Genomic DNA, 57,671 nt, shown 5'->3' on the forward strand with positions numbered 1-57,671 from the left:
ATCGTATGCGGTATTAGCAGTCGTTTCCAACTGTTGTCCCCCTCTGAAGGGCAGGTTGATTACGCGTTACTCACCCGTTCGCCACTAAGATTGATAGAAGCAAGCTTCCATCGCTCTTCGTTCGACTTGCATGTGTTAAGCACGCCGCCAGCGTTCGTCCTGAGCCAGGATCAAACTCTCCAAGATATCTTGAAGCTATTTGAATAGCTCATTATTTGTTGTCGTTACATTTAAGTAACTTTGAATTATGGTTGGTTTTGACTTTGTCAAAACCCGCACTCTGGCATATGTTCAATCATATGATTGATTACCTATCATTGTTCAGTTTTCAAAGATCTGTTACGTTAGGTTGTTGCCCTAACGACTTGTATAAGTATATCAGCGAAGTCTTAAATCGTCAACCTCTTTTTTCAAAGATTTTTTCAATTTATTTTCAACTGATTTTATACATACAATCATAACCAAATTCTCTAGAAATAGAGATAGAAAACTCACAAACCGAAGTTTGTGAGTTTTAATTTGGTGACTCACCCGCGACTCGAACGCGGGACACCCTGATTAAAAGTCAGGTGCTCTGCCAACTGAGCTAGTGAGTCATGTTGGCAGGGGTGGCTGGGATCGAACCAGCGCATAACGGAGTCAAAGTCCGTTGCCTTACCACTTGGCGACACCCCTACAGTGATTATGATGTGTAGGTTATGGGGTGAGTAGTGGGGATCGAACCCACGCGTAACGGAGCCACAATCCGCCGTGTTAACCGCTTCACCATACCCACCACCTTGTAGGTATCGAAGACGTTGTCTTCGTAACAAAGAGAATTATATCTGTTCTAGAGATTTGTGTCAACACCTTTTTCTCAATTTCATTTAACTTTTACAATTAAAATTAAGAAATGTATTATCTCTAATATAAACTCTTTAGCCTTATATACATAAGGAAGCACTTCGGAAGCAAAGGCCTCACGAATGGTGCTTCCCTATTATACATATTATTTACTTACTTGGCAAATAGTTTTTTACAAAATTTGGTAATGCAAAGGCAGCCTTTTGAATTCCTTCATTATAGTACTTAGTTTCAAAAGTTTGCTCACGATTAGGAGTCCACTTTAATGGGTCAAATGTTTTGGAGCCCAACGTAAAGCAATGCATACCTGCTGGGTAAATTGGAATAAATGCAGTATATAAACGTGCAATTGGGAAGTGATTATTTACATACCCAAATACTTTCTTTACAAGCGGTTGATGCAACATAGGAGATTCTGTTTGTTGTACAAACAAGCCGTCTTTTTTAAGAGCTTTCAAGGTATTCTTATAGAACTCTTCAGTGAATAGACCTTCACCTGGACCAATTGGATCAGAGCAGTCTACTATAATTACATCATAATAATCTTCTGCTTCTGCCATGAAACCTATACCATCGCCAATTTTTACAGTTAATTTTGGATTGTTTTCAATCATAGCTTTAGCAATAGTTGGTAAATATTGTTTTGCCAACTCTACTACCTTGCCATCGATTTCAACCATTGTTACTTCTTTTACACAGTCGTGACGTACACATTCTCTAGCTACGCCACCATCACCGCCACCGATGATCAATACACGTTCAGGATTTGGATGTAAAAACAATGGAACATGACTCATCATTTCATGGTAGATGAACTCTTCACGCTCAGACGTTTGGAATACACCATCTAATGCGAGCATCGTACCGTACTCTTTAGATTTAAACACTTCAATTTTTTGGAACTCAGATTCACCAGAGTATAATACCTCTTCTGCTTCAGCGCTGAGACGTAAATGAGGGGTTTGTTCCTCTGTAATCCATTGACTCATGTAGTACCTCCTACTTTTATACTACAATACGCACCGCAGGTTATTGCGATGCGTATGTATATTACTTTAATTGCTCTATTACTTAACCTTTACGGCTAATATAACAGAAACCGCCACCTAAAATAGTGTCTTTCATCCAATTTGCTAACGAGAAATCACGGATTTCACCTTCATCAAAGATGCCACAGCGAATATCATCGCCATCCATAAATATCTTGTGAATTGGAACCCAATGCCATGTATAAAGAGCTTTCTCTTTACCCTTATGACGATTCAAAAATGCTACAGGCACATCTTGCGCCAATGCATCATGAATAAACTGAGCTGCAGCCTCCACCTCTACACGAGATGCGCAGAACGGAGATACATTCAACATATGTACATCATAAGATAGGCCTTTATCCTCCAGTAAACGAGTAAGACCACGTTCCATCCATTGAGTCTTATAAACACCACCACCAAAGCGTGGCTTTACATATTTCCAAACTAAGTTCATCCGTTCTAAAGCAAGCGTTTGATCAGATGTGGTTTCCAGATCTAATAAGCCATCCCTAAACAGCGAATAACCCAATACTTGTGATGCCGATGTGGGACCACAACCAGACAAGCGTTGCCACTCATCAGTGAACCATTCTTGGTCATACCCATATGATGTCTTTCCGTCTACATCAATATATAGCCATTCCGGATGTTTAATAGATACATCATTCATGAGATTAACCTTCGATTACTTCAACAGTTTCCATGATGGCACCTTGATGGATACCATCAACTACGTCCATACCTTCAATTACTTTACCAAATACTGTATGTACACCATCCAAATGAGGTTGTGGTTCGTATACGATAAAGAATTGGCTACCACCAGTATTAGGACCACGGTGAGCCATAGACAATGCACCACGTTCGTGTTTGTGTGGGTTACCAATTAATTCGTCTTTAATTGTGTAGCCAGGACCACCTGTACCATTGCCATTAGGGCAACCACCTTGAGCTACGAAACCAGGAATTACACGGTGGAAACGAAGACCATTGTAGAAACCTTTATTGATCAAATCAATGAAGTTTTGTACTGTGCCAGGAGCTTCTTTATCAAATAATTCAATTACAATATCGCCGCCGTCAGCCATATGGATTTTTGCTTTTTTCATTGTTCAGGTACCTCCAAAATTGTACGCAACACATGTGCTGCTAATATAAAACCTGCCACTGGGGGCACAAAACTACATGTTCCAGGACTTGTTGCTTCCCCACGGAACTGTGGCTTTGTTGGTTTTTCTGTAGAAAATAAAACTAATTGTTTTTTTATGCCCCGTTTTTTTAACTCCCGACGCATAACGCGCGCAAGAGGACATGTATGAGACTTATGGATATCAGCAATCATAAGTTTTTCCGGGTAAAAGCGATTACCGCCGCCCATACAAGAAATAACGGGGATACTTTCACGTTGACAAACCTCAATAATATTTAGTTTTGCCGTTACCATATCAATAGCATCGATAACATAATCAACGTGTAAGCTTTGAATGAATCCAGGGTAACTTTCCTCTGTATACATAATATCATGAGTTTCTATCACCACATCCGGATTAATAGAAAGAGCTCGCGCCTTTGCTACCTCTACCTTACGCTCACCAATCGTGTCGTGAGTTGTAATCATTTGGCGGTTCAAATTACTAGGTGCTATAGAGTCTCCATCGATAAGAACGATCCGCCCAACCCCTGCACGTACTAGAGCCTCAAGAGCTCCACCGCCTACACCACCGACACCAAAGAGAGCCACAGATGTATTCTTTAAGGTTTGGATTTTATCTGGTCCAACTAACCATTCTAAACGAGTTAACATATATTCCATTAATATTTACCCGCCGGAATGATTTCTGTCCAATAACCGTCTGGATCGGCAATGAAGTAAATTCCCATATCAGCATTTTCATAAGCTACAACGCCCATCTCTTTGTGTTTTTTAAGAGCTGCTTCATAGTCATCTACATAAAATGCCAAGTGGAATTCATTGTCACCCAAATTATAAGGGCGATCCCAGTCACGCAACCAAGTAAGTTCTAGCTCATGCGCTGTATATGGACTTTTTAAATATACAAGGATGAAAGCACCACTTGGATCTTCCAAGCGGCGAGATTCCTCAAGTAATAAAGCCTCTTTATAGAAAGCTAAACTTTTATCAAGATCCTTAACATTTATATTATTGTGAGCAAATGAAAATTTCATAGGACCTCCTTAATTAATTCCAGTATGTTTTTGTAGGAATTCTCCTCTTTTAATAGTATCACATTTGGCAATTCTATAGCTAGTTAATAACAAATTTTGCTGTACTACCATCATCACCACGTGTTACCTCTAAGTGGGCAGGTATGCGGGTCTTTAATTCAGGTACATGAGAAATCATACCGATAAGGCGACCTGACGATTGCAATTGCACCAGTGTTTCCATGGCGAGTTCCAACGTGTCTGGATCGAGTGTACCAAAGCCTTCGTCGATGAACATCGTATCCATATGAATACCACCTGCATAACTTTGAATGACATCCGCAAGACCTAAGGCAAGAGCCATCGACGCCAAAAAGGTTTCACCACCAGACAAGGTGTTCGCCGGTCTTGACTGACCTGTGAAAGCATCCATAACGGCCAAATCAAGGCCTTGTTTGCCTCGCCCACCACCAGTATAGTCAGACCGCTCCAAGGAATATCGACTACGACTCATCTTTTGAAGTCGTAAATTGGCGGCATACACAACTTCATCTAAAATAGCACCTAGCACATATCGTTCAAAGGTTACATTTTTAAAGCCTTGTTCACCTCCATTGGCTAAGTCGTTAAGACGGCTTAAGAAAGTGATTTCCTCACGAGCTTCGCCCATAGCCTTTTCCAGTTCTTCTAATGATGCTAATGTGGTTTTAATATGTTTTGTTTCTTTATCCCAAGCCGCAAGAGAACCTACTAAATTATCACGTTTCTCTACGGCCGTATCATATACTTCGTCAGAAACCGTATTACTTGGTTCTATTACAGACTGGGCATGTTTCAAAGCCGCATCATATACAGCTTGAGCTGTACTAAAAGCCTCATCCAATGCATGTAGCTCAGTTCTAAACGCATCTAATGCCTTATAATCAACCAATACCTCTATGAAATCATCTTCAGATAAAGAAGTCGATTGCAATGATTTTGTATATTCCTTATACATTACATCAAGGTTGTTAGTTTCTTCCTGCACTTGGGCAGATAAGGTTTCTAGACGCCCTCGTTTAGCATTGAGCTGTTCTCGAGCAACATCTAAATTTATTTTACAAACCTTCACCTGCTCATCGTATTCTTTAATTTCAGTGTCTAACGATTCTATCTGTTTATGCCATGCATCAAGATCTGTAGTCGGCAACGTTTTAGATACAGCATCAATCTTAGCTTGTACAGAACTAATTTGAACCTCTAAATTGTGTAAGTTATCAAGTAGTTCTTTATGAGCCATATCCAATTTCGCTAGTGTATCTTTAGCTGCACTGAGGTCACCCTCAGTGTTAGCTATAGTGTTGCTCAGCTGTTCAGTGTCGCTACGCAAGGTTGTAAGCTGTTCCATTTTGGATAACAAGTCATGTTGAATAGAAGCAAAAGCCTCTTCTGAAAAACTCTCAATAGATGACTTCAACTGAGAAACTTGGTCTTTAATTTGCTGATCTAACTCATGTAGACGAAGAGCTAACGTTTCTTTCTGACCAATTTCACTAGCTTGCTTTTGTAACTCAAGATCACGCACGGCACGAGCCTCTTCTATTTCCTCTTTTGTAGGATATAACTCAGGCCTAGATGCTAACTGTGGATGCTCTGTAGATCCGCATACAGGGCAAGGCTCATTATCTACTACCAAATGGACAAGTTCAAAGGCACGCCCTTCTGCCATCAAATGTTCTAACCGTTCAAGCTGTACCTTTGAATTCTTTACCGATTCATCAATCGTCGCTAATGTTTTATCTTTAGCATCGATATCATTTTGAACCTTCTGATTCTCAGCGACCAATTCAGAATATCGTTGCAAATGACTCAACTGTTCTTGGATACGAGGAATAGACTCTAATGCTTTACTATTAGCTTGGAACTGTTTTCTCGCTTCAACTAACTTAGCCTCCAAATCAGCTACTAGCTTGTGTTGTTTCTGTAACGCAGCGTCGCTTTTCTCCCGGTCCAATATTTCTGATTGACCCTTTAATGTGCTTAATTCCTTATTTAGCAGTGCTAACTCATCAAATTTTTCTGACTGTTGTTGGAGTTGAGCCAATGTAGTTCTTTTAGCTTGCATAGTTTCAGCTTGAGATACTAACGCTTCATGAGCCTCTGTACATTTAGACTCATGTTGAGATGCACTTTCCACACCTTGTTTCGTATCTGAAAGTGATATTTCCAAGGTTTTTAACACCGACTGTTTATCCTTAAACTGTTTATATAACTCATAGCTTGGAGTTAAAGAGGTGAGGAATTTAACCTTTTTGCTTAAGCTAGACCGCTCCTCTTCTCTTGCTTTTACCAAGTCTAAATTAGACGTAGCCTCTATGAGAGCTTGTTGTGCCTGATTATATAAAGCCCACTCCTTACGCAATGCATTGAACTGCTCTACCTCGGTGACAGCCTCATCTCGCTGTACGATAAGATCATCGCGATAGGGTTCTCGGTTAGCCAACAATTCACGTACATGTTCTACCGTTAGCACTGGCGTATCCTCATCATGAGGAATAGACTGCAGCAACGCAGATTGTTTTGTTAGATTCGCCTCAATGCCTGCTTTTGCGTCATCATAAGCTGCTTTAAGAACTTCTTGTAGTTTTCGGTATAACTCTGTTCTAAAGAGTGTATGTAATAACTCCTCCCGTTCACTGGTGGAAGCAACTAGTAATTTTCGAAATTCCCCTTGTGGCAATAGAACAACTTGTAAGAATTGATCCTTACGAAAGCCTATGATGCGTTGAACTGTATCGCGAATGGCTGCCGCAGAGGTAGCAATAACCTTCCACTCTCCATCTTTCATTTCGTAGACAGTGGCACTAGCATTCTGCTCACGCATGCCAGTACCGCGTTTCTTCGCAACCATTTGTTTTGGCAATCGTTCAACACGGTACTGAGCATCACCGATAGCAAAGGAAAAATCAACCCGTGTCATACGATGTGGTTCTGCAAAGTCACTACGGATAGCATCTGTTTTGCGCACTTCCCCACTAGGTTCGCCATACAAGGCATACACCATAGCATCTAGTATAGACGTTTTCCCTGCTCCCGTAGGACCAGAGATGAGGAACATTGAGTGATCTTGAAGTGCACTAAAGTCCAAGGTAACCGAATCACGGTACGGACCAAAGGCTTCTATAGTTAAAGATATAGGCTTCATTTAGTCCTCCTTTAGAATTCGATCCCATACAGAGTTAATGTATTGTTGCTCACGCTCTGTTAATGGCTCTTTCCACACGGTTTCAGCAAACTGATTAAATAATTCGCGTTCGTTTAACTCTTTAAAAACGGCTTCATCCATATCTGCCATAGGAGTTGCCACGCGACCTACTAAATCAATAGTCATGCATCGATGATACACTTGGCGCAGCTTAGCCATCCCATCCATTATAGGCATCGTATCAAGCAATCGAGCCTGCACGTAATCGTCTTTATGCTTAGCTTGTAATTCTTTATTATTTAGGAGGTCTTCAAAGTAACCTTCTAAAATAACTACATCTCGCTTCGCATCTACAGGAATGGTGCTAACATCTACTTGTCCCTTTGTATTCATATCAACGATGGTAAAAGATTTCTTCTGCGTATGCTCATCAAAGGAATACTTTAATGGCGATCCGCTATAACGAATATAGTCTGCCCCCATTCGCTGAGGCCCATGCAAATGGCCAAGGGCTGTATAGTGAAAGTCTTTAAAGACTTGTGGACTTACTTGTTCACTACCACCGATAGATAAGGTACGCTCAGAGCCACCTACATCACCGCCCATTACAAAGGCATGACTAATAGCAATGCTACGCATCCCCTTTGGCACTTGATTACGTAAATGGTTGCTCCAAGCCTGATACATTTGATCATAATTATGTAGATTGAGACCACTTTCATTATGAGCGACTAAATCTTGTGTTACACCCTTAGATGTTTCTATAGCAGCAATTTTTTCATCGGCCATATCAACACCAGCAAATAAAGAGTCCTCCACAACATCTACAGATGCTTTTTTAGATTTAGACCGCTTAGATTTTGCTTTAATCTTAGATTCAGTTTCTCCCACATTCTTTAAATATTGAGTCGTTTCCAAAGAAGGGGTAGCAAAACCTAACCCTAATGCATCCCCTATGCGACGAGGCTCGCTAAAGGGCATAGGGCAAATGGCCACTTTACCATCAACACCTTCAAATTCAAAGGGTTGTAATGCATGATGAGGGGATCCCCAAATATGGATTCCTGATTGACTCAACATAGAGCGCCCCACTTCAAGGCGTTCAGCCCCATCATGATTACCACTTACCACGAAGAGTGGTACCTTATAATCCATAGCGAGACGGGTAATGATGGAATCCCATAACTCAATAGCTTCAATAGGAGGTACCGCTCTATCAAATACGTCACCGGCTAACAATATGCCGTCGATTTTTTCATCTTTCAAAATAGAAAAGAACTGATTCTCCAACACATGAGCTTGGTCATCTGTTAAATACTGACCATAAAAAATACGTCCTAAATGCCAATCAGCAGTATGTAAAAAACGCATTTTATCCCCCTTTCCAGCTCTCCCTATACCTTATCTGAATGTAGTTATATAAATAATTATATAACTAAGACTGCATTTTAGCTTAATTATTGATTCTCTACGATAGAGCGCAACATAGCAATTTCTTTTGCATACCCATCAAGTTCGTTTGGCGTTTCTAAATAGAACGGCAAGTTCGTCAATTTAGGATGTGTCACAATACGAGCAATGGCGTCGATACCGATGTGACCTTCACCAATTTTTTCGTGCCGATCTTTATGAGCGCCCATCGGATTTTTAGAGTCATTCAAATGAATCGCTTTCAAACGGTCTAAACCTACAATGCGGTCAAACTCGTCGATAACACCATCGAGATTATTAACGATATCATAACCACCTTCGTGGATATGGCACGTATCAACACATACGCCCATGTACTCTTTTAATTTGACGCCATCGATGATGCGTGCAATCTCTTCAAAACGAGAACCAATTTCTGTGCCCTTACCAGCCATTACTTCCAAAAGAACGGTCGTCTTCATGCCAGGGAACAAAATTTCGTTCAAACATTCTATGATATATTCGATGCCTTGATCCACACCTTGCTTCACATGGCTGCCTGGGTGAAAGTTATACATTTGGCCTGGTAAATATTCCATGCGCTCTAAATCTTCCATCATGGATTGTTTTGCAAAGGCGCGCAAGTCTTCCTTTGCAGCACATGGGTTATATGTATATGGCGCATGAGCTAATAAAGTACCAAAATTATGTTCTTTCATATATGCACCAAGGCTGTTCATATCCTCTAAGTCGAGAGCTCGCATACCACCGCCGCGAGGATTACGGGTAAAGTATTGGAAGGTATTGCCACCAATTTTAGTAGCTTCCTTCCCCATATTTAAATAACCTTTGCTAATTGATAAATGACTGCCTATGACAAACATACTACTCCTTTATATTTATATAATTTTATAATTCTAACATACTTAATTCTAATATCTATTCGATTACGCTTACATCTATTCCAAAAGCCTAATGAATATAAGACATATATAACTAATATAACCCCTACCGTGAAGGAGCCCTTCGCGACAGGGGTTATGTATTAATGGCTTTCTTTTTTAGCACACTCAGGGCATACACCTTCAAAGGTAATATGTTGACCTGTGATTTGATACTCGCTACCTTGATCAGCAATTGTTTTGATAGCTTGTAAGTCAATGCCCATCATATCCTCTACCTTGTTGCAACGGATGCAACGAATATGGGAATGAGCTTGTGTGTCCCAATCGTAATGAGCGCGCTCATCACCTACTTCTAAAATTTTTACAAGACCGATTTTTTCAAAAATCTCCATCGTCTTGTACACGGTTGCCAAGCTCATGCTTGGATGTTCAGGGCGCAACGTATGATACAACATTTCTGCTGTCGGATGATCATGATGACCACGCAAGGCATCATAAATCGCAATACGTTGTGGGGTTACTTTGAACCCTTGGCTACGCAGAATTTGTGCGATATCCATAATACTCTACTCTACCTTTCTCCACTTGGAAATCTATAAGGCATCGACCATTATCGGCCATTCACAAGAAATAATTATTATCTATTATAGCAGAATTCTCAACACTTATCAAGATAGATAGTATTAACTATTAAGTAATAAAAAATGTGGATTGCTCGAAAGCAATCCACATTCTATTAGTCTTTAAAGTAAGGCTTGAAACCTTCACCTTGATGACGAGGTTTTCTGTCACCACGTGGACGATCAGATCTACGATCATCTCTGCGGCGGTCATCACGACGTTCACCTCTACGATCATCGCGGCTGCGACGAGGACGATCATCACGACGACGATCACCGTCACGGCGGCGATCACCATCTCTACGACGGTCACCACGGCGGCGGTCACCACGACCACCTTCACGACGACGGCGTACGCGTAATGGTTTTTCTTCTGTAATATTTACAGGAGTTGTATCTGGTTCTTTTGTTAATAATTTAAGAGCTGCAGCCAACAATGTTACGGAGTCTGTATCGTTTAACAATTCCTCTGCACTAGATTTGAATGGCGCTAATGCTTCTAAATTATCTGTCATTTCAACGAGGCTTTCAATAGCCAAACGTTGTTGACCTTCAAGAACTTCACCTAAGGAAGGTGCACGACGGCGTGCAATTTTACGTTTTGTTAAACGCTCGATAGCATGTAAATGCTCCATTTCACGAGGGATAACGAACGTGAAAGCTTGACCAGCTTTACCAGCACGGCCTGTACGACCTACGCGGTGTGTGTAGCTTTCAGGATCTTGAGGCATATCATAGTTATATACGTGAGATACGCCAGAAATATCAAGACCACGAGCTGCCACATCAGTAGCCACGAGAATATCGATGGTACCTTCGCGGAATTGACGAATTACGCTGTCTCGTTTTTGTTGAGACAAATCGCCATGAATGCCTTCCGCCATGTAACCACGTTTCTTAAGACCTTCTGTTACTTCATCAACACGACGTTTTGTACGTGTGAAGATAATCGCAAGTTCAGGTGTTTGAATATCGAACAAACGGCAAAGAACATCGAATTTTTGACGGTCTTGCACTTCGATATAATATTGTTCAATTAAGTCCATCGTAACTTGAGTCGGTTTCATACGAATCAATGTTGGCTCTGTCAAATATGTTTCAGCTAATTGTTGGATAGCTTTAGGCATAGTTGCGGAGAACAACAATGTTTGATGGTCTTCTGGGATAGCACCCAAGATTTTATTGATATCATCAACAAAGCCCATGTTTAACATTTCGTCGGCTTCGTCCAATACCACAACTTTCACATGGTCAAAGTGGATAGAACCACGATCCATATGGTCCATCAATCGGCCTGGTGTGGCAACGATGATTTGTGGATTTTTTTTCAAGGCACGGAACTGACGATTAATATCTTGACCACCATAGATAGGTAGTGCTGTGATATTCGTGTATTGAGCCATTTTGTTAAGCTCTTCAGCTACTTGGATAGCTAATTCTCGTGTAGGGGATAAAATAACTACTTGAACGTGACGCTCATTCCCGTCTACGCGTTCCAATACAGGCAAGCCAAATGCTGCTGTCTTACCAGTACCTGTTTGAGCTTGACCGATCATGTCTTTACCGCTCATGGCTACTGGGATAGCTTCCTGTTGAATTGGCGTAGGCTCTTCAAAGCCCATATCGTTTAACGCTCTTAGAACAGGTTCGCTAATCATTAATTGTTCAAATTTTTCTAACATCTAAATGTGTTTCCTCCTATCGCGCACGAATTATGCGCGTTAGAATAGTATATCATATTTCAAAGGTGAACGCTATAAAAGTAATTACAAGTCAAAACTAAATGTTCTTTCTTCTCTCTCTTAACTGTTCTATTAAAACGATTCCACCTGATACACAAAGGAAAACAAGGTATGATAAATGAATAGGCATATACAAACATTCAACAAGAACAACCCATAGAATCAAAATTAATTTAGAAATCCATTTCGTTGTTATTCTATCAGCTATCATAAATATAGATAAATTGATAATTATTTTAATGATTATCGCAGCGATTATAACGATTGACGTAAATTCTTCTCTATAATCTGTCAGTTCATATAAGGGATATAATAAATAACTCAAAAGAGCGCTAAGTATTATTAAGAACCAAATATTGAGTCCCTTTAAAAGTTTAGCTTTACTATAGTAAAAGACTCCAACCAAAAGAAAGAGTAAAATGCTAAGCAATATGCCTATAACTAATAGATAATCTAAATGAATCATGGTTTATACTCTCCTTTAATCATTTTCACCAGTCTCTTTTACAATACACTCTTAAATGTTCTTAATTATAGCATACGGCAGCTCCACACTTATTAGATACTGATCTTCTATATTATGCACAAAAAAGGCACCTCGAAGGAGGTGTCTTCTTATTATGGTTTATTGAAGAATTCTATATTATTAGTCTAAGATAATAAAACAATATATATTTTTTATTTAGAATAATACCTTCCTAAACGCATAGATGCAAACAGTAATAAACATCAGCATCGAAAATACGGCAATGAGTCCACGATTGTAATATATGCTATCTCTTTTTTGAAAATATCCTGTGCACAGTGTAACAAGTGTAAAAATAGTCCAAACACTTCCATAACTCACAATTACTGTATAATCTCTATCAATTATAATTTTAAGAATCAGTAGAGCTAAACTTATAAGAGAAATAATAGACAAATATTTTGTTAAACTACCAAAAACTCTATGTTTTTTTATGTATTCATACTCTTCATTAATTGAAGTCTTACGAATTTCAAGTTTATATAAGGCTATTCCCGATATGATAGATGCAAAAACAAACGTACTACCTAATATTGTTAACCTACTCATCTTTTACCTCATTTTTCATCGACGATACTTTTCTTGTATTCAATCTTTCTCTTTACTACTTAAAGAATATATCTTTAAACGCATAAGCAGAGCCTACAACACCGAATAATATTGAAACAATAGCAATTATCCCACGTTTATAATATAAACTGTCTCTCTTTTGAAAAAATCCTGTACACATTATCAAAAGCACGAAGAATCCCCAAGCCCCACCAAAACGTGACACAAACTCATAATCTTTATAGACTAAAAAGTTAAGGTTTAGTAGTAATATACTTATAATGGCAATTATAGATAAATACCTAGTTAAATTACCAAAAGCTCTATGTCTTTTGATATATTCATATTTTTCATCAATGACACGTTTACTAATCTCAAGTTTATATAACCCTATGGATAACGACATAGATATGAAAATCCAAAAATATCCTAACATTTCAAGTTTTTTCATTTTTTACCAGTCTCTTTTACAATACATTCTTAGATGTTCTTAATTATAGCATAAGGTCTCTCGATACTGATAAGATACTGATTGTCTATATTAAGCACAAAAAGGCATCTCCAAGGAGGTGCCTCATTGTTATAGTTTATTGGAGAATTGTATGGTATTAATCAACTATATAAGTAAAAATATGTTTTAGGTATAATATGATTAAAAGAACGTACTTCAAAATACCGCCAATAATTAAGCAATGCCTGTTAAAGAATTACAATTTACTGAACATTCTAAAGTAGTATAAAAGGAATACCAATGAAACCATTTACTCTTAAAAGATTTGTATCACTACCGTTGATTGTACTATCCCTCATACTAACAACGGGTTGTCATCTTCTATCACATTATAGTGAAGATGAGGTACAACAATATATAAATAAAGATTATCCTAATCTAACATATCACTTGGAGTCACAAAGAAACAATACATGGCAAGTCACCTTTGACAAGTATCCCCAAATGCCCATTGAAATATCTGAAGTCTTGCACACCTCTGCACCTGTTGTACCACAAGTTGATCGAATACTAATAACCAACATTCCGTTGATAACTGCATTTCCATTAATGAAAAACTATCTAACGGCAGAGGAGTTATCCTATGCCACATATGATACATCTTCTTTGTATATTGAAATGCCTATCCCCTATTCAGCCATACAAAACCAAGATGTAACAAACTTTTACAATCGAATGGATCAATTCTGCAAAGAATATGCTAAAACATATCCAGATTTCAAAAAAGAGATATATATTAGAGTCATCATAAAACCATCTGATGGTTCTGATTCGCCGGAAGAATATAGAAGAGTATTCCGTTTATCCCACTATTAATAAAACAGGTGCTTCCTAAGAGGCACCTGTTTCATTTATGAAACGATATTGCCATTTGATATTCTAGAAATATTATATGTGACATCATTTCACACTATCATCAACAATTCTTATAATCCTCCTAAAGAAATCATATCCTCCATTTATATTATCGCCAATTACCATTTCACTATCTTGAAAGTATGGTGAAACAGGTAAATAGCCCCACATAACGCCTAAGCCTCCACATATATTGCGGCCACCATCTCCACCTTTATAGGAAAATTCATCTTCATCATATACAATTTCTCTACAATACGGATCGTCACCTATAACAAGGCCAAAAAAGTTTTCTTTTTCTAACGTATACTCTCCATCATTATCCATCCATTCCATATGCTTTAAATTCATAGAGAAATCTATATTGTTTCCCCATGGAAAGATAGTTCTACCCCCCTTGCCAGCTAAATACTCCCACTCTCTTCGTGTAGGCAAAGAATATCTATTATCTTTTATATCCTGTAAAAGTTTCTTAAATGTTGTTTCTTCATAAAGTTTGCCACACCAATTGCTATCGTCTGTTTTATATAAACAAACAGTGTTGTGCACCATCACTTCAGAAACACCTTTTTCCTCGGCTTTTTTTATCATGTTTTGCCATTCTTTATTTTGTGTAAGCATATCATCTGGAATAAGACTCCAGCAGGTTTCACTATACTCTTTTTGTACCAATAATGGATGGATTACAAACTCATCTTCTTGAGTAAAATTATGTTTAAAATACGTTTCTATGTTGGATAGTACCTCTTCATCTTCTAGTGCTTCGCTAATCTTAGTTTGAACATCGTCTTCACTAAAGATTTCCTCTTCATATCCCTCGACAAATGGATAGGCAAGCTCCGCTAAATTTTCATCATTAAAAATATCCTGAAATGGTTTATTTTTAAAATCAAACCCTAACGTAACAGTATCTCCAGGAACAAATACAAATTCTATACCCTCATGTGAACGATATACCGCCGTATATGTGGATTTTCCAAAGGCAGTAAATTCTTTAAAGCATATTAATTCTAAATTATATATTTTTCCAATCTTATTTAATAATTCCATTCTATCGCTAGTAGATAACAAATCATATTGAGGATTATACAATTTTTTGATGGGAATAGGATTCATTAATTTGATACTCCTTATTTTTATCTAGTACAAATATTCTTCACTATGCATTTACTCTATTTACTTAAGTATTGCCTTAGGGTTTGATTTTCTAATGGCCCTCTCTAAACAACACGCTTTTATATGGCTACAATTATAGCATACTGTATCCTTTCACAGATAATAAGCTATTGTTAAGCACAAAAAAGGCACCTCTTACGAGGTGCCTCATTGTTATAGTTTATTGGAGAGTTGAAGTTTATTAATCTAAATCGTAGAAACCAGATGGTTTATCACTCAAGTTGATAATGATGTTTTTCATTTGAGTATAGTGTTCAAGGATAACTTTGTGAGTTTCACGGCCGATACCAGATTGTTTATAGCCACCGAATGGTGCGCCTGCTGGGATGGAGTTATATGTGTTAACCCACATACGACCTGTTTCGATTGCTCGAGCCACGCGGATGGCACGGTTAAGGTTTTGTGTGAATACGCCACCGCCAAGGCCGTATAAGCTATCGTTAGCTTGTTCGATCACTTCTTCTTCGCTGTGGAATTTAATAACAACAGCTACAGGGCCAAAGATTTCTTCGCGAGCTACGCGCATATCGTTTGTAGCGTCTACGATAAGTGTAGGTCTAATGAAACAACCTTTACCAAGTTCACCGTCAGTAACGCGTACACCACCAGCTGCAATGCGAGCGCCTTCTTCTTTAGCAAGTTCTACATAGCTAAGTACTTTCTTAACTTGATCTTCGTAAATCAAGGAACCAAGTTGTGTAGATTCTTCCCAAGGTAAACCAACTTTTACCTTATCAAATAATGCGGAAAGTTCAGCTACGAATTTATCGTAAATTGTATCTTGTACGAAGATACGGGAACCTGCACAGCATACTTGACCTTGGTTGAAGAGGATCCCAAGCATTGCCCCATCAAGAGCTTGTTTCCAGTTCGCATCTTCAAAGAAGATATTCGCAGATTTACCACCTAATTCTAATGTAGCAGGAATCAAGCGTTCAGATGCTGCTTTATATACATCAAGACCGACTTCTGTAGAGCCTGTGAAAGCAAGTTTGCTGAAGCCTGGATGATCAAGGATATATTGACCAGATTTAGAGCCTTTACCAGTTACGATATTTACAACGCCTGCTGGCAAGATATCTTTCAAAATATCGCCTAATACTAAAAGGCTAAGGGATGTATGGCTAGAAGGTTTAATTACAACTGTACAACCTGCTGCAAGAGATGGTGCCAATTTCCAAGCTGCCATTAGGAATGGGAAGTTCCAAGGCACCACTTGACCTACAACGCCAATTGGTTCACGTACGATAAGGCTCAATGTATTTTCGTCAAATACTTGAGCAGATCCTTCTTCGGAGCGAAGTACGCCAGCGAAGTAACGGAAATGGTCAGCACCAAGTGGAATATCTACATTCAAAGTTTCACGGATTGGTTTACCATTGTCATAAGTTTCAACTTGTGCCAAGTACTCTTTGTGCGCATCGATAGCGTCAGCAATTTTTAACAAGTAATCAGCCCGTTCTACTTGGGATACTTTTTTCCAAGTTTTGAAAGCTTCTGTTGCAGCGTCTACCGCTTTATCAACGTCGTCCTTCGTAGCCTCTGCACAGATAGCGAGTTGTTCGCCATTAGCAGGGTTATATACATTGAATTCAGCACCATCAGATGCCGGTACCCATTCATTATTAATTAAAAGTCCATATCGTTCTTTAAGGTTCAAGCTCATAGCATTACCTCCTATGTAGGAATATAGATTGAGGAAGATTTCCTCTATGAGTTCATCATACTCCTTATATCTAAATATTTCAATCAGATATACTATTTTCGATATATCACTTCTGCATTAATATACATAGTTTTAAGCTATATAGAAAAACCGCACCCTCTAACACCATAGAGGATGCGGTTTTCTATATGATGACTTTTAGTCAATAATATATCTCATTTAATATCTATTAATATAGATTAACTAGATTGCATAGAATAATGAAGCAAAAAGGACCACGTAGTTATATATAACTATGCTTTTCGACGTTCTCCATTATTTCTATTGTTTTGACGGCCACCGTTGTCACGATTATTATTTCGACGTTGACCATTGTTATTTCTGTTTCGGTTATTATCGTTATTCTTTGGCTTTTCTGGTTGTAATGCTTTTACAGATAAACCGATACGATTACGCTTCACATCAACAGAAATAATTTGAGCTTCGATGATGTCGCCTACAGCCAGTACATCGGATGGATGTTGACGGCTATTGCATAATTCACTGCGATGCAAAAGACCATTAGTTTTAAGGCCAAAGTCTACGAAGGCACCAAAGTCAACTACGTTATGAACTGTACCTTTTACCACAGTACCGACTTTGATATCTTCAAGGCTTACTACATGTTTTCTAGTAAGTGGTGCAGGCAAATCTTCACGAGGGTCACGACCTGGTTTTGCCAAAGCAGCTAGAATATCTCGTACAGTTGGTACACCTGCATCAAGTTTTGCGGCCATTTTCTCTGCATCAACGAGAGGTAACTTCACTTGTAACGCTTCTAACTGAGCCTTATCTTGCAAATCTTTTAAGGTAAAGCCTAATTCACCAATAATGCGTTCTGCCAATTCATAAGACTCAGGATGGACAGATGTATTATCTAGTGGATTTTTACCGTGTTGCAAGCGAAGGAAACCAGCACATTGTGTGAACGCTGCAGGACCTAGACGAGGTACTTTCAACAATTCTTTACGGCTTTTAAATACGCCATTCTCTTGACGGTATGCAACGATGTTCTTAGCCACCGTACTAGAAATACCTGCAATATGTTGCAAAATAGCTGGAGATGCTGTGTTAAGCTCTACCCCAACGTGGTTTACTACGGTTTCAACTACTTGATCTAAAGTATGAGTCAATTGTTTTTGATTGACGTCATGTTGATATTGACCTACACCGATAGATTTAGGATCAATTTTAACAGATTCAGCCAATGGATCTTGTACACGGCGCGCAATGGATACGGCGCCGCGAATTGTTACGTCTAAATCTGGTAATTCATCGATAGCCAATTTAGAAGCAGAATATACAGATGCACCTGCTTCATTGGTGATGATGTAGTGGCAATCTAATTTTTCCTCTTCAATCATGGTAGATGCAAACTGCTCTGTTTCGTAGGATGCAGTACCATTACCAATGGATAATAGGGTAACTTTGAACTTGCGGATTTTATCAGCCAACACCTTTTGTGCTTCCTTGCGAAGCTTTTCACTATTTGTTAAATAGTAGGCACCGTAATCGAGCACATTACCTTGTTGATCAATGATAGCCATCTTACAGCCTGTACGGTACCCAGGGTCAAGGCCCATAATAACATGGCCTGCCAAAGGTGGTTGTAACAATAGGTTTTTAAGGTTTACACCGAACACCTTGATAGCTTGTTCATCCGCATTTTCCGTTAACTCATTGCGGATATCCCGTTCTAGAGCAGGGAAAATTAGACGTTTGTACGCATCTGCTACGGCCGCTGCTTTATAGTCTGCGAAGATAGACTTTGGATTGTTCTCCAACTTTTGCACCATGTACGCTACATATGTATCACCTGGTACTGTAAGGGCTAATTTTAAGGCCCCTAATTTTTCACCGCGGTTAACCGCCAAGATGCGGTGAGATGGCATTTGGCGAACAGGCTCGGCATATTCTGCATATTGCAAGAACTGTTGCTGTACCTCTTCATCACCAGCCAATTCAGCTTGAATAAAGCCTTCGTTCCACATCTTTTTGCGCAAGTACGCACGGAAGTCTGCACTATCGCTAACGATTTCCGCTACGATATCAGATGCACCTTGAATAGCGTCTTCTGGTGTTGGTACCTCTTCTGTTACAAATTCTTTAGCAATCTCTAACGGATTACCAGAGGTCACTGTATCGTTAAGGATCATTTCTGCCAACGGCTCTAAGCCACGTTCACGAGCAATCATAGCACGCGTACGTTTCTTAGGACGGTACGGTAAATACAAATCCTCTAATTCTTGAAGCTTTGTGGCAGCCTCTAAGGCTTTCATCAATTCGTCGGTCATCTTTTCTTGCTCTGTAATAGAGGCAATGATTTCTTGACGACGTGTTTCCAAATTGCGCAAATATTTAATGCGTTCTTCAATGATGCGCAATTGCTCATCTTGTAATTCGCCTGTTACCTCTTTACGGTAACGTGCAATAAATGGCACCGTATTGCCTTCGTCTAATAATTCTACGGCAGCTTGCACCTGCTTTGGCTTAACATTTAATTCACTGCCGATAATGGCAAACATTCTTTCACTCATTTAGATGCCTTTCTGCGATAGGTTACAAAACGATGAGGATATTTATTCTTTTCATCCACTACGCCGTCTACAACGGATTCAATGGTGAAAGCATCCTCTGGAAACTCTGGGAAAAATGCATCCCCTTCAAATTCATGGTCTACTTCTGTGATGTACATCGTATCTACGTAAGGCAAGAAAGCCTCATATACTTGAGCACCACCGATGACATAGGCCGCATCAAGAGCACGAGCCGCTTCTGCAGCCGCCTCAGGGCTATGGAAAATCGTAACCCCTTCTGGTGCATCAAAGCCTTTATCGCGGGTAATCACCCAGTGCTCACGATTAGGTAACAAGAACGGCAAGCTTTCAAAGGTCTTACGTCCCATAATGATGACATGACCTGTCGTTTTCTCTTTAAAGAATTTCAAATCATTCGGCAAGTGCCAAATCAAGGTATTATCTTTACCGATCACACGATTATGTGCTACGGCTACGATTAATGCTAACATACTGCCCTCTTTCGATACATACTATATGGCAACAGTCATAATTGTAATATTATTTAGCAATGGTCATGAATACAATGCTATACAGCAACAGTCATGGACAATTTACCTAGATGTTCATAGCCATCTAATGTAACGTCCTCAGGTGTGAAATCATAGAAGTCTTTTACATCAGGATTCACAATAATTTTTGGCGCTGGCAACGCTTGATCGCGGCGTGCCAATTGCTCGCGCAATGCTTCTACGTGGTTTTCATATACATGAGCATTGTTAATAACATGGGTAAATTTACCAGGTTTAAGACCTGTTACTTGAGCAATCATGCATTGTAACGCTGCATATTGAGCCGTGTTAAATGGAACGCCAAGGCCCATATCGCCACTACGTTGAATGAGCATGCAGTTCAAGTGTCCATCAGCTACATCCCATAATGTTTCATACGCACATGGTTGCAACGCCATATCATCTAAATCCTCAATATTCCACAATGTAACAATCATACGGCGGCTATCAGGATCTTCTTTGATAGTTTTGATTAAATTGTCTAATTGTTTGTACTTTGCGATTTGGTAACCATAAGCCTTACCAATGGTGCCGTCTTCACGCATCCACTCATCCCATACGCGCACGTTCATCTCTTGCAATTTACGTACATCGTTAGATTGCATTTGCCAAATCCACAACAATTCTTTTACCGCTGTCTTGAAAGCTACAAATTTTGTAGTCAAAATTGGAAATTCCTCTTGCAAATCGAATTGCATGATTTGATGAGGTAATTTATAGGTCGCAATGCCCGTACGGTTCTGACCATACGTGCCGTGTTCTAAAATATTTTCAATAATACCGAGGTATTGTGTATCTGCTAGACTCATATATCCCCCTAAATCTATGTATAATACGTCGAATAATACTAACCTTATATCTTACAATATATAGTACTATCATACTAAAAAATACATAGCACTACCATATATGCAGTAAAATTTATTATCCCTTATATTCTGCAATGGCCTGTAAAAAACTGAGGCCATATTTTTTCAATTTTGCTTCCCCTACGCCCTTAACATTACCAAACTCACCCAATGTGGTTGGTCGTAAATTAGCTAAGTCAATAAGCACAGTATCAGGGAAGATAAGATATGGTCGAAGGCCAGCCTCTTCGGCTAGGCGCTTACGATGTTGTCGCAAGTGTTCAAATAAACCACTCGATCCGGAATTAGATTTTCCTCGCGCCACAGTGGACGTAGATCTACTAGTGCGAGATGGTACAGACACATGTTGTCTAATTTCCTCTACCTCTTTATGACCTGCTAAGACTTCCTCTGCACCAGCCGTTAAAGATAGTACCGGATATTTACCTGTAGAGCTACGCAAGTAGCCAGAAGCCACAAATTGTTGAATAAGGCCCTTAATCGATTTCTCGTCTACATTGCTTAATAAACCAAATACAGGCAATGCATCATGACCTGCGCGCATGATGCGATCAGTTCGCTCACCGCGCACAATAGAGGTAATCATAGATACGCCATAGCGCTCATCAGTGCCCATAATGGCACGGAAGATGGCCTTCGCCTCTTTTGTTACATTTACCTTATGGGCGGAACCTTTACAGGAGCTACAATTGTCACATGTGGTCCAGACAGTGCTTTCACCAAAATAGTTAAGCATATATTTACGCAAACAATTACTGCAGAAACAATAGTCAATCATGGATTGTAACTTGCGAAGTTCCACCTCTTGTCTCTCAGGCGTTTCGATGGACTGTTCAATTAAATACTTGTGAACCTGTACATCCTGCCCGCTGTAGAGCAAAATACATTCTGCAGGGGCTCCATCGCGACCTGCACGGCCCGCCTCTTGATAGTAGGACTCCATATTACGCGGCATTTGATAATGCAATACATAGCGCACATTACTTTTATCAATGCCCATGCCAAAGGCATTGGTAGCCACCATAACCTGTAATTTATCGTCTGCATAGGCATTTTGCATCTCACGACGTACCTCGTCGCTGAGCCCTCCGTGATAATGACCTACCTTAATGCCTGCACGGGTTAGATTTTCATACACCCGATCTACATCCTTGCGCGTCGCACAGTAGATAATACCATTTTCATTGGCATGTTGACGCACATAATGGATTACATAATCCATGCGTTTAGGTGTACGGATGACAGAGAAGGATAAATTAGGCCGGTCAAAGCCCGTTACGTACACATTCGCATTATCGAGACCTAATAGTTTCTTAATATCATTTTCTACATATTTCGTCGCCGTCGCTGTGAAAGCACCTACAATAGGTCTCTTCGGTAGCGAGTTGAGCCACTCACCAATGAGACGATAGGACGGTCTAAAGTCATGGCCCCACTCTGAAATACAGTGAGCCTCATCAACGATGACTTGAGCAATGGGCAACGCTCGCAATACATTACAGAAAAAATTAGAACCTAGTCGCTCTGGTGCAATATATAAGAGCTTAATCTTGCCACTGCGTACCTCGTACATAGTCTTATTAAACTCCGCTTGGGTAAGGGTACTATTAATGAGTGCCGCTGGAATGTTCTGCACTAATAGACCATCTACTTGGTCTTTCATAAGGGAAATGAGTGGCGAAAACACGATAGTAAGGCCCGGCTTGCAAAGAGCAGGAATCTGGAAACAAATAGACTTGCCGGCCCCTGTTGGCATGATACCAATTACATCTTCATTGCGTAATAAGGAAGCAATAGGAGCCTCCTGAGCCGGTCTAAAGGAGGTATACCCAAAGTATGTTTCCAACATACGCAATGCGTGTTGCTTCATTTGGGCATGTTGGTTCGCCCCATCATGCTGTGTTCCCACAACGTTCTTTGTGGTTTGCTGTTGTTCCATAGGGCCCTCCTTTCATGTTCCAGAAATATACATACAAGACCATAATTATGACTATCACTGACGATATGTCGTATACAAAACACGAAATATCGTTTTTCCATTCTTATATTTTAACATATTTCATATGCCGTTGGGTTTATTAGTATATACGATTTCTCAGTCCAACGTCTAATGCATATCTTGAAAGCCAAGCTCCAAAATTTGTATAGAAACTACGTAATATCACGAAATTTTTACACTCTAAAGCGCTAATATATGGTACAATAGGAATTATTTATAATACTATAGAATAGAACTACAACCTAAGGAGGTCTTATATAGGCATGACACAAGACAACTTAATGATTATAATCGCCTTTGCCTTATACCTAGGACTCATGATGTATATCGGGGTCTACTATTACAGGAAATCTAATAGCATTGGTGATTACATCCTCGGTGGCCGACAACTAGGACCATGGATTACAGCACTTAGTGCGGAAGCATCAGATATGAGTGGTTGGATGCTCATGGGTGTGCCGGGCCTAGCATATACTACGGGGATTTCTGGTGTATGGATTGCCGTAGGCCTCACATTGGGTACATGGGCGAACTGGAAATTTGTTTCTAGACGCTTACGTAACCATACAGAGGTAGCTAGCGACAGTTTAACCTTACCGGATTACTTGAAGAATCGTTTCCACGATCAATCCCATTCGGTAGCTGTCATTTCCGCTTTGTTTATCTTGATTTTCTTCTTGATATATACATCATCAGGCTTTGTGGCAGGGGGCAAGTTGTTCAATACCATCTTTGGTCTTGATTACACAGTATCCCTCTTTATTACAGCAGGCATCGTCGTATTCTATACATTCCTCGGTGGCTTCCTCGCCGTATCTTGGACAGACTGTATCCAAGGGGCATTGATGTTCTTTGCCATCTTAGCAGTACCAATTACGGCTGCTATGTTTATGGGTGGCCCTATTGAAACATTCCAACTCATCCAACATGAATTTCCACAAGGGCTTAGCCTATTCGGAGACCCGTCTGATTGGTTCACATGGGCTATCGGCTTAATTTCTTCTCTTGGTTGGGGCCTTGGCTACTTCGGTCAACCTCATATCCTCGTAAGATTCATGGCTATCTCCGATGCGAAAGAGCTTAAGAAATCTACAAATATCGCCATGGTTTGGGTTATCTTATCCCTTATGGCAGCCATCGCTGTAGGCCTCATCGGTCACGTATATATGTTGCCTGATGTATTAGTAGGTACAGATGCGGAAACTGTATTCCTCATCATGACAGAACGTCTCTTTACTCCATTTGTAGCAGGTCTCATCTGGTCTGCAGTACTCGCAGCTATCATGAGTACCGCATCTGCTCAGTTATTAGTAACAGCTTCTGCTATTTCTAATGACTTCTATGCCAATATTATTCATCCTAAAGCGAGTGATAAGGAATTGGTTCTCGTAAGTCGTATCGTAGTACTTATCGTAGCATTGATTGCCATCTATATGGCGATGGATCCTGATAGCTACATCTTAACAATGGTTGCTTATGCATGGGCAGGCTTTGGTGCAGCATTTGGTCCAGCTATCTTGTTCTCCTTATTTTGGAAACGTATGACACGTCATGGCTGTATCGCCGGTATCGTCGTAGGTGGTTTAACAGTACTCATTTGGAAACAATTTGGATTCCTTGGCCTTTACGAAATCGTGCCAGGCTTCATCTTCTCTTCCATCGCTATCTACGTAGTGAGTATCATGGGTAAATTGCCTCCTCGTCCTGTTCTTAAGGATTACCGAGAAGCAGAAAAAATGCACGTTCTATAAATTAGAAATCGTACATTTGAAAATTACATATATAAAAATAGAGCTAGTTGATTCAACGATCAACTAGCTCTTTTATTATGAGTATTGTTCTAGACCTTCCTTAATAGCTTCTTTTACTTCTGCTACGAGGGATGCTGGTGAAAGTACTTTCACACTTTGCATGTATTGAAGTGCCCAATACTTGAAGGCATCATGATTAACACGTACACGGCATACAACGTCATCAGCTGTAACGCTGGTGAATTCCACATTGCCATCGAACCAATCTAAAATTTGATTCACAATGGATCGCTTTGCCTTAAAGCTTACAGTAACGGATTCACCGCCGAACATGTAGATATGTTCTTTTACATATTGCGACACATTAAAGGTGCGTTGCTGATGATAGCCCTTTATCTCCCGTAAAGGTTTTCTACGTTCACTAAGCACCGTAATGTGTGCAATTCGATCGACACGTAATGTAGACATGTCATCATAATTTTCGTGATTCCCAACTAGGTAATAATGTCCTCGATTCATAACTAGTTGGAATGGATTGAATACATACTTCCGCTCCTTGTTATCTGGACCAAGATTAATATGTAAACGTTTATCCACGTCAGGTTGGCAATAAGCCAAGGAAATTTTTCTCCCCTTTTGTATTGCTTCTTCTATGAGATCAATGTTAAGGAATAAGTCCTGACTTCTATGAAGGTAACCCGTAGCACTTTCAATATCAATACCATGAGGCTTGAAATGAGAGCTCCCCAATTTAGCAACACGACTAATTAAATCCTTACGTTGAGATGCAGTAATATGGCGAGAAGCCAATATACCATCAATTAATAATCTCAATTCTGAATCTTCAAAGGTATGAATCATATAGAAATCAGTACGGCGAATCGTGCCATCTGCTCCTACGGCAGACTCTTCACATTGAATACCAAAATCACCAGATTCATATAAATCATTTAAATGACGGCCTAAGGTCTTCCGATCGACGGATACCTCGTACCGCTCGGCTAATATACTGCGAATCTCTTCTTGAGATAAAGTATGATTAGCATCCGTTTCACTTTTCAGGATTTCTAGTATATATACTAGAACGGCCTTCTTAGATGCCATAAAAGACTCCTTTTACAAATAATACAATAAAAACAACATTGTAATTAATACAATATATAATATCATCCACAACACACAGGATGATGTTCACAAAAATACCCATACATAGTATACCATACTTTTCATATATGGTTCATTTATTTCTCATTAATTTTATCGATTTACTATACTTATTCAGCAATATTAAATAACTAAATGTAATAATTATTAAAAAAGATTAAATTAAATTATATAAAACAAAAACCCATTACTACTTAATACATATAAATGTTATAAGTGTAATGGGTTTTATGTTTATTCTGAAAGTTATATGAATCCTAAAATATATTTTTAGAATTCTACCGATAGATTAAGAAAGACCATCAGTTTTCTTACTTCTAATAAAGCCTAATTGCTCCATACGCTTGGTTAATTCATTATAGAAGGCTTCCGCCATAGCATTTTGATGCTTACCAGTTTGGGCCTTATCAGCGCTAAAGAGAGAATCCTTAATCTTCTTGATCAATGTAGATTTAGCTTTAGGTTTATTCAACAATTCCATAAACAATAAATCCTCATCGGAAATATCACCAATGGCATCATTGAACATGTTTGCGCCATAAATATATTCACTACCACCGTCAGCAATAGCTTTCACAAAATTTGTAAAACGTGCTGGTACATAGGATAAGCTTTCCATATATTCCTGTTTATCAGGGAATGTTTTATAGAAGCGAATACCCCCCCGTACCATATGTTCAACGATAGCTTTATACAAACTACATACAGCTGGCTCTAAATCATCTTCAGATGCCTTAGCAGCATCGTGAGCAGCTTTTAAAATGGCAAGAGCTTCAATCATATTGAAAGTGCCACCATCTTTAATAAGCGCTTTGAATGTATCTCGTACAAGGTCATTTTGAAACATTTCTAATGCTTCTTCATCAAAGAGGATTTGGAATACAAAATTATTCACAATGGTACGTACAGGTACTGTATTCACCTTTTCAGGATTAGCTACATCATAGTTAAGATTCTTTGCAGCATCTGCTTTACAAATAATAGACTTACGGAATGTTGTATCCAACATAAAGTCTAAATATTGTTCTTGATCTGCTTGGCTATTAGGCGCTAGTTTTTCAAGCTTATCGGCGATACTTTCATCATAGGTACGAACCATAGATAATGTTAAATCTGCATCACATACATACGCTAGATTGTGGACCTTCAAATGATCGTTAAATTGGTAAAAATAGCAAGGGTCATTATGAGGTTCTAAATGGTCGTGACCTACATAATAATCATCCTTTTGCATAACAGAACGCAAAGCCCCTAAGAATTTACTATTACGCTCTTTAAGGTTGTCATAATTAAGAATTTGAGAGCCTACTAAGCTGCCCACAGTTTTACCGCGCAATACCTTTTCCTTATGCGTTAATTCATCATGACCACGATTAGCAAATAGCATGAGCTGACGTACCTCTTCCATCGTATGCCAGCCAGGATATGTATTATATGACACATAGGCAATGCCATTATCAGCCAGGTGTTTGGATATAATATCAAGCAATTTATCCTTCATCTCATCGCTAATCCAAGAGTAAAAACCATGAGCGATGATGTAATCAAAGGTTCCTAAGGTCTCATCAAAGTTCATAATATCCCCTTGAATTAGAGATACATTATCCAACTTAGCATCACTAATAATTTTATTCCCCTTCTCTACTTGATCTTGGGAAAGCTCAATACCAACAAAGGTCGCTTCTGGATTATGTACAGCTTGAGAGATGATATTTCCACCATAGGTTGCGCCTAATTCAAGAACACGAGCTGTCTTTGCGGGCGGAGTATTAAGTCCTACAAGTGTACCATACGCTTCTAAATACGCAGGTGTTGTAAATGGAAATGGATAGGATTTATAGCCTAACTCTTTATATATTGTTTGTTGCATATCATCTGTTGTGATCTGTTGGTTATCCTTAGCCATAAGCACCTCTATATTACGATTAAATTTACCTTGTTATCTATCAATGTATCAATGCAATATACTTACGTATAACTGCATAACTATCTAATATTATATCAAATTCCTAGTATATTACCTATGTAAAACTGTTATTTATACACAAAAGAGGCACCCTCGAAAGGGTGCCTCTTATTAGTTCTTAGTCGTTAAATAACGAATTATTTTACGTCTTCGAAACCTTTTTGTAAGCGAACATAGCTTAAGCGACGATCTTTAGCGTCTTGTTCAGTTTTAGCGAACAATTCTTCTGCAACATCTGGAGCTGCTTTAGCCAAGGAAGCGTAACGTACTTCACCTTTAAGGAAGTCTTGGAAGCTTTCAGTTGGTTCTTTGGAATCCAAGGAGAATGGATTTTTACCTTCTTCTTTAAGTTGAGGGTTGTATCTGTAAAGATCCCAGTAACCAGCTGCAACTGCTTTACGTTGTTCTTCTTGAGCTTTACCCATACCAGCTTTAATACCATGGTTGATACATGGGCTGTAAGCGATGATCAAGGATGGACCTGGATATGCTTCAGCTTCTGTAATAGCTTTCATCAATTGGTTTTTGTCTGCGCCCATAGCTACTTGTGCTACGTATACATAACCATAAGACATAGCCATCATGCCAAGGTCTTTTTTCTTAGTACGTTTACCAGAAGCTGCGAATTGAGCAACTGCTGCGATATTAGTGGATTTGGAAGCTTGACCACCAGTGTTGGAATATACTTCAGTATCGAATACGAAGATGTTGATGTCTTCGCCAGAAGCTAATACATGGTCAACACCGCCGAAGCCGATATCGTATGCCCAGCCGTCACCACCGAAGATCCAGTGGGAACGTTTGATCAAGAATTGTTTTTTCGCAAGAAGTTCTTTCAACTCAGGAGTTGTAGCGCCTTCAGCTTCGATAGCTGCTACTAAACGTTCGGAACGTTGACGAGTAGCCGCACCAAGGTTAGCGAATTCAAGCCAGTGTTCTAAAGCTTCTTTCAATTCGCCAGTAGCAGTTTCAGCAGCTTTCGCAGCCACTTCTGCTAATTGTTGGCGAACTTTCTTAACGCCGATATACATACCGTAACCATACTCAGCATTGTCTTCGAACAAGGAGTTCGCCCAGGAAGGACCTTGACCTTGTTGGTTAGTTGTGTATGGAGATGCAGGCATGGAAGCACCCCAGATGGAGGAACAACCAGTTGCATTGGCAATCATCATGCGGTCGCCGAACAATTGAGTTAACAATTTAGCGTAAGGAGTTTCACCACAACCTGCGCAAGCACCGGAGAACTCGAACAATGGTTGTTCGAATTGGGAACCTTTAACAGTTTCCTTCTTCATAGGGTTTTCTTTTACAGGAAGGTTAACACCGTAGTTCCATGCTTCCGCTTGTTCGATTTCGGAATCGATGGAAGTCATTACGATAGCTTTGCCTTTAGGAGCTGGACAGATATCAACACAGTTACCGCAACCCAAGCAATCTAATGGGGATACTGCGATACGGAATTGAAGGTCTTTAGCACCTAATGCAGGAATTGTATCGAAATGTTCTGGAGCCGCAGCCACTTCTGCTTCAGTTGCCAAGATTGGGCGAATTGTAGCATGTGGACATACGAAAGAACATTGGTTACATTGGATACAGTTTTCTGGTAACCATTTTGGAACGAACAATGCAGGACCGCGTTTTTCGAATTTAGCAGTACCAGCAGGTAATGTACCATCTTCGTAACCAGCAAATGTGGATACTGGAAGATCATAACCAGCTTGTGCATTGATTGGTTGTGCAATATTTTGAACGAAGGATGGGCAAGATTCGCAACCAGGTTTAACTGCGTGACCGCCTTCATCAACAGCGTTTTTCCAGTCAGCAGGAACATCTACTTTTACCAAAGCGTTAACGCCTTGATCGATAGCAGCGTTGTTCATGTCAACAATATTTTGACCTTTTTTACCGTAAGAAGTTACTACGGATTCTTTAAGGTATTTAACAGCATCATCTACAGGGATGATTTCAGTCAATTTGAAGAATGCAGCTTGAGTTACCATGTTGATACGACCGCCCAAACCGATTTCGGAAGCGATTTTCGCAGCATTGATGATGTAGAAGTTCAATTCTTTTTCTGCGATTTGACGACGTAATTTAGCTGGTAAATGTTCGTTCAATTCTTCAGGAGACCAAGTACAGTTCAATAAGAATGTACCGCCTTTTTTGATGCCGCGGATCAAGTCGTATTCATGTACATAAGATTGACGATGACATGCTACGAATTGAGGTTCAGTAATCAAATATGGCAAGTTGATTGGGTTTTTACCAAAACGAAGGTGAGACATTGTTACGCCACCAGATTTTTTGGAGTCGTAATCAAAGTATGCTTGAGCATACATATCAGTATGGTCACCGATAATTTTGATAGCGGATTTGTTCGCACCTACAGTACCGTCAGAACCGAAGCCCCAGAATTTACATTCAGTCAAACCAGGAGTTTCAACTTCTACGCCTTCAGCACGATCTAAGGACAAGAATGTAACATCATCATTGATACCCAATGTGAAGAATTTCTTACCGTTTTCAGCAGCCAAGTTATCGAATACAGCTACGATGTCTGCAGGGATAACGTCTTTGGAGCTCAAACCATAACGGCCAGCGATAACTTTTACGTTACGACCACCGTCGATTACAGCAGCTTGTACGTCCAAGAACAATGGTTCAGCCAAAGCACCTGGTTCTTTAGTACGGTCAAGAACTGCAATGCGTTCTACTGTTTGAGGAAGAGCTTTCAACAAACGATCTGTTGCGAATGGACGGAACAAGTGAACGTTGATGAAACCAACTTTACGACCCAATTTGTTTAAGTAGTCAACAGTGGATTGAACTACTTGAGCGGAGGAACCCATAGTTACGATTACGTCTGTTGCATCAGCAGCACCATGGTAGTTGAACAATTGGTAGTTAGTGCCAGCCAATTTGTTAACTTCGTTCATGTAGTGTTCTACAACGTCAGGAACGTTCAAATAGAATTTGTTGGATGCTTCACGATGTTGGAAGTAAACGTCAGGGTTTTCTGCAGTACCACGAGTTACAGGAGCATCTGGATTCAATGCATTTTTACGGAATGCATTAACAGCGTCCATATCAACCAATGGTTTCAAATCTTCATAGTCCCAGATTTCGATTTTTTGAATTTCGTGGGATGTACGGAAACCGTCGAAGAAGTTGATGAATGGTACACGAGTTTTAATAGCTGTCAAGTGAGCTACAGCGGACAAGTCCATTACTTCTTGTACGGAGGATTCAGCAAGCATAGCGCAGCCAGCTGCACGAGCAGCCATTACGTCTTGGTGGTCACCAAAGATAGCCAAAGCATGTGCAGCTAATGCACGAGCAGCTACTTGGAATACACCTGGAAGTAATTCGCCTGCTACTTTGTATAAGTTAGGAAGCATCAATAACAAACCTTGGGAAGATGTGAAAGTTGTTGTTAATGCACCAGCTTGTAAAGAACCGTGAGTTGCGGCAGCAGCACCTGCTTCAGATTGCATTTCTACAACTTGAACAGTGTTACCGAAAATGTTTTTACGACCAGACGCAGCCCATTCGTCAATGTGTTCTGGCATTGGGGAAGATGGAGTGATTGGGTAAATCGCAGCAACTTCTGTAAAACCATAAGAAACGTGAGCAGCCGCTTGGTTGCCGTCCATAGTTTTAAATTTACGACTCATGTGATTATTGCCTCCTTAAGCATTTAGCAAAAATAGAACACTTGCTTAATCTATCATTATGTTTAGGAATAACAACCATTACAAACTTGCGCACATGAAAAAATAATGCAATAATATATATGTTATATATAATATGGCATTATGTGTGAACATACTTTTGTAGTGGGCACAACCATAATTCCTAATATCATAACTTGATATAGCCCTATAAGCACATTATAACGTGCTGGGCCCTATCAACGCAACACATACAGTGACTGTCGCTTTGCCAATATTGCTATCCATACTTTACATAAAGTAATAGCTAATTGCATTATAGTAATAACTATTCTCATTTAGTTTAAGTCACTTCCTATAACCAGGTTTTATTTTTAGGGGGGTAATTATGGATTTTCATCATTTGAAATACTTCGTTGAAGTAGCTGATCAAAAAAGCTTTAGTAAAGCTGCGCGGAATTTGCACATCTCCCAATCCGCTATCAGCCGTACTATTAAAGCTTTAGAAGACGAACTTGGTGTTGTTCTCTTCATGCGTAATGCTAAATCTGTAGAACTTACTGATGGGGGTACCATCTTCTTAACCCACGCAAAACGCGTAGTATTCATGTTTGAACATCTTAAAACTGATTTTGAAAACGAATTTCGTTTGGAACAAGGTTCCATCAGAATTGGTATTCCACCAATTACCGATGCACCTATTTTTGCACAGCTTTTAGGTGAATTCAAAAAAGTATATCCACAAATCGAACTAGAACTTTACGAACAAGGTTCCAAAAAAGTTGAGATTAGTGTTCAGGAAGGCTTAATCGATATTGGTATCATTTGTACAAAACCAAATCCTAAAGAATTTGAATCCTTCTACCTCACTAGCGATCCACTTTCCGTTATTGTTCCTAAATCTAGTCCTCTAGCGAAAGAAAAAGAAATTCGTTTAGAAATGCTAGCTGATGAATCCTTCGTATTGCATAAAGATGATTTTAACTTACATGACGAAATCATCAAAGCTTGTAAACATACAGGTTTCCAACCTCATATTGTATTTGAAACAAGCCAACGTGATCTCATGTTACAAACAGTTAGTGCAGACCTTGCTATCGCATTGTTACCATCTCGCCTCTGCCCTGAGGTAGGTGAAAACACAGAGGTTGGTTCCAAGGTTGTTGTACGTCCACTTGTACCAGAAATCATTCATACACTTTATGTTATTTGGAAAAAAGGTCATTACCTCTCCCACGCTTCTCGCTTGTGGTTAGACTTCGTAAATTCCAAATTACCATTACCTGGATTACAACTTGAGGATCTTCAATAATGAATAAACCATCTGGGCTCGCATCTAAATTGCGGGCCCTTTTGAAAGCTAAAGAAACACCCATGTGGGGCGTTATTATCGTGCTGGTCATCGTCATAATCTTCCAGCAAATACAAATTTCAGAACTACAATGGCGTGTCGATGAAGACCACGATGGTTCTTCCGTTGATAGTGTAGCTGGTCGCCTTTACATCCTCGAAGGGATGGCTAATAAACATAGCGACCAACTGGATGATATCTTTAAAGACATTCGTCAACTACAAAACGATGGTGCCAAGTACGACTGGGAACTAAAACAACTACAATGGTTGCACCCAGAACTCAAAGTACGACCACCAGAAGCAAATCCTTCCCCATTCAAATCGACAGATTTAAACCTCGATATGAATCCTGGGAAAGTACCGGATGTAATAAAACAAAGTCAATAAAGAAATCAGAAATAAATAAAAGCACCTTATACCTATACAAAAGTCATCACAAATGACTCTTCTCATAGGATATAAGGTGCTTTTATCGTTATTCTTTTATAGATTTAATTACTCGTTTTCCCATACATCTTTACAATGACGAATTGCTTCTACTTGCGATACGCTTCCAATTTATATGCATATTCAGTTAAAAGATTTTTTGAATAAATTTTTTCATTTTTTGAATCTCTAACTTCTTTCCAAATAATAGATGCTACTTTTAATTTATTCGAATAATTACAACTACATTCATCTGCACAAAAATCCTTAAAAAATTGATTCCATTGACAAACCGAATTGTCATACTTTGCATAATCTGATTCACCATAATATACTTTCAGCAAATCTCCAATTGTAAAGCTTGTATTTTTTTCACTCTTTACTTTTCTCCAGGCAGTAGCCATATCAGCATTAAATTTAAATCGTGAAACACCTATTAAATCAGAGAAATATTCTCTAAACTTCGTATTAAAGGAAAAATTACATTCAAGTAATGGTGTATCTAAAGTAATAGTTTCCACTTGCCTTCTTCTATTTTTTATTGATGATTTTTTAATTAAATTGCCTTTAAAATACTGCTCAATAATATGATTGAGTTCTTGTTTTGTCCCCCTATCTTCTAATCCTAATGATTTACATATTTGTGAAAGTTCATCACGATACCAATAATATTTATTAAATTCATCAAATGATGAAATTTCATCAAACTTGGGTCTACACGCTTTCAATCTTTTGTCTCCTTAAGTTTAAGATACAGCATTTACAGATGTGCCTATTGTAAAAGTTGCTAATACGGTTGCTAAAATAACGTTCTATACATATTATTCTCTCTTTTTTATCCTGTAGATTCTATTATTCTCATTATACATAAAACAGCATTATTACTAAAGAAAAAGAGCTATACCCCATACATTCGCTACAATGTGAATGTATTAGAGATATAGCTCTTTTAATTTTGAAATTTGATGCAGGACTACTTAGTCATCCTTGTGTTCCATAGATTTTGGTAATGTCAAAATCAAGAGCGCTGCAAGGAACATACAAGCCCCCATTACATAGTAGCCGTAAGCAAAGCTACCTGTGTGACCATTGATGAAACCAAGCATGTAAGGACCTACCCAGCCCCCCATGTTACCAGAGGAGTTAATGAGGCCCATCGCACCCGCCGCAGCAGCACCGGACAAGAATGTTGTTGGCATAGTCCACCATACACCCATACCTCCGTAAACACCTACAGCAGTTAAGCAGATAAATAATAAGCTAATTTCTGGGGATGGACTATGTGGCGTTGCTAAGAAGCCAATAGTACCAATGAATAATGTAGTCGCTACGTGCCAACGTTTTTCATTACGCTTTTCAGAGGAGTAACCACAATATACTTGTACAAGTAATGCAGCAGACATTGGAATCGCAATAGACCATGCTACAACACTTGGTGGCCAACCGGATAAGCTTTTAAGCACTTGAGGCATCCAGAAGCTAAAGCCCCAGAAGCCAATAACCCATAAGAAGTAAATTAACGCTAAACGTAATACTTTTGGATCTTTTAAAGCTTGCCATGTGGTATATTTCTTTACAGCTTGCTTTTGTTGCTCTTCTTTTTCAAGTTCAGCCTTGATATACGCTTTTTCTGCATCAGTTACCCAAGATGCATGATCTGGACGTTCTTTCATCCAGAATGCGAAAATGAACGCAAAAATTACAGCAGGAATGGCTTCAACGATAAAGAGTGTGCGCCAACCATGCAAACCAAAGAATGTTGTATCTAGCAAGATACCTGCCAATGGACCACCAATGATGTTAGAGAACAATAAAGATGTTAACATCAAGGAGATCGCTTTCGCACGTTCCTTTGGCAAGAACCAATTCGGTATCAGTAACGAATAAATTACAGGATATAAAGAGGCTTCACATAGACCGAGTAAGAATCGATAAATATAAAACTCCAACTCTGTAGTCATCGTCGTCATAAGAATACATACGAGACCCCAACTAAACATGATACGAGCCACCCAATGCATAGCGTTACAGCGAGCAGCTATTAAGGATGCTGGCACTTCAAATAAAACGTAGCCAATAAAGAAAATACCGGCCCCCATACCGAATACCTCTGGCGTTAACCATGGTAAATTCTCTTTCATGGTCAAGCCTGCATAGGCAATATTAACACGGTCTAAGAAGGCAATGATGGAAACAATAAATAAAGGTAAGACTACGTGTAGCATACGCCGCTTTGTAAAGTCTTTGAAATCGATGGCCCCACTTTGAGGCTCTGGTGTAGATGAGTTCATATAATTCCTTTCTACTACTTAAGATATTACATACCTTACTATCTTAAGAAAACAAAAGTCCTCTGTCAATGGAATTATATAGAATATAGAAATAACAAATAGGAATAGTAACACCAAAATAATAGCCTTTAAAAATAGAAAAAGGATATTTGCTAGGAATGACTGTATAAAACAAAAAGCACTTTATAGTATAAATATATCTCTATCACAAGATAAGAAAATACTATAAAGTGCTTTCATATTAATTTGTACTAACAGGATCATAATCAGCAGGCACAGGAGCAACGATACTTACAAAGATAACATCTTCTGTCCCAGTATTTTTTGCGCCATGACATTCACCCTTTTTAGATACTATAACTTGTCCCTTTGTAAAAGGCACCTCTGTATCAGGCGTTGGATAAAATACCCCCTTACCTTGCAATATAACCCATATATCATCAGAGTTATGATGGTAATGCTTTGGTAAGGTTTGCCCAGGTTTAATAACCCATACTGAACCACCTGTGGAATCAGTTTGATAAAATGGAGTCCTAACAGCTTTCTCCAAACTTTCAACTTTCACAAGTTCCATGTCAAAAATACGTTGATTACTCATAATGCTCACACCTTTCATCGATTAACAACTAACGAGTACCCGATGCATATTCTCCCATATTAATATCTATAACAGTTCGAACAGGTTGAATTAAGGAGTCCTCATACTGAACCGCCCATTTAATATCTGGATTCATATCTCCATTTTCTAAGCCTGCAATCGTTTGCCCGTCATCAATAGGATTATCGTGCTCAAAGATATAATACAATACACTATACGCATGATTTACAATTTCATCGGGGTTCATACCGTGAAAGTGATACTGCAAATCAGGGTAGAATAAGGTGTTCATACCTATCGTATCAACCATCATGTCATCTGTGCCTTGAATGCTAAAATATCGCACATTTACGGCATAATAAATAAAACGTGTTACCTCTTTATCTGGATGATTTTCAATGGTTTCTCGACTTAAGAACTTACGAGATGGACCAAAGACAACGGCCTTACAGGATGGATATAACTCTAACAACGCATCTACATATTTCACGAGCATATCAGCTCGTTCTTTAGGTTCTAAACCCGAAGCTAACATGTCTGTAGCAAATACTCTATATTGGCACTCATCTAGCAAGTCATCTACATTTGGACAATCCCAAACCTGACTACGTGTAAAATCATCTAGTACAGGTTTGTCGATTTTTTCACAATTCGTCACCATCAAGGTTGGTGAAATATCTGCATCGTTATCCTCGTAATGAACCTTATAATTCTGAGGTGCAAAACCAGCAGATTCAACGCCATAACTAAAGCAATCAACAGGACCTAAATGCTTTGTGAATACCTCTACCATTGTATCTCGATTAGGCATATCACACTGCTTTGGCATTAATAACTCAACGAAAAACAAACCGCCAGGACGAACTGAATTATCTGTTAAATCCTGTTTAAATACTTGGCTCATATGCTCTCTCCTATAGATAAAACGTAATATAAAACACCTCCTTTACCTTATAGTATATCGTATATTCATCTATACTACAATTACTCAAGCAACATTTTATATACATAAAAGACCCTCTCTATGAGTCCAAAGACTATAGAGAGGGTCTTTATATTATCTAATCAGCATGGGATATGAGACAGCAGCGAAACCGTTACGGTTTCTACCGGACTCTCATCACTACTCAATTATAGAGGTTTGCGAACCACGTCGATGATAGAGCCATCGCGGTATTCTACGATTGCGATGATGTCTTCGTCTTTGTCAGATACAGGGATATCTTGTGGTTTACCAACTAAGTCGAATGCTAATTGTTGTAATTCTTCAATTGTGTAGATAGGCAAGTTGCTATCTTTGAAGCGTTCAATCAAATCAGTACGAGCTGGGTTGATTGCGATACCGTATTCAGTAACGAGTACGTCAACGGAGGAGCCTGGTGTAATTACAGTTGCAACTTTGTCACGGATCATTGGCAAGCGGCCGCGGATCAATGGGCAAGTAATAACTGTGCATTTAGCACCTGCTGCTGTATCGGAGTGACCGCCAGAAGCGCCCATCAATACACCGTTGGAGTCAGTCATTACGTTTACGTTGAAATCAAGGTCGATTTCAGTAGCACCAAGGAATACTACGTCTAGGTAGTTTGTAGTGCAGTCAGTCCATGGGTTAGCGTACATGGAAGCGGACATTTCGATGTGTGCAGGGTTTTTATCCAAGGATGCAGCTGCAGTAGTATCGAATGTTTGAGTATCGTAAATAGCACGAATCAAGCCTTCTTCAAGCATACCAGTCAAGATACCAGTAGCACCGCCGATAGCGAAGCCACCTACTTCACCACGTTTGCGAAGTTTTTCAGCAATGAATTTCGCTACAGTCAATGGTGCACCACCAGCGCCCAATTGGAATACGAAACCATCTTTAATAATGCCAGCTTGATCAAGGAATTCACCAGCTAATTCAGCAATTTTGATTTGGATAGGGTTTTTAGTGAAACCTACCGCACCAGAAGCGATACCTTCTGGATCACCAATGCTTTCAACCTCAACAACATAATCTACATCAGTTTGAGGAATTGCATAGTTGTGTACATAGTCAACTAAGTTATCAGTGATGATAACAGTTGTGTCTGCATAGTGGGAATCAACTTTAGCATAGCCAAGAGCACCACATGCGGATTTACCCAAACGACCAGTAGCATTACCGCGAGGGTCAGCTGTAGGAGCGCCCATGAAAGCTACGTCAATATGAACTTCGCCAGATTCGATAGCACGAGCACGACCACCGTGGGAACGAATTACTACAGGGCGTTTTAATACGCCTGGGTTTTGAGTTAAGAATTTACCAAGACGATCGCGCAAGCCAGATGTTTCGATAGCTGTTACAGTACCATCTTGAATCATTTCTACCAAGAATTCATGGCATGGGGACAAGGAAGAAGACGCGATTGTAATGTCTTTAATGCCTTTTGCTTGAACGCGTTCCATAACCATTTTCATTACATAGTCGCCATTGCGCAAGTGATGATGGAAGGACAATGTCATGCCATCTTTTACGCCAGCTTTTTCGATTGCTTCATCGATAGAAGCAAGTACTTTATTTGTACCAACACGGCTCATGTGTACAGGTTTACCTGCGCGATGAGCTTTAGGTTCAATTGCGAATTCACCTTGATATACTTCGCGACCTTCTAGTGCTGGGATATTTGTTGGGATATCGCGACCTACTTTATTTAACATCGTATTCTGCTCCTTCCTCTAATTCAACTTTAATGCCTGCTGCACGTGCTTTATCAACAACGCGTTGTGCACGTACCACGATAGGACCATCGATCATTTTGCCATCTACAGAGATTACGCCTTTATTATTGCGCAATGCATCAGCATAGCTGTTCAATACTTTAACGGAATGAGCGATTTCTTTTTCGTCAGGAGTGAATACTTCATGAACAATTTTAATTTGGCTTGGGTGGATACAAGATTTACCATCAAAGCCCAAAGCTTTAATGAATTCTACTTCTTCACGGAAACCTTGTGGATCTTTCACGTCGGAGAATACAGTATCAATTACGCGGATACCTGCTTCGCGGGCTGCATGAAGAATTGTTTGGCGAGCAAACAACAATTCAACAGCTGGTTTATGTTTACCTGTACGAAGGTCAGCACGGTAGTCTTCAGCGCCAAGAGCGATTGCAACTACGCGAGGACCGTGACAGATTTCGCGAACATTGTACAAGCCACGAACGGATTCGATAGCTACGATAATGTTGATTGTACCTTCTTCCCAACCGTTAGCTTTTTCAACTTCTTCAATTTTTTTCGCTACAATTTCAACTTCAGAAACATCTTCAGTTTTAGGTAAACGAATCAAATTAGGTTTAGCTGGAACGATTACATCTAGATCATCATAACCATAAGGAGTTTGTGTAGGATGATTGATACGAACAACTGTTTCACCACGGAACTTACGAGATTTCAATGCTTCTGCAGTTAAAAGGCGAGCAGTGTCTTTTTCAGTAATAGCAACGGAATCTTCGATGTCGATCATGATAGAGTCAGCACCGTGAATGTCAGCACTGTTAATCATTTTAGGTGTATTACCTGGTACGAACATCATGGAACGAGACAAGCGTTTTTTAGCAGCCTCTGTTAATGGGTTTGTTTTAACTTCTGGGAATGTTTTATCGTTAGCCATTATGCTTTGCTCCCCCTTTCCAATGCGCCTAATACGCGAGCTTTAATTGTGTAATCCCAAGCATTTTTATCTTGTACGATTACTTTCACGCCATCAAAACCAGCTTCTTTCACTGTGTTCAAGATAACGGATTTAATTTGGTCGCCGTATTGACGGATAACTTTGGATGTTAATTCAATTTCGATACCGCTAGCAATCGGTTCAACCGTTACTAATGCATCATTTTTTTCGTCGAAGCCAGCTTGTGCAGCTTTTACTAATTGTGCCATGTTGCATCCTTTCACTAAAAATATATCAAATGGCAAAGACCAGACGTGTCGCGAATGTCTGGTCCGTGCCGCTAAAACAATGTTGATTATAAAATTATATGGTGATTAAATCATACCGATGAAAGTCCACCAAGGAATACCTACTACGAAGAGTAGAATCCAACTCAATACTGCTAAGATAGCACCAGCAGTCCACCAGTCTTTCAAGTTATTGTAACCTGCAGAGTAGATGATTGGACCAGGGGATGCACCGTAGTGAGTTACGAGACCGCCAAATGCGTTTGTTGCAAGCAATACAAGACCAAACATAACTGGATTTACGCCTGCTGCCATACCTACAGTTAAGAATACTGGAAGCATAGATGCAATGTATGCAGTACTAGAAGCGAATAAGTAACGAATTACAACGCTAATAGCAGAAAGAATTAAGACAACTACGAGTGGAGATACATCGAGTGCCAAGTTTGCTTGCATATATGCTGCAAGCCAAGCAAAGAATTTAGCTTTTGTTAAAGCAGTGGATAAGCCAAGGATAGCACCGAACCAGATGAATGTGTTCCAAACAGCTTTAGTTTGAACCATGTCATCCCAAGTGATGATACCAGCGAAGAACACAATAGTCATAGCTACTAATGCTACTGCTGTTGGGCTCAAGTCAAAACCGATGGAAGGCAATGCCCAACCGATAAGAGCAAGAATAAATACAACAGCCAAGATTTTTTCAGACATTTTCATAGGTCCTAATTTAGCAAGACCATCAGCAGCTAATTTCTTATTATCAATTTTTACTGCTTCAGGACGGTCGATCCAGTAACCTACAAGTGGCACAAAGATCAACATTACAAGACCAGGAAGAGCTAAAGCTAAAGCCCATTCAGCCCAAGTCATATTTAGACCAGTGATTTTAGTAACAAAGTCCAATGCCAACACGTTTGGAGCCATAGCTGTTAAGAACATGAAGGATGTAATTTTTGTTACGAAATAGCCATTCATCAAGATGAAGGAACCACCGCGTTTAGCAGTATCGCCAGGATAGGAACCGATAGATTCAGCGATGGATAAGTTAATTGGATATACGATACCAGCCGCACGTGCTGTGTTAGAAGGTGTAGCTGGAGATAATACTAAATCAAGAAGTGCTGTTACATAACCAAGACGTAATACAGTAGAACCGAATGCGTTAATCAAATGGTAAGCAACGCGGTGACCAAGACCAGTTTTACCAAAGGCAACGCTCAAGGAGAATGCAGCGATGATCATCCACAATGCAGTGGAGCCATAACCTACCAAGATATCTTTTGCATTGTCTAAGAATAATGCAGATGCAGATAATACAGCTAATAAAATAATTTGAATTGGGTAAGGTTTTAAAATCAAACCTACGATACCTGCAATGTAGAAGCCTAAGAGGCGCCACGCCGTATCAGTGAGCCCATCTGGTGGAGTTGTAAACCAGAGGACAACAGGGATTAGCACAATAAGTGCTAGTTTTAAGAATTTTTCCATGTTTCTTCCTTTCTTAAAAACATAGGCATGTAATCATCCTAACACTACCCCAGAAATTCGTGATACGCGACTATCAGCTATTGAACTCTAGGAGTTTTTGTCTACACTCATTATATATGCTTAAAAGAATTATGAATAATAGATTACCTTTATAGGGGTTATAAAAACTTTTATACCTACCATTCATACTTTTTATGCATTTTGAGCATAGATTTGCAGCCCCAAATGAAAAAAATGCATGTATACGTCCCCAAAGGGGGTATACATGCACTTACATGGTCCTGCCTGGCTCTTTCGAGACACCTTTATTATGACTTATTATATCGAAAAAGTCTAATACTGAAATAGCATGAATAGGCAGTTACAAATTCTTATATTGGATCTATTTATAAATCTATTCTTTATATTCTCTAAAAATACTATCATCTACTACGGTATGCTTTTTATAATAATCGCGAACATACTCAATAAATGTTTTAACCACTACAAGATTTTCTGTATCCTTGGTGTACACCATGTTGGTATCACGAGTGATATATGTGCCATCTTTACTACGCAATGGACTTACATAGATATCTCTATCCTTGCAGGATCCAAGGCCCATATAGGTCAGAATCGACCAACCGAGCCCTGCGCGCACAAAGTGACGGCATGTACTCATAGAATTTACATCCATGGCAACACTAGGTGGCTCTTCAAAATGTTCTGCACACCATGTTTCGATGATATTGGCTACGGATGCATCAGTCTGATACTTGATAAATGGTACCTTCTCAAGGGATTCAGGTGGTACTAATTCTTTATAAACCAAGCAGTATGGTTCCTCTAATAGTAGCTCAGACTTACCAGACACATCATAACCGCCACGAGCAAAGGCAACCATACAGTCACCAATATTAAACATTTTTACCACTTGATGGCTGAATGCCGTCTTAACTTGTATATGCACATCTGGATACAGTTCGCGGAAAGATCGTAACAAGGCCGGCAATTCATAGTCTGCAAAGTTGATAGATGACGCAATTTTCAAGGTTCCTTGAATCTTACCAGAAGCTGAGTTCATAGCATTTTCTAAAGCCTCTTGATCTTGCATCATTCTTTTACAGTAATCATAGAAAATCTCGCCTTGCGCCGTAAGAGCAATCCCTTCAGCAGTTCGCAACAACAGAGAATGGCCTAAGGCTTTTTCCATATGGCGCAACCGATAGCTAAGTGCTGGTTGCGATAAAAATAATTTTTCTGCCGCCCTTGTAATATTGCCTTCATCGACAACGGTGACAAAGGTTTGCCATTCTCTATCGTCCATAGTATCTCCTTTTATCGCTTATTACCAAAGATGCGCAATAAGGATAAGAATAAGTTAATGAAATCTAAATATAGGCTCAAAGCACCTGTGATTTCAATGCGGTCTAAAATTGTCTCATCCTCCATGAGAGCCACTTGTGTCACATTATTTTTAATACGATTCACATCGATAGCCGTAAAAATGGAGAATACTACAACCCCTACATAGCCTAAAACTAGACTAACAGTATCGCTAAAGCCACTGAGTACAGCCCAGTTAAAGTAGCGAGCTGCCATCATCACAAAGGATACAATGATCATACCGAGCAAAGCAGCCATTACATACGGTGTAAGGGATGATAAATTGCGTTTTGTAGTAGCCCCTACCACTGCAAAGCCAATGAAGAAGGCAAGAGTACCGATTAACGCAGGAATAACTACTTCAAACACATTATATCGCAAGGATATAAGTGTCAATGTAAGACCATTCAATGCACTGTAGAGGAAGAACATGCCTTTTAAAGTCATAACATTGGCAGCATACGCACGAGCACTAAATAGGAATACTACGCCTAGTTCAACTAATAGAATAATATTAAAGTTTTCGTATGCAAAGCGTAGCCAGTTTGGATTTGCCAACGCAGCCACTCCAACACCAATAGTTGTAAGCAAACCTACAACCATCCACAAGAAGGATCCCTTCAAACGTTGAGATACGATACTTTCAACCTGAGCAACTTGAGAACTACTAGGTCCTGTTACATTATATGGATTCATACTATCCCTCCTTATATTTAATTATCTTTTACTAAAACTATCGAGCGTTAGCAATACCTGCAAACACCTTACCGCGTTCGCCATCGATAGTTACCTCTTGACCTTCAAGGAGTACGTCATGAGCGTTTTTTGCACCTAAAATTACAGGAATACCATAGGTAATGCCAGCAATAGCACTGTCAGAGGTATAACCGTCTTCAACAGCGATAATGCCGCCTGCACGTTTAGCAATAGCCATTAATTCAGGCTCCATTGTGCCCACCACAAGGATGTCGCCGTCTTTGAAGCTTTCATAATTGCCCTTATGATTAGCAGCAATGAATACAGTGCCTGTAACGGATTTACGCAAAATACCATTGCCAGATAAGAGTACTTGGCCTGCAATATGAACGCGAATCATATTTGTAGTACCTGTCGCACCAGATGGTACGCCAGCCGTTACCACCACTAAGTCACCAGACTCAATGGCACCTGTGCCAAGAGCACCTGTAATCGCTTGTTTAACCATTTCATCAGAGTTAACGATTTCATGACCTTTAATAGCCTCTACACCCCAGCATAATTGCATGCGGCGAATTGTTTCTTCATGCGGTGTTACAGCAATAATTTTGCAAGCCGGACGATGCCGAGCAGTGCTAATTGCCGTATGACCAGATTCAGTACATGTCAAAATAGCAGCAGCCCCAAGGTTTTGAGCGATGCGCACGCTTGCTAAACATACAGCACTGGTAGTCGTCATATCCACATCTTGACGAGCACGACTTTTACTATCGTAAATAGCAGCTTGTTCTGTTACCTCAGCAATGCGTGTCATAGTCGTAACTGCTTCTACAGGGTACGCACCATTAGCAGTTTCACCAGATAACATGATAGCATCTGTGCCATCTAAAATCGCATTGGCTACGTCACTTGCTTCCGCACGTGTAGGACGTGGATTTTGAATCATAGACTCAAGCATTTGTGTAGCCGTAATAACAGGTTTACCCAAGTTATTACATTTTTCAATCATCATTTTTTGAAGTACTGGCACCTCTTCTGCAGGAATTTCTACACCGAGGTCACCACGCGCAACCATAAGGCCGTCTGCTACTTCCAAGATTTCATCAATATTTTTAACGCCTTCGGCATTTTCAATTTTTGCGATAATCTTAATATCCTTTTGTTCGGATTCAAGAATACGACGGATGGCTACGATATCTTTACCGCGTTGCATGAAGGACGCAGCTACAAAATCTACCCCTTGTTGGCACCCAAAGCGCAAGTCCGCTTCGTCCTGTTCAGATACCGGTGGCAAGCTTAGTGCTACGCCTGGTACTGCTACGCGTTTACGGTTGCCGATTTCACCGCTATTTTGAACAGTGGTAACGATATTATTACCTTCGATAGCATCGATAGTAAGGGTTACAAGGCCATCGGCCAATAAAATTTTATCCCCTACTGATACGTCCTCTACAAGACCTTTGTGGTTAACAGAGCTAATCTCTTTTGTGCCTTCTACATCATCTGTAGTCAACGTAAATTGTTGACCTGCTTCGAGGAATACTTTGCCCTCTTTAAATAGGCCGAGGCGCACCTCTGGACCTTTTGTATCGAGCAATAAGGCGATTGGTTTATTTACAATCATCGCCGCATCACGCACCATTTGCATGCGCTCAGCTTGCTCTTCATGAGATCCATGAGAGAAATTGAAACGAGCCACGTTCATGCCAGCTCGCATCATATCTTCTAAGATGCCAAATTTATCCGTTCCCGGACCTACAGTACATACGATTTTTGTACGTTTCATCTTTCCTCCTATGAAAACCATCCCATTTGGATGTTCATATATTATATCAATGTTGGTAAAAGCTATCTGTGCCCTACGCAACATGTGTTATTAAGTAGTGAATATATTTATTATTACCTTAACCTCTATTGAGGTTCTTATGCATATATTATTGTACCTCTACGGAGCCATCGCCTAGAATAGCTTCAATAGCCTTGATGGATTCATCACTAGGGTCAAAGCACATATTCGGTGGCAAGTTAATGCGCTTCCGTTGACGGTGCAAATATAGCGATGTTGGCACAGATCCTGCGGTGTTCGTTAACACCCGTTTTAAGGCTTCACTATTTTCTGGCGTGTCATATTGGCTATAAATATGAATGGCCACATGCTTAGCCTGACTATAGTTTACCTTTAATGGCGTAATGCGGTCTGCAATAATTTGCACACCCTTTTCATCCGCATCAACGCGGCCTTTTACCTTAACGATCATATCAACAGCAAGGAACTGTTGGCTTTGACTAAAGACCTTCGGGAATGCCACTACATTGGCCGCACCAGAATAATCTTCGATGCGCAGTATAGACATAACCTCGTTTCGTCTCGTCATACGATCCGTCTTATTTTCAATCAAACCGCCAAAGGTTATGGTTTGACCGTCATACTGCTCTGGATTTTCTACAAGAGCACCCAGTTCAAAGAGGCCCTCTAATTCCTTAGCATAGCCTTGCAATGGATGGCCTGTGATGTAAAAGCCTGTATATTCTTTTTCATCCTTCAATTTATCGTCTTCCGATAAATCCTCCACATTAGGTACAGGGATGAAATCTACAGACTCCTCTATATCACCAAAGAGACTCATGGTGCCCATAGCGGCATCCTTTTGCTCTTTAGCACCAACAGCTTGGGCGCTTTCATACATATGCAATAATTGATTTCGATTTTCTTTGAAACCATCCATGGCGCCACATCGAATGAAACTTTCAAGAAGTCGTTTATTAACAACCTTATTATCAACACGTTTGCAGAAGTCTACAATATCCGTGTAAAGACCGTGCTCATTACGCTCAGTAATTAAGCGATCGATGGCATTATCCCCTACGTTCTTAATGCCCCCAAGGCCGAAGCGAATAGCATCGCCTTGCACGGCAAAGCTGCGCTCAGAATAGTTAATATCTGGGCCTAGCACCTTAACATTATGCTTCTTGCAGGCATTGATATAATACGTCAATTTTTGCATGTTCTGCATAAAGCTAGTCATGGTAGCAGCCATGAATTCAGGGAAATAGTGAGCTTTCAAGTACGCTGTTTGGTACGCAATGTACGCATAAGCCGCACTATGCGATTTATTAAAGCCATAGCCCGCAAAGTATACGAGCAAGTCAAATACTTCGTTCGCAATGGACTCTTCTATACCATTGTTAATGGAACCTTGAATAAAGGATTCACGTTGAGCCTTTAGAACGGATTCCTTTTTCTTACCCATGGCACGGCGCATTAAGTCCGCCTGACCAAGGGAGAACCCGCCCATGGCGGATGCAATCTGCATAACCTGTTCTTGGTACAAGATTACACCAAAGGTATCTTTTAAAATCGGTTCCAAGATAGGATGTAAATAGGTAACCTCTTTTTTACCGTGACGGCGGTCGATAAAGTCCGCCACCATGCCAGAGCCCAATGGACCTGGACGGTACAAGGCAACCAATGGAATTAAGTCTTCAAAATGCTCAGGCTTAAGGTCCATAACGAGCTTGGTGATACCTTCCGATTCGAGCTGGAATACACCAGAGGTGTCGCCTTTTGTGAGGATATCACAAGCTTCCTTATCATCGAGTGGTATTGCATCTAAATCGAGATCAATACCACGGTTCGCCTTGATGAGCTTTAAGGCATCCCCCATAACCGTTAAGGTACGGAGACCCAAGAAGTCCATCTTTAAGAGGCCTAATTCCTCGATGTTATCCTTGTCGTACTGCGTTACAAAGCCTTCTTCATTGGCATTTTGTACTGGTACGTGGTCATCTAGAGGGTCCGCGGAAATTACGACGCCCGCCGCATGAGTGGACGAATTTCGCGCAATCCCTTCTAGCTTTTTACCAAAATCAAATAACTCTTTAACATTTGGATCAGCTTCGTACAAAGCCTTTAATTCTTTGCCTTGCAGAGCCTTATCTAAGGTAATCCCAAGTTCATTGGGAATCATCTTAGCAATACGGTTCACTTCCGCCAGTGGTAAGTCTAGCACGCGACCTACGTCTCGAATTACGGCACGCGCGGCCTCAGTACCAAAGGTAATAATCTGAGATACACGCTCCTGACCGTATTTTCGTGTTACATATTCGATGGCTTGGCCACGCTTTTCATAACAGAAGTCAATATCGATATCGGGCATGCTTACCCGCTCAGGATTTAAGAACCGTTCAAAGAGCAAATCGTATTTTAATGGATCAAGGCCTGTAATGCCAAGTAGATAGGCTACTACAGAACCGGCCGCAGAACCACGACCAGGACCTACTAAGATGTCGTGCTCACGGGCATACCGTACATAATCCCATACGATAAGGAAGTAATCCTCAAATCCCATGGTACCAATAACATCTAACTCGTAGTCGAGGCGTTTTTGTAATTCTTCAGATGTTTCACCATAAAGGCGAGGAATTTCTCGTTCACATACCTTACGCAAATAGGTCTTAGACGTTTCCCCTTCTGGCACATCAAAGTGCGGCAAGTGATGTTCGTCGAAATTAAACTCTACATTACAGCGCTCTGCAATTTTTAAGGTATTTTCGATAGCCCCTGGAATATGTCCAAATAGCTCAGCCATCTCATCCCCAGACTTAAGATAAAACTCATCATTAGGGAACTTTAAGCGGTCTACCTCAGTACGACGACGGCCTGTAGAAATACATACCTTAATATCTTGCGCGTTTGCATCCTCTTTTAAGACATAGTGGAAGTCATTAGATGCTACAATGCCAAGACCGTATTCCTTGCTGAGCTTAATGAGCTCCTCTTGAGCCTTTGCCTCCTCTGGCAAGCCATGATTTTGAATTTCTAAGAAGAAATTGTCCTTGCCGTACGTCTCGATATACCATTCAATGGAACGCTTCGCGCCTTCCATATTATCTTGCAATATATACTGAGGAATCTCCCCTTGAATACAGGCACTAAGGGCAATGATGCCCTTGCTGTATTGACGCAATAAATCGCGGTCTGCACGAGGCTTATAATTAAACCCTTCAGTAGAGGCTTTCGACACGATTTTAACTAGATTTCGATACCCTTCCATAGTCTCTGCTAATAGAATGAGATGTTTCAATCGTTCACGGCTACGACCTTCCGGCTTATCAAGACGGCTACCTTCTGTGACATATACTTCACAACCGATGATAGGCTTAACACCTTGGGCTATACACTCTTTATAAAAATAAATGGCTGCGTACATATTGCCATGATCCGTAATGGCAAGGGCTGGCTGATTTAACTCCTTCGCACGACGTACCATGTCAGGCAAACGACTGATGCCGTCTAGCAAACTAAACTCTGTATGACTATGTAAATGTACAAATGGCTGCATGGTACACCTCCTTTAAGGGCGATGAGCAAAATATACGTTCAATGACTTCTTACGAGCCTTCCAATCTGGCAAAAACAGTGCCACTAGATTGTGAAAGTTCTTGGAATGGTCTAAATATTTAAAATGAGCAAACTCATGAACCATAACGTACTCAATATACGCCTGTGGCCCCTCTAATAATCGGGTGTTCATCTTGATGAGCTGCTTGGCTGGCGTACAAGAACCCCAACGGCTCTTCATGCGCTGCTGTTTTATTGTAGGCATAGGTACATCAATACCTTGCTTGTGAAAGCGCTGATACACGACCTTTGCCCAATGGACAAAGACCTTCTCCCCTAAATTACGCCAATAACTTTGCATTAATTTATGCTTCGCTTCAAAGGTCGTACCACGAGGTACTACCATGGTAAGAATGGCTTTTCCGTCAAATCCGATATGAGGCTTTCCGTCCTGCTCAACTAGTCGCAACGTAACGGGAATGCCGAGGATTGATAAGCTTTCACCATTCATATACTGTAACGCCTCAACACGCTTGGCATTCAATGCATCAATCTTGTAACGAGCCCGCTCAATGAAAGGCATATTCTCGATGACAAACTTGTCCACCCTATAATCCGGCACATAGGCATTCGCCGACACATGGATCACACCATCCTTTGTAATGCGCATGTTCATGTTCTTCACACGCTTGATGGTTAACTCATATTCAATTCTGTCACCATTATAGGTAATAGACCTAGTTGTTGAAGTATTCATACTTTTTATTTTATCATAAAACACTCATAAAATCGTAAAATTCTGGTAATTTTAATAGGAATTATTCGATATACGTAAAATGATAAAAAATAACAGATAGCTGATTAAAGATAATCAACTATCTGTTTTTTGATTTAATATTATTATATTCTAAGGTTGACTGATGACTAGCAACTCCCAATTCCCATCATATGGTCGGGTATAAAGTAAATCTCCACCAAATTGTGCAAAGCCAAATTGATAAGAAATTATCCTTGAATCAGATACTTTACCTATCATCTCATTACCTGTAATAGCTTGTAATGGAGGAATAATTAACTCTACAGTCTTTTCTTCTGAAAGATTAGATTTAAAGCGGATATGATTTCCCCAACCACCACCTTTCATACGTCCACCTTCACCTATTTCAGTAATCTCTAGCTGGTTATTCTTTTGTATTAGATCTTTAGCAACTGTAATAAAGTTATTTACTCGTTCACGATGAAATGGTCGTTGCATTGAATCTCTAATATTAATAGTTACAAAAAGAATAGCCACCACTACTAAAAATATTAATAACATCTTCTTTCTCATATAACCTCACTTATATATAGCATAATATAAAATAAAGTATACTTAATATAAAAGAAATCCCTAAACGGGTTCTTATATTATATTAAATAGTCTTCATATTTTGATATGCCCATATACGTAACATTTTATAATTGGAAAACTTACATACTATTCTACTGCACAAAATTCTTGAGATTTATCATCATAATAAATTTTCCATTTGGACATTGCCAATGGAATATTTTCATCGTAATAATCTCGCCCTTTCCAAATCGAACTATTTCTAAAATAAGAGTAACCAGTTTTGACTAATTCTGTATCTAAACAAAATTCACCAGCTAGACAAATATTATTGTCTAAAAGCAAAGTTCGAACAATTAGGGCTTCATAATCCCACCCTTCGAAGAGTAAATAGTCAAAATAATTAAGTGCTATATAAGCATCCCATCTATTATTTAAAACAATTAACTTAAATAATTTATTAATCAATGTATAGTTGGGAGACATATAATATTCGTCACTCAAAAGAAATTGATATATTTGTTTTATTCTATTGTCATCTAGTTTTTTAGTCTGATCAATATCAACTAAGTCAAGAAAAATATCTAAAGAATCCATAAAAACTCATATGTCACACTACTTACAGCATTAAAGATATAAGCATGAACACTATTGGTAATCAGCCAGTCGCAAAATTCTCTCTATAAAATCAACAGTCGTTCCACCTAATTAAAGTCTTATTATTTTATATTGAATACACAAAAAACATCTTAGAATGAAGACATTTAATTATAAATGTAATAGCTCTAACCAATTATTACGTGTCAACACTACAATATATCCATTATCTTTCGTATTCTTTGTTACGTAAATTCTATATGATGGATTTTCATATACAAACCTATTTTCATTTTGATCAACAAGCTCCCAATTTCCACTTAATGGTTTTATAGATTTGATATCCATATGCTGTAAATCCTGCTTTATATCAATTGATCGGCCTATTGATATAAGATTTCTTCTATTAGAATCATACGGTTCCCCATCGATTATATAGTATTCTCGCGGAAAAGCTGTATTTAAGGCTTGCGTCAATTCCATTCTAGACTGCTCAACAGCATCATTAAATAAAAACTTATAGTTTAGTCCACAAATTAGCCATACGCTAAAACAGCCTATAAATATATACCAACCAACAGAATAAATTGTTTTAACTTTCATCCCTCAAAGTCCTTTATACAGCCTATATACTATTTCTATCGAGTAGAGTAGCTAGAGAATTAAAGATATTCCCAGTTGTCACTTTCAATTAAACGCCGATATCTTATAGGTACATTCTCATAACCATCTATTACCTTTATTCTTCCAATAAAATCATCATATTGTTTTCCATCTATATTAAATTTAAGATTTACAAATATATAGTGATCTAAATATCCATCATAAATAATATATTTTTGTTGAACATGGTCTACTTGACCAATAAAAATTTGATGATTATTAATTGATTTGTATATATGATAATTTTCTGATTCTAAGGAGTTTATCAGTTTATATGACTTTATACCAGATGCTATTCTAATCATTTGTCTATAATCATACAAAATGCCTTCATTATTTAACTGAACTAAATAATCAGGCTTTATCCCGACCACACTGCCTAATTCAGCATGAAAAAACCAGGAATTCACTAGAAAGTAGATTCCAATTAAAAACAGAGAAAAAATATTTCCTAATAGGCTAATTATTAGTAATCGTTTTTTCCACATCTGCTAATCAACCTCTACTTTCATTCCAAATAGGTTTCTAACCCCATTTTATGTTCTGGCTTTAAACTCATACTCTCTCGTGCAGTAACTAACTTAATAAACAATTCTTCTATAACGTTCTTATCATCCTGACTAAATTGACTATAATGATCTATAATTATAATTTTATCTTTTAATTGTTCATCATGATTTTGTTCATTTATTAGTTCATTAACGCTATACTCTTTAGATCTACTAGAAATCGGCTCATTAAGAAAATTATAATCTAATAAGTTATTAGAATAATACTTCCATACAGTACCTGTTTCTAAATCTATCTTTGTAATACTACCAAAATCAACATTATAAAATATATTGTTAGAAATTTTATACGTATCAATTTTCGATAATTTAGATCCTGTAGCTAAATTATAAATCCCACGGGTTTCGTAAGAGAAAAAGAATGGAAATCTAATTATATTGCCTTCCTCTATAGGAATTCTTTCCCTAAAGTCAGCATAAAATTTACTTTTCCAAACATCCTGTTCCGCATCAGAGAAACGACTAAATTCCGGATATACATTAGTAATGTCATCTATTCTGATTTCATTAGGTGGCTCTTTATGTAATATAAATATATGATCGTTGTTTAATTCATTATATACACCAATACCATTTGTAGTTATATAATATATTTTCCCTCGTACTTCATCAAAACCAAGAACATTAGAAGCAATTATATTAGTTGGATCTTTGTAATATATTATACTTCCCCTTAAATCCAAATAGTGGATAAATGGGTGTATAAAATTTGTAGCAAAGAAAAGCCAAACACCCAAAATAGTACCTACTACTATAAAACAAGAAAGACCTATTCTCTCAAGCCATTTTTTTGCATTTCTTCCTATCTGCATGAAAGCTCATCCAATCAATTTCATCAACGAACTTAAAATCATTTATCTACATAAGTTAGCTCTAAAGATACCTCACCACTAGAGGTTAATGTATATACTAAACCAGAGAATGGGTTTTGATTATAGAATTTAAAAGTCTCAATCATCGCTAAAATTTCATTTTTTAAATCATACATAACTTCCAAGATAATAGCTGGCTCTTTATCATTATTTTCTACATACTTTGTAATATATGAATCATTCTCAGTTTTATAAACGAAAAGCTCTACAGAGGGATTATCAACATTCATCTCAAAGTATAATTTAGCACTATGCCAATTTAAAGGCGTTAATTTGTATATATTTTGGGCCACTTTATTATAATGTTTCTCAAGTTCTGACTCTAAGCTTTTATGCTTTAACTTAAACGCCTTATCAATGGCAGTATAATTTTTTGCTAATACACGAGATTCCATATCTTCCAATAATAAAATACCTCGTAGACCTTTTAGCATTTCTTTATATATATGAGGCTCAAATTCATCTTCTCTAGCTAAAACACCAAAATTCTGATATTCCCACTTATATCTATTTTGAAGCCAGTAATCATCAGATACAGGATCATTATGAAATTCACAATGTGGCTCATAATCATCACGCGAAACATACATTGTTCCCCATGTCCATGGATCTTCAGATACATTATGTAACAAACGTACATTTGTTAAGATTTTATTAATACTCTCATTTATAGAATTTACTTTTTCAGTACTGCAATTATATAATAAATCGCCATAACTAATTATTGACCCAGCTGGAGTCTTTACATAGTACTCAGCTGAAGTCATTGATCCAGTTGCTGTACTCTCAAAGTATAAATAAGCCTTATACCAATGCTTAGGCATACACTCAATAAGTAAATCTCTTATATTATTAATATATGTATTCATACATGCTCCTGTTAATTATTAGTATTTAGCACCATGGTTTGAGTTCATTAGCATTTTTCTAAAGTTATATAAAGCCTCTTTTGAAAAGCCTTCTAGCTTAGTTTCCTTAATTAATAATCATAAGTATATAAACAGCTTGAAAATCTTCTAGAATCTAGAATCTATAATCCCAAGTCTATAAACTCCCCTGAGACTTTAATCTGCCAAAACATCCCTTTAGTGGCTTTTAAATCAATGCCTGTTTCCAACTTGTCAGAACTCACATCATAAAATGGTAATAATACCTGTAGTGATGCTAATTTTGCTTTCATAGTAATTAAATCTTTACTTAATTGCCCGGATATATTAGTATCGGCTATCTCCTGTAAATTGGAAATACATGCTTGAAGATCTTCATTCTGAATACGTTCACACGTATATATTTCAGACAAATAGGTCTGTTTAATACAACTTAAGATTGATTCAGAAATGAATTCTGGTTTTTGTAAGACTTCATACAGCCCCAACAAAAACAACGCCCAAAATATCTCCTCTACATAATCGGTAAAGAAATAGATACCAAACTTCTTTTCATCATGTGTAGAAATCTTTAACGCTTCAGATAAAGTATTCCCCTCTAACTCCCGTTCTATTAAAGCAATCCAACTACTGCATTCAATATCATCTAACGTATCATTTAATGCCGGTATAGGGATCCTACGAGCCATCCACTCATCAACATCCTCTAAACTCATGCCATCACCAATTATATTTAACAGTTTATCGGACAGATGTGCTTTTCTACACATTAATCGAGTTAACATACTAAATATGTAATATTCTATAATGGTCAAGTCAATATAATTTCGTCTATATGCTTTAACAGCGCCCAATATAAAGACCATTAAAAATGTATCTAAGCTTTTTTTATTTTTAAAATAGATCATATTTATACCTCTATCCACTAATTTATTCTAGGTTTTAATCTATAGATTCATCATTAACCCCTTTTACTTAGTGAATTATAATAGTCCATTATCCAACAGCAATCCCAACAAAGTAAATATTTCGAAAAATAATAAAATACACAAAATAATCCTTACTACACGTCTCACTATAGGCTTAGCAGGAGCAAAAGATTCTATGCTATCATGATTCCCAATCAACTCAGGAATACAAATAAACGCAATAGTAAGACCTATAGCCTGAATTGCACCTCTAACCTCATAATTTGCATTATATAAATTTACAAAAGAATCAAAGAACTCCATTTATATATTGAATCTCCTTATAGTTACAATCATCATATCTACTAACTATTCAATACACTTCTATAATCTAATTATATATTAAACAAACTTATAGGTACAACGGATATTTTATGATATTTAACTTAATTTTATATTTATAACACAAAAAAAGATGCTCCTACATGTATAGTGCCCTCAAGTCACTCTTCATACATATAGGAGCATCCTTTTAATTAGTTAGGAAATATATCAAGGAATAGCCAATAGATACAACTTCCTTATCTAGATCCTAAAGGAAATTCAGGATCTGGTTCATTAGTCATGCGGTTACTTAGAGTCTTGCGGTTTTGTGCTACGACGCGCAGCAAGAGTTCCCGCATGAGATGATAGGCCAGCCCGATTGATATGTGGGTTCCCATGTTTGTACGTTTTTGGCTTGCTACTTTTATCTTCTACCTTTGATTTCTCAAATTTAGTAAATAGATTATCTAGCTCGCGCAGAAGCGCACGTTTTTGTGAGTCTTTCAACTCGAATACGTCACCTTTATAGGCGATGTATTTATTTTTGAGTACAGGACTGAGATCATAGATGGGCTCGTGTTGTTCTCCATTTACATCTAGCAGCTCATCCAAGGTCAATCCATAATAGCGAGACAGGGCACAGAGTGTATCTAAATCTGGTTCGCGATACCCTGTTTCGTAGTTTGAAAGCGCCGCATTACTGATACCTACGGCCTTTGCTACTTCGATTTGGCTTTTGCCCATGCGCACGCGAGCACGCTTTAAGTTCTTGTAAAACTGCATGTTCATCACCTACATCGATACATAAACAACTACAAACTATATACTTTTACAATAATGTATCACTAATTCTTTAATGTATCACCGATTTTTTTGAAAGCTTCATCAGCTACTGCCAATGTGCGTTCGATTTCACTGCTCTTATGGCAGATAGATACGAAGTTACTTTCATAAGGACTTGGCGCATAGTAAATACCATGGCTCAAGTTATGATGGAAGAACATTTTAAAGTGTTCTTCGTTGCAAGCTGCTGCATCATCGAAGTTCTTAACTGGTTTATCAGTGAAGAAGATAGTGAACATGGAGCCTACCCGTTGCACTACAACAGGCACATTGTATTGAGCAGCCAAGCGTTCAAAGCCTTCACAAAGGGCAATGGTTGCGTCTTCAACTTGTTTGAAAATAGTTGGGTCTCTTTGCAAAATAGAAAGTGTTGCAAGACCAGAGGTAACGGCAATTGGATTACCGCTCAAAGTGCCAGCTTGATAAATAGGACCAGCTGGTGCAATTTGGTTCATAATCTCACGAGCACCACCAAATACAGCAAGAGGCATGCCACCACCAACGATTTTACCAAGGCATGTAAGGTCTGGTTTGATATTATAACGTTTTTGTGCACCGCCGCTGCTAGCGCGGAACCCACACATAACTTCGTCAAAGATCAATAATGCACCGTAAGCCTTAGTCACTTCGCGCAAGGTTTCAAGGAAGCCTGGTTCTGGAGGCACACAGCCCATGTTGCCTGCTACAGGTTCTACGATGATAGCCGCAATAGTGTCTCCGATCTCGTCGAATAACTTGCGAACCGCATCAGAGTCATTGTACGGCAAGGTTATGGTGTTTTCTGCTACACCTTGAGGAACACCAGGACTATCTGGCACGCCAAAGGTAGCAAGGCCAGAGCCAGCTTTCACCAAAAGCGCATCACTATGACCATGATAACAACCAACAAATTTTACGATACGATCGCGACCAGTATAGCCACGAGCTACGCGCAAGGCACTCATAGTTGCCTCTGTACCAGAGTTAACGAGGCGGATAACCTCCATAGATGGCATAAAGGCTTGTGCCTTTTTCGCCAATTCTGTTTCTAGTAATGTAGGCGCGCCGTAGCTAGTACCGCGAGGAATCGCCTCTTGCAAGCTAGCGATAACCTCAGGGTTCGCATGACCCAAAATCATAGGACCCCAGCTCAACACATAGTCGATGTATTCGTTGTTATCGATATCATAAATACGGCTGCCGCTAGCACTGCTGATAAACGGAGGGTTAGAACCTACACTGCGGTAGGAACGAACCGGACTGTTTACGCCGCCTGGCATATAACGTTTAGCCTCTTCAAAGGCCTTTTCAGATTTACCGAGTTGGAACATGGTTTCTCCTTACTTTTGTAACCATTTAGCAATATCTATAGCATGGTACGTAATGATGATTTTAGCACCAGCGCGCTTCATGGAAAGCATTGTTTCCATAACGAGGCGTTCTTCGTCGATAAGACCAGCTGCTGCAGCAGATTTAACCATTGCATATT

The 57,671-nt window shown here is 39.1% G+C and carries 49 protein-coding genes, 3 tRNA genes and 1 rRNA gene (1 of these 53 running past the window's edge); 4 read left to right on the top strand and 49 right to left on the bottom strand.

The features are described 5' to 3' along the window. From VCHSUH03_RS03800 to VCHSUH03_RS03880, 16 genes are all read right to left on the bottom strand, one after another. A 16S ribosomal RNA gene (locus VCHSUH03_RS03800) occupies nt 1-186 on the bottom strand; the annotation flags it as partial. A 334-nt stretch (nt 187-520) separates the two neighbouring features. After that, a tRNA-Lys gene (locus tag VCHSUH03_RS03805) sits at nt 521-596 on the bottom strand. A 4-nt stretch (nt 597-600) separates the two neighbouring features. Next, nucleotides 601-675: transfer RNA gene (locus VCHSUH03_RS03810), tRNA-Gln, on the bottom strand. A 24-nt stretch (nt 676-699) separates the two neighbouring features. Then, nucleotides 700-775 (bottom strand) — tRNA-His (locus tag VCHSUH03_RS03815). Nucleotides 776-992: 217 nt separating this feature from the next. Continuing rightward, nucleotides 993-1,832: a polyamine aminopropyltransferase gene (speE, locus tag VCHSUH03_RS03820; protein WP_105094110.1), complete on the bottom strand. Its 840-nt coding sequence runs from the start codon at nt 1,830-1,832 to the stop codon at nt 993-995. Nucleotides 1,833-1,914: 82 nt separating this feature from the next. Further along, entirely contained in the window at nt 1,915-2,544 is a 630-nt protein-coding gene (locus tag VCHSUH03_RS03825; protein WP_105094111.1) for a hypothetical protein, read from the bottom strand. A 4-nt stretch (nt 2,545-2,548) separates the two neighbouring features. Next, a complete protein-coding gene (locus tag VCHSUH03_RS03830; RefSeq protein ID WP_005385683.1) occupies nt 2,549-2,983 on the bottom strand; it encodes a peptidylprolyl isomerase in 435 nt (144 codons plus the stop codon). Next, nucleotides 2,980-3,687 carry a tRNA threonylcarbamoyladenosine dehydratase gene (locus tag VCHSUH03_RS03835; protein ID WP_105094112.1) on the bottom strand — a complete coding sequence of 236 codons (708 nt, stop codon included), beginning with the start codon at nt 3,685-3,687 and terminating at the stop codon, nt 2,980-2,982. Before VCHSUH03_RS03835 ends, VCHSUH03_RS03830 begins: the two co-directional genes overlap by 4 nt. Further along, nucleotides 3,687-4,061: a VOC family protein gene (locus tag VCHSUH03_RS03840; protein ID WP_105094113.1), complete on the bottom strand. Its 375-nt coding sequence runs from the start codon at nt 4,059-4,061 to the stop codon at nt 3,687-3,689. Before VCHSUH03_RS03840 ends, VCHSUH03_RS03835 begins: the two co-directional genes overlap by 1 nt. A gap of 79 nt (nt 4,062-4,140) precedes the next feature. Then, nucleotides 4,141-7,224, bottom strand: coding sequence for an AAA family ATPase (locus tag VCHSUH03_RS03845; RefSeq protein ID WP_105094114.1), 3,084 nt, complete (start codon nt 7,222-7,224; stop codon nt 4,141-4,143). After that, nucleotides 7,225-8,595 carry an exonuclease SbcCD subunit D gene (locus VCHSUH03_RS03850; RefSeq protein ID WP_105094115.1) on the bottom strand — a complete coding sequence of 457 codons (1,371 nt, stop codon included), beginning with the start codon at nt 8,593-8,595 and terminating at the stop codon, nt 7,225-7,227. It lies immediately after the preceding gene. An 86-nt stretch (nt 8,596-8,681) separates the two neighbouring features. Beyond that, nucleotides 8,682-9,518 carry a deoxyribonuclease IV gene (locus VCHSUH03_RS03855; protein WP_105094116.1) on the bottom strand — a complete coding sequence of 279 codons (837 nt, stop codon included), beginning with the start codon at nt 9,516-9,518 and terminating at the stop codon, nt 8,682-8,684. Between the two features lie 161 nt (nt 9,519-9,679). Next, nucleotides 9,680-10,099 carry a Fur family transcriptional regulator gene (locus VCHSUH03_RS03860; RefSeq protein ID WP_005385669.1) on the bottom strand — a complete coding sequence of 140 codons (420 nt, stop codon included), beginning with the start codon at nt 10,097-10,099 and terminating at the stop codon, nt 9,680-9,682. Between the two features lie 176 nt (nt 10,100-10,275). Continuing rightward, a complete protein-coding gene (gene cshA / locus VCHSUH03_RS03865; RefSeq protein ID WP_105094117.1) occupies nt 10,276-11,841 on the bottom strand; it encodes a degradosome RNA helicase CshA in 1,566 nt (521 codons plus the stop codon). Between the two features lie 97 nt (nt 11,842-11,938). Continuing rightward, complete coding sequence (locus VCHSUH03_RS03870) at nt 11,939-12,367, bottom strand: phosphatase (RefSeq protein ID WP_105094118.1); 429 nt, start codon at nt 12,365-12,367, stop codon at nt 11,939-11,941. A gap of 664 nt (nt 12,368-13,031) precedes the next feature. Continuing rightward, a complete protein-coding gene (locus VCHSUH03_RS03880) occupies nt 13,032-13,427 on the bottom strand; it encodes a hypothetical protein (RefSeq protein WP_105094120.1) in 396 nt (131 codons plus the stop codon). 300 nt (nt 13,428-13,727) lie between these two features. Between VCHSUH03_RS03880 and VCHSUH03_RS03885 the strand changes: the two genes are divergently transcribed. Continuing rightward, nucleotides 13,728-14,303, top strand: coding sequence for a hypothetical protein (locus VCHSUH03_RS03885; protein ID WP_105094121.1), 576 nt, complete (start codon nt 13,728-13,730; stop codon nt 14,301-14,303). Between the two features lie 84 nt (nt 14,304-14,387). On the opposite strand, the gene VCHSUH03_RS03890 is transcribed toward VCHSUH03_RS03885, so the two are convergent. The 6 genes from VCHSUH03_RS03890 to recQ all read right to left on the bottom strand — a co-directional run bounded on the left by VCHSUH03_RS03890 (nt 14,388) and on the right by recQ (nt 23,119). Next, nucleotides 14,388-15,458, bottom strand: coding sequence for a hypothetical protein (locus VCHSUH03_RS03890; protein WP_105094122.1), 1,071 nt, complete (start codon nt 15,456-15,458; stop codon nt 14,388-14,390). A gap of 241 nt (nt 15,459-15,699) precedes the next feature. Then, on the bottom strand, nt 15,700-17,184 hold the full coding sequence (locus tag VCHSUH03_RS03895) for an aldehyde dehydrogenase family protein (RefSeq protein WP_105094123.1): 1,485 nt from the start codon (nt 17,182-17,184) through the stop codon (nt 15,700-15,702). Nucleotides 17,185-17,477: 293 nt separating this feature from the next. Then, nucleotides 17,478-19,760, bottom strand: a complete 2,283-nt coding sequence (locus VCHSUH03_RS03900) for a Tex family protein (RefSeq protein ID WP_105094124.1) — start codon at nt 19,758-19,760, stop codon at nt 17,478-17,480. Continuing rightward, nucleotides 19,757-20,251 carry a dihydrofolate reductase gene (locus tag VCHSUH03_RS03905; RefSeq protein WP_105094125.1) on the bottom strand — a complete coding sequence of 165 codons (495 nt, stop codon included), beginning with the start codon at nt 20,249-20,251 and terminating at the stop codon, nt 19,757-19,759. Before VCHSUH03_RS03905 ends, VCHSUH03_RS03900 begins: the two co-directional genes overlap by 4 nt. Before the next feature lie 77 nt (nt 20,252-20,328). Continuing rightward, nucleotides 20,329-21,120, bottom strand: a complete 792-nt coding sequence (locus tag VCHSUH03_RS03910; protein WP_105094126.1) for a thymidylate synthase — start codon at nt 21,118-21,120, stop codon at nt 20,329-20,331. Nucleotides 21,121-21,235: 115 nt separating this feature from the next. Beyond that, nucleotides 21,236-23,119, bottom strand: coding sequence for a DNA helicase RecQ (recQ, locus tag VCHSUH03_RS03915; protein WP_105094127.1), 1,884 nt, complete (start codon nt 23,117-23,119; stop codon nt 21,236-21,238). Between the two features lie 323 nt (nt 23,120-23,442). Between recQ and putP the strand changes: the two genes are divergently transcribed. Continuing rightward, nucleotides 23,443-24,930, top strand: a complete 1,488-nt coding sequence (putP, locus tag VCHSUH03_RS03920; RefSeq protein WP_105094128.1) for a sodium/proline symporter PutP — start codon at nt 23,443-23,445, stop codon at nt 24,928-24,930. 75 nt (nt 24,931-25,005) lie between these two features. Here putP and VCHSUH03_RS03925 read toward each other — a convergent pair whose 3' ends face one another. The 3 genes from VCHSUH03_RS03925 to nifJ all read right to left on the bottom strand — a co-directional run bounded on the left by VCHSUH03_RS03925 (nt 25,006) and on the right by nifJ (nt 31,734). Further along, the gene (locus tag VCHSUH03_RS03925; RefSeq protein ID WP_005385653.1) at nt 25,006-26,034 is read right to left on the bottom strand and encodes a helix-turn-helix transcriptional regulator; all 1,029 of its coding nucleotides are present in this window, start codon (nt 26,032-26,034) and stop codon (nt 25,006-25,008) included. A gap of 349 nt (nt 26,035-26,383) precedes the next feature. Further along, nucleotides 26,384-28,000: a methyltransferase regulatory domain-containing protein gene (locus VCHSUH03_RS03930; RefSeq protein ID WP_105094129.1), complete on the bottom strand. Its 1,617-nt coding sequence runs from the start codon at nt 27,998-28,000 to the stop codon at nt 26,384-26,386. Between the two features lie 197 nt (nt 28,001-28,197). Further along, nucleotides 28,198-31,734, bottom strand: coding sequence for a pyruvate:ferredoxin (flavodoxin) oxidoreductase (gene nifJ, locus VCHSUH03_RS03935; protein WP_105094130.1), 3,537 nt, complete (start codon nt 31,732-31,734; stop codon nt 28,198-28,200). A gap of 385 nt (nt 31,735-32,119) precedes the next feature. On the opposite strand from nifJ, the gene VCHSUH03_RS03940 reads away from it, so the two are divergent. Together VCHSUH03_RS03940 and VCHSUH03_RS03945 are read left to right on the top strand one after the other, a co-directional pair. Continuing rightward, entirely contained in the window at nt 32,120-33,043 is a 924-nt protein-coding gene (locus tag VCHSUH03_RS03940) for a LysR family transcriptional regulator (protein ID WP_105094131.1), read from the top strand. After that, a complete protein-coding gene (locus VCHSUH03_RS03945; RefSeq protein WP_105094132.1) occupies nt 33,043-33,471 on the top strand; it encodes a hypothetical protein in 429 nt (142 codons plus the stop codon). Before VCHSUH03_RS03940 ends, VCHSUH03_RS03945 begins: the two co-directional genes overlap by 1 nt. A gap of 149 nt (nt 33,472-33,620) precedes the next feature. Here the strand turns inward: VCHSUH03_RS03945 and VCHSUH03_RS03950 are convergent, their stop codons facing one another. The 24 genes from VCHSUH03_RS03950 to hemB form a co-directional block, all read right to left on the bottom strand. Further along, the gene (locus VCHSUH03_RS03950) at nt 33,621-34,238 is read right to left on the bottom strand and encodes an SAP domain-containing protein (RefSeq protein ID WP_105094133.1); all 618 of its coding nucleotides are present in this window, start codon (nt 34,236-34,238) and stop codon (nt 33,621-33,623) included. Nucleotides 34,239-34,487: 249 nt separating this feature from the next. Next, the gene (locus tag VCHSUH03_RS03955) at nt 34,488-35,801 is read right to left on the bottom strand and encodes an MFS transporter (RefSeq protein WP_105094134.1); all 1,314 of its coding nucleotides are present in this window, start codon (nt 35,799-35,801) and stop codon (nt 34,488-34,490) included. 241 nt (nt 35,802-36,042) lie between these two features. Next, nucleotides 36,043-36,399: a cupin domain-containing protein gene (locus VCHSUH03_RS03960; protein ID WP_058948382.1), complete on the bottom strand. Its 357-nt coding sequence runs from the start codon at nt 36,397-36,399 to the stop codon at nt 36,043-36,045. 28 nt (nt 36,400-36,427) lie between these two features. Further along, entirely contained in the window at nt 36,428-37,303 is an 876-nt protein-coding gene (locus tag VCHSUH03_RS03965; protein WP_105094135.1) for a DUF4261 domain-containing protein, read from the bottom strand. 227 nt (nt 37,304-37,530) lie between these two features. Beyond that, a complete protein-coding gene (gene citF / locus VCHSUH03_RS03970) occupies nt 37,531-39,078 on the bottom strand; it encodes a citrate lyase subunit alpha (protein ID WP_105094136.1) in 1,548 nt (515 codons plus the stop codon). Continuing rightward, entirely contained in the window at nt 39,068-40,033 is a 966-nt protein-coding gene (locus VCHSUH03_RS03975) for an HpcH/HpaI aldolase/citrate lyase family protein (protein WP_105094137.1), read from the bottom strand. The genes citF and VCHSUH03_RS03975 overlap by 11 nt, the downstream gene beginning before the upstream one ends. Next, entirely contained in the window at nt 40,033-40,302 is a 270-nt protein-coding gene (gene citD, locus VCHSUH03_RS03980) for a citrate lyase acyl carrier protein (protein ID WP_005385629.1), read from the bottom strand. Before citD ends, VCHSUH03_RS03975 begins: the two co-directional genes overlap by 1 nt. A 105-nt stretch (nt 40,303-40,407) precedes the next feature. Beyond that, nucleotides 40,408-41,808, bottom strand: a complete 1,401-nt coding sequence (locus tag VCHSUH03_RS03985) for a DASS family sodium-coupled anion symporter (protein ID WP_105094138.1) — start codon at nt 41,806-41,808, stop codon at nt 40,408-40,410. Between the two features lie 394 nt (nt 41,809-42,202). Further along, on the bottom strand, nt 42,203-43,114 hold the full coding sequence (locus VCHSUH03_RS03990; protein WP_105094139.1) for a LysR family transcriptional regulator: 912 nt from the start codon (nt 43,112-43,114) through the stop codon (nt 42,203-42,205). A gap of 11 nt (nt 43,115-43,125) precedes the next feature. Continuing rightward, nucleotides 43,126-43,869, bottom strand: a complete 744-nt coding sequence (locus VCHSUH03_RS03995; protein ID WP_105094140.1) for a Bax inhibitor-1/YccA family protein — start codon at nt 43,867-43,869, stop codon at nt 43,126-43,128. Nucleotides 43,870-43,906: 37 nt separating this feature from the next. Beyond that, entirely contained in the window at nt 43,907-45,655 is a 1,749-nt protein-coding gene (pyk, locus tag VCHSUH03_RS04000; protein ID WP_105094141.1) for a pyruvate kinase, read from the bottom strand. 148 nt (nt 45,656-45,803) lie between these two features. Further along, the gene (locus VCHSUH03_RS04005; protein WP_105094142.1) at nt 45,804-49,211 is read right to left on the bottom strand and encodes a DNA polymerase III subunit alpha; all 3,408 of its coding nucleotides are present in this window, start codon (nt 49,209-49,211) and stop codon (nt 45,804-45,806) included. Between the two features lie 12 nt (nt 49,212-49,223). Then, nucleotides 49,224-49,991 carry a M48 family metallopeptidase gene (locus tag VCHSUH03_RS04010; RefSeq protein ID WP_105094143.1) on the bottom strand — a complete coding sequence of 256 codons (768 nt, stop codon included), beginning with the start codon at nt 49,989-49,991 and terminating at the stop codon, nt 49,224-49,226. 126 nt (nt 49,992-50,117) lie between these two features. Continuing rightward, a complete protein-coding gene (locus tag VCHSUH03_RS04015; RefSeq protein WP_105094144.1) occupies nt 50,118-50,540 on the bottom strand; it encodes a hypothetical protein in 423 nt (140 codons plus the stop codon). 147 nt (nt 50,541-50,687) lie between these two features. Then, nucleotides 50,688-51,137, bottom strand: coding sequence for a hypothetical protein (locus VCHSUH03_RS04020; protein ID WP_105094145.1), 450 nt, complete (start codon nt 51,135-51,137; stop codon nt 50,688-50,690). Between the two features lie 171 nt (nt 51,138-51,308). Continuing rightward, nucleotides 51,309-51,740 carry a hypothetical protein gene (locus VCHSUH03_RS04025; RefSeq protein ID WP_105094146.1) on the bottom strand — a complete coding sequence of 144 codons (432 nt, stop codon included), beginning with the start codon at nt 51,738-51,740 and terminating at the stop codon, nt 51,309-51,311. Between the two features lie 59 nt (nt 51,741-51,799). Then, entirely contained in the window at nt 51,800-52,288 is a 489-nt protein-coding gene (locus VCHSUH03_RS04030; protein WP_105094147.1) for a hypothetical protein, read from the bottom strand. A 20-nt stretch (nt 52,289-52,308) separates the two neighbouring features. Continuing rightward, nucleotides 52,309-53,181 (bottom strand): hypothetical protein, encoded by an 873-nt coding sequence (locus VCHSUH03_RS04035; protein ID WP_105094148.1) that lies wholly within the window; start codon nt 53,179-53,181, stop codon nt 52,309-52,311. A gap of 38 nt (nt 53,182-53,219) precedes the next feature. Further along, nucleotides 53,220-54,110, bottom strand: coding sequence for an immunity protein YezG family protein (locus VCHSUH03_RS04040; protein WP_105094149.1), 891 nt, complete (start codon nt 54,108-54,110; stop codon nt 53,220-53,222). A 161-nt stretch (nt 54,111-54,271) separates the two neighbouring features. Further along, nucleotides 54,272-55,036 (bottom strand): DUF3969 family protein, encoded by a 765-nt coding sequence (locus VCHSUH03_RS04045; RefSeq protein ID WP_105094150.1) that lies wholly within the window; start codon nt 55,034-55,036, stop codon nt 54,272-54,274. 75 nt (nt 55,037-55,111) lie between these two features. Next, a complete protein-coding gene (locus VCHSUH03_RS04050; protein ID WP_105094151.1) occupies nt 55,112-55,360 on the bottom strand; it encodes a hypothetical protein in 249 nt (82 codons plus the stop codon). Between the two features lie 306 nt (nt 55,361-55,666). Beyond that, nucleotides 55,667-56,143 carry a helix-turn-helix domain-containing protein gene (locus VCHSUH03_RS04055; protein ID WP_105094152.1) on the bottom strand — a complete coding sequence of 159 codons (477 nt, stop codon included), beginning with the start codon at nt 56,141-56,143 and terminating at the stop codon, nt 55,667-55,669. Nucleotides 56,144-56,205: 62 nt separating this feature from the next. Further along, nucleotides 56,206-57,513: a glutamate-1-semialdehyde 2,1-aminomutase gene (hemL, locus tag VCHSUH03_RS04060; RefSeq protein WP_105094153.1), complete on the bottom strand. Its 1,308-nt coding sequence runs from the start codon at nt 57,511-57,513 to the stop codon at nt 56,206-56,208. Nucleotides 57,514-57,522: 9 nt separating this feature from the next. Next, on the bottom strand, nt 57,523-57,671 hold the 3' end of the coding sequence (gene hemB, locus VCHSUH03_RS04065; protein ID WP_105094154.1) for a porphobilinogen synthase. 826 nt of this gene lie beyond the right edge of the window; 149 of the gene's 975 nt are visible here — the last part of the coding sequence; its start codon lies beyond the right edge, outside the window — the gene reads right to left on this strand; it ends in the stop codon at nt 57,523-57,525.

It is taken from the genome of Veillonella infantium, from assembly GCF_002959895.1.
Classification (GTDB): Bacteria; Bacillota; Negativicutes; order Veillonellales; family Veillonellaceae; genus Veillonella; species Veillonella infantium.

Coding starts and splice junctions, on each gene's coding strand:
- speE (WP_105094110.1), bottom strand. CDS start 1,832: ATGAGTCAATGGATTACAGAGGAACAAACCCCTCATTTACGTCTCAGC.
- VCHSUH03_RS03825 (WP_105094111.1), bottom strand. CDS start 2,544: ATGAATGATGTATCTATTAAACATCCGGAATGGCTATATATTGATGTA.
- VCHSUH03_RS03830 (WP_005385683.1), bottom strand. CDS start 2,983: ATGAAAAAAGCAAAAATCCATATGGCTGACGGCGGCGATATTGTAATT.
- VCHSUH03_RS03835 (WP_105094112.1), bottom strand. CDS start 3,687: ATGGAATATATGTTAACTCGTTTAGAATGGTTAGTTGGACCAGATAAA.
- VCHSUH03_RS03840 (WP_105094113.1), bottom strand. CDS start 4,061: ATGAAATTTTCATTTGCTCACAATAATATAAATGTTAAGGATCTTGAT.
- VCHSUH03_RS03845 (WP_105094114.1), bottom strand. CDS start 7,224: ATGAAGCCTATATCTTTAACTATAGAAGCCTTTGGTCCGTACCGTGAT.
- VCHSUH03_RS03850 (WP_105094115.1), bottom strand. CDS start 8,595: ATGCGTTTTTTACATACTGCTGATTGGCATTTAGGACGTATTTTTTAT.
- VCHSUH03_RS03855 (WP_105094116.1), bottom strand. CDS start 9,518: ATGTTTGTCATAGGCAGTCATTTATCAATTAGCAAAGGTTATTTAAAT.
- VCHSUH03_RS03860 (WP_005385669.1), bottom strand. CDS start 10,099: ATGGATATCGCACAAATTCTGCGTAGCCAAGGGTTCAAAGTAACCCCA.
- cshA (WP_105094117.1), bottom strand. CDS start 11,841: ATGTTAGAAAAATTTGAACAATTAATGATTAGCGAACCTGTTCTAAGA.
- VCHSUH03_RS03870 (WP_105094118.1), bottom strand. CDS start 12,367: ATGATTCATTTAGATTATCTATTAGTTATAGGCATATTGCTTAGCATT.
- VCHSUH03_RS03880 (WP_105094120.1), bottom strand. CDS start 13,427: ATGAAAAAACTTGAAATGTTAGGATATTTTTGGATTTTCATATCTATG.
- VCHSUH03_RS03885 (WP_105094121.1), top strand. CDS start 13,728: ATGAAACCATTTACTCTTAAAAGATTTGTATCACTACCGTTGATTGTA.
- VCHSUH03_RS03890 (WP_105094122.1), bottom strand. CDS start 15,458: ATGAATCCTATTCCCATCAAAAAATTGTATAATCCTCAATATGATTTG.
- VCHSUH03_RS03895 (WP_105094123.1), bottom strand. CDS start 17,184: ATGAGCTTGAACCTTAAAGAACGATATGGACTTTTAATTAATAATGAA.
- VCHSUH03_RS03900 (WP_105094124.1), bottom strand. CDS start 19,760: ATGAGTGAAAGAATGTTTGCCATTATCGGCAGTGAATTAAATGTTAAG.
- VCHSUH03_RS03905 (WP_105094125.1), bottom strand. CDS start 20,251: ATGTTAGCATTAATCGTAGCCGTAGCACATAATCGTGTGATCGGTAAA.
- VCHSUH03_RS03910 (WP_105094126.1), bottom strand. CDS start 21,120: ATGAGTCTAGCAGATACACAATACCTCGGTATTATTGAAAATATTTTA.
- recQ (WP_105094127.1), bottom strand. CDS start 23,119: ATGGAACAACAGCAAACCACAAAGAACGTTGTGGGAACACAGCATGAT.
- putP (WP_105094128.1), top strand. CDS start 23,443: ATGACACAAGACAACTTAATGATTATAATCGCCTTTGCCTTATACCTA.
- VCHSUH03_RS03925 (WP_005385653.1), bottom strand. CDS start 26,034: ATGGCATCTAAGAAGGCCGTTCTAGTATATATACTAGAAATCCTGAAA.
- VCHSUH03_RS03930 (WP_105094129.1), bottom strand. CDS start 28,000: ATGGCTAAGGATAACCAACAGATCACAACAGATGATATGCAACAAACA.
- nifJ (WP_105094130.1), bottom strand. CDS start 31,734: ATGAGTCGTAAATTTAAAACTATGGACGGCAACCAAGCGGCTGCTCAC.
- VCHSUH03_RS03940 (WP_105094131.1), top strand. CDS start 32,120: ATGGATTTTCATCATTTGAAATACTTCGTTGAAGTAGCTGATCAAAAA.
- VCHSUH03_RS03945 (WP_105094132.1), top strand. CDS start 33,043: ATGAATAAACCATCTGGGCTCGCATCTAAATTGCGGGCCCTTTTGAAA.
- VCHSUH03_RS03955 (WP_105094134.1), bottom strand. CDS start 35,801: ATGAACTCATCTACACCAGAGCCTCAAAGTGGGGCCATCGATTTCAAA.
- VCHSUH03_RS03960 (WP_058948382.1), bottom strand. CDS start 36,399: ATGAGTAATCAACGTATTTTTGACATGGAACTTGTGAAAGTTGAAAGT.
- VCHSUH03_RS03965 (WP_105094135.1), bottom strand. CDS start 37,303: ATGAGCCAAGTATTTAAACAGGATTTAACAGATAATTCAGTTCGTCCT.
- citF (WP_105094136.1), bottom strand. CDS start 39,078: ATGTTAAATAAAGTAGGTCGCGATATCCCAACAAATATCCCAGCACTA.
- VCHSUH03_RS03975 (WP_105094137.1), bottom strand. CDS start 40,033: ATGGCTAACGATAAAACATTCCCAGAAGTTAAAACAAACCCATTAACA.
- citD (WP_005385629.1), bottom strand. CDS start 40,302: ATGGCACAATTAGTAAAAGCTGCACAAGCTGGCTTCGACGAAAAAAAT.
- VCHSUH03_RS03985 (WP_105094138.1), bottom strand. CDS start 41,808: ATGGAAAAATTCTTAAAACTAGCACTTATTGTGCTAATCCCTGTTGTC.
- VCHSUH03_RS03990 (WP_105094139.1), bottom strand. CDS start 43,114: ATGGACGATAGAGAATGGCAAACCTTTGTCACCGTTGTCGATGAAGGC.
- VCHSUH03_RS03995 (WP_105094140.1), bottom strand. CDS start 43,869: ATGAATCCATATAATGTAACAGGACCTAGTAGTTCTCAAGTTGCTCAG.
- pyk (WP_105094141.1), bottom strand. CDS start 45,655: ATGAAACGTACAAAAATCGTATGTACTGTAGGTCCGGGAACGGATAAA.
- VCHSUH03_RS04005 (WP_105094142.1), bottom strand. CDS start 49,211: ATGCAGCCATTTGTACATTTACATAGTCATACAGAGTTTAGTTTGCTA.
- VCHSUH03_RS04015 (WP_105094144.1), bottom strand. CDS start 50,540: ATGAGAAAGAAGATGTTATTAATATTTTTAGTAGTGGTGGCTATTCTT.
- VCHSUH03_RS04020 (WP_105094145.1), bottom strand. CDS start 51,137: ATGGATTCTTTAGATATTTTTCTTGACTTAGTTGATATTGATCAGACT.
- VCHSUH03_RS04025 (WP_105094146.1), bottom strand. CDS start 51,740: ATGAAAGTTAAAACAATTTATTCTGTTGGTTGGTATATATTTATAGGC.
- VCHSUH03_RS04030 (WP_105094147.1), bottom strand. CDS start 52,288: ATGTGGAAAAAACGATTACTAATAATTAGCCTATTAGGAAATATTTTT.
- VCHSUH03_RS04035 (WP_105094148.1), bottom strand. CDS start 53,181: ATGCAGATAGGAAGAAATGCAAAAAAATGGCTTGAGAGAATAGGTCTT.
- VCHSUH03_RS04040 (WP_105094149.1), bottom strand. CDS start 54,110: ATGAATACATATATTAATAATATAAGAGATTTACTTATTGAGTGTATG.
- VCHSUH03_RS04045 (WP_105094150.1), bottom strand. CDS start 55,036: ATGATCTATTTTAAAAATAAAAAAAGCTTAGATACATTTTTAATGGTC.
- VCHSUH03_RS04050 (WP_105094151.1), bottom strand. CDS start 55,360: ATGGAGTTCTTTGATTCTTTTGTAAATTTATATAATGCAAATTATGAG.
- VCHSUH03_RS04055 (WP_105094152.1), bottom strand. CDS start 56,143: ATGCAGTTTTACAAGAACTTAAAGCGTGCTCGCGTGCGCATGGGCAAA.
- hemL (WP_105094153.1), bottom strand. CDS start 57,513: ATGTTCCAACTCGGTAAATCTGAAAAGGCCTTTGAAGAGGCTAAACGT.